This window comes from Mucilaginibacter litoreus (genome assembly GCF_042676805.1).
In the GTDB taxonomy this organism is placed as follows: domain Bacteria; phylum Bacteroidota; class Bacteroidia; order Sphingobacteriales; family Sphingobacteriaceae; genus Mucilaginibacter; species Mucilaginibacter litoreus.
Genome location: NZ_JBHTHZ010000014.1, coordinates 687,801 through 745,471, shown reverse-complemented (window position 1 = coordinate 745,471; position 57,671 = coordinate 687,801). Strand labels below are relative to the sequence as shown.

Sequence of the window (57,671 nt, the reverse complement as noted above, 5' to 3'; positions counted from 1 at the left end):
ATCTCGCGGTCAATAAAATCAAGCCAGATGCTCTGGCCAAAATCATGAATTTGTTTTACTTTGTTTGCCATGATAAATATATCTATGTGGTTATTAGAATCTATATTAATATAACGTTTTGCGCGTTCAAATGTGCTGATTAAACGGGTTGATATTGTAATGCTAATCTCCTAATTATGTTAGGTGGATGTCAATACTTTAATTATTTGATGCCATTAAAATATCCACAGGGTAATCAATAAACAAGCCACTTTCAATAACTCCCGTTATCGACTTGATGTCCCGCTCCAATGAACCTTCAATACGCCCAAATTTACAATCCAGTATCATGTTACCGTTTTCGGTGATAATGGGGCCGTCCTTACCTTTTGCAGGGCGTAAACTGATGTCAGTAGCGCCGAGTTTTCGCAGTTGCTTTTCAACCGTTAGCAATGCCTGAGGAAACACCTCTACCGGTACCGGAAAATTGGTTCCGAGCCTGCTCACCATCTTTGAGTCGTCAACAATGATGTAGTTAACCGGGCTGCTGCTGATCAAAAGCTTCTCTTTAAACATAGCGCCGCCGCGGCCTTTAATTAACCAGTTATTCGGATCAACCTCGTCTGCACCATCAAATAACCAATCAGGCGTATGCTCAAATAAAGTAGTAAGCGGAATACCCAGTTTACTGCAAAACAACGATATCTCCAGCGATGTCGGGATAGCTTTGATATTTAAACTCTCCGTTTTTATCCTTTCGGCAATTGCAACAAGGGCAAGATACACGGTAGAGCCCGAGCCTACACCAAGTATATCGCCATCCTTTACCTTTCCGGCAATTTGCCGCGCAACTTTTTGTTTGCCTTCCGGGTTAATGATGGCTGATGACCACTGTAAATTACCGATGAGATTGTTTTTCATTTAGATGCGAGATGTAAGTTATGAGACGTGAGATAACCTCAACGCTCCTCGTCACGTTATCTTTATTCCTTAAAATGATTCGAGATATAAGACTTAAACTGTCTCATATCCCAAATCTCATATCTCAAATCTTAGCTCAAAAGCGCTTTAGCTTTAGCAACTACATTCTCAACTGTAAAGCCAAAATGCTTGTACAGGTCGTCGGCAGGCGCTGATTCGCCAAAGGTGGTCATGCCAAGCATATCGCCTTCGTCTGTTGTGTATTTGTGCCAGCCCATTGGTGAGGCCATTTCAATAGCCAAACGTTTTTTGCTTGCTTTAGGTAATACGCTTTCTTTGTAATCGGCATCCTGTTTTTCAAACAGCTCCCATGACGGCATGCTTACCACACGGGTTGAAATGCCATCTGCTTCCAGTTTTTCCTGCGCCTGTAAGGCCAGTGAAACTTCTGAACCTGTTGCTAATAAGATCAGGTCAGCATTACCGCTTTCTTTTGAAACTACATAGGCGCCTTTTTCCAGATCGGCAGCTTTACCATATTTGTCCTGATCTAAAATTGGCAATGCCTGGCGGGTAAATACCAGTACAGTAGGGCCGCCTTTTTTCTCGATAGCTACCTTCCAGGCGTAAGAGGTTTCGTTGGCATCTGCCGGACGGATAACCGTTACGTTTGGAATAGCCCGCAGTGATGCCAGGTGCTCAACAGGCTGGTGGGTAGTACCATCCTCGCCAAGGCCAATACTGTCATGCGTATAAACAAATATCGGGCTGATCTTCATGATGGCAGCCAAACGGATCGGCGGGCGCATATAATCTGCAAATTGCAGGAAGGTAGCGCCAAATGGCAGTAAGCCTTTTGTTAAAGCCATACCATTAAGTATAGAACCCATTGCATGCTCGCGAATACCAAAGTGAAAATTGCGGCCGTTACGGTTTTCAGAAGTAAAAGAATCAAATTCTTTTAAGTTGGTTTCTGTTGATGGGGCTAAATCGGCCGCACCGCCCAATAAGTTGGGCAGGCTTTGAGCAACAGCATTCAATACTTTGCCTGATGCCTGGCGGGTTGCCATTTTAGGGTCTGACGCTTTGAAAGTCGGCAGCTTATCTGCCCATCCCTGCGGCAGTTCGCCCTTAAAGGCAGCTTCATATTCTGCAGCCAGTTCCGGATACTTCTCTTTGTATTTAGCAAAAAGTTCGTTCCATTTTTCTTCGTACTTAATACCGCGTGCACCCCTGTCATGGTAGTATTTCAATACCTCATCAGGTACGTTAAATGATTTTTCCGGATCAAAGCCGAAAAACTTTTTAACCAGCTTTACCTCATCCGGGCCAAGCGGCGAACCATGTGAACCCGCCGTACCCGATTTATTAGGGCTGCCGTAAGCAATCAGCGAGCGTACACGTATCAATGATGGTTTTTGCGTTTCGGCTTTAGCGTTTATTAATGCAAGCTCTAAAGCATGGGTATCATTAACATCGGGCAGGTCCTGCACATGCCAGCCATACGCCCTGAAGCGCGCGCTTACATCCTCATTAAAAGCGATATCTGTGTTACCTTCAATAGAAATGTGATTATCATCGTAAAGGTAGATCAGGTTACCCAGCTCCAGGTGACCGGCCAGTGAGGCTGCCTCTGAGGTAACGCCTTCCATCATGTCGCCATCACTAACTATAGAATATATCTTGTAATTAAACAGATCAAAGCCGGGCTTATTATAGCGGGCAGCTAAATGTTTCTGTGCTATAGCAAAACCAACGCCGTTGGCAAATCCCTGCCCAAGAGGGCCGGTGGTAACGTCTACACCCGGTGCCAACCCATACTCTGGGTGGCCTGCGGTTTTGCTGTTAAGTTGCCTAAATTGTTTGATATCATCCAGAGACAGGTCATAACCGGTTAAATACAAAAAGCTGTATTGCAATATACAAGCGTGGCCTGCAGATAAAATAAACCTGTCGCGGTTCGCGAAATCAGGGTTTTTAGGGTTATAGTTTAAAAACTTACTCCACAATACGTGGCCCATTGGCGCCAGGGCCATAGCTGTACCAGGGTGGCCCGAGTTTGCTTTTTGTACTGCATCTGCCGAAAGTATCCTTACGGTATTTATCGCTAAATTTTCCAGTTCTTCGTTTGGTTTTTCCATTGTTGTGAGTAAATAGAGAAAAAAATATTATTTGGTTGGGGTTGCCATTGCAGTATGGGTAACCGGGTGCTGGTCTTCCTGCCACAATTTCGCCCCGCCTTTAATGCCATCAGCATTGGTTACTATTTTCATGTTATCGTCCAGCTTAAAATCAAGCAGGTCGGAGTTGCCCCCGCCTATATATAAATAGTCATAGTTAAATACGGTTTTTAAAATTTTAAAAACCTTTTTTATACGCCGGTTCCACTTTTTCTCGCCTATTTCGTCAAGCGCCTTGTCGCCAATATACTGGTCGTAATCACGCCCTTTTGATACGGGGTGGTGCGAAACCTCCAAATGCGGCAACAAATGCCCATCCATTAAAAGCGCGGTGCCAAAACCTGTCCCCAGGGTTATCACCATTTCCAGCCCCTTGCCATTTACAACACCAAGACCTTGCATGTCAGCATCATTAACCACTTTTGTTTCTTTGCTTAAGGCTTTTTTAAGCTGATTGGCAAAGTTTACATCGGCCCAAAAATCGGTGCCCAGGTTAGGAGCTGTTTTGACGATGCCATTCCGCACATAGCCCGGAAAGCCTACCGATATCCTGTCGTATTCGGGATAGTCTTTTACAAGTGTTTTAATAGCCTTTACTATGTTATCGGGGTTCGCAGGCTTTGGAGTAGCAACTTTTTGATAATCCATGGTAAGATTACCTTTACTATCCAAAATGGTAGCTTTTACGCTCGAGCCGCCGATATCAACAGAAAGTATTCTCAGGTCGGATGGTGTATTTTTCATTTACCCGGGATATGTTAGATGTATAAACAGGTTTCCGCTGTAAATATCATATTTTAAATAACAAATAAATATTATTTAGCTATAATATTCAGCATCAAATAAAATGCAAACCGGTTACAATATTGTAATCTGGATGTTAATATGTATACAATAAGTTATAATTAAAACTCAATTCACTTCAATGAGTTTTAATAAAGATCTTTTATGACATTGCAATAACCTTACAATTTAGATGGTTAATGCATTACGGCCGCTTTTTAGCGGATAGCTTTTGCCTTTCCAAATAAAGATGCCGTCGGTTCTAACCGGAAGATCGATGTTTATAAACCATTTGCCATTCTTTTCAAGGTAACTTGCTATGACCTTCCCGTTTGGATGCGGTATCTCACCCCAGGCTTTTTTAAGTGCGCCTAAATGTGGCTCGATCTTTATCTTACTGAAGCCGGGAGCATGGCTATCAATACCTATAACGGTGCGGTAAAACTCGATATTAGGGCTTGCGCCCCAGGCATGGCAATCAGAACGGTTATGCTTCAGATCGGATATTTCGGCCCAGGTGGTTAATCCCATTTGTATGTTGGCCCGCCAGATATCCAGCCATTTTACATAATTATTTCCAAGGCCGCCTTTTATCATTGCCTGGTGCACATAGTATTTAAAGTAGATGGTAGATTTTACCAGCGTGGCATCATTCTCCAGCTTTTGAGCTATTGCCGTGGCAGCCGGGCCATTTACAACGCCGCTTAATATTGCCAAGGCATTGGCATGCTGCGAGTACGTAATTTTTTCTTTAGTATCAGCATATAGCATTTTAGATGCATCCCAGTATTTTTTTTGTATGGTTGCTTTTAGGCGAGCTGCTTTTTGCCGGTACATCTCAGCAAAGAAAGTACTACCTAACAGAGACTCCATTTCGGCAGCCTGCCCGTACGCCCAAAGCAATTGCATATCAAGTATAGCAGATGTGCCCTCGGTATCTTTAGGGCCTTCGCCAAAGTCCCAGCCTTTTGCATTAACCCAGTCTGCAAATGTCCAGTAGGGCAAGTTTTTTAAAGAGCCATCCGCTTGCTGGTATTTACTGAAAAAGGATAATATCTGTTGTACACCTTCCAGCTTTTCTTTTACAAATGCTGCATCATTACGGTACATCCAGTAATCATGCAGCATACCGATATACCACAGGGAAAAGGTGGTGATGATTTGCGGACTGTAAGACGGGTGCCTGCTTAATGTAATGCCTTCTGCTATCCGCGAGTGGTCTATCAGGTTAATTGCGTTACGTGCAAGCCGGCCGTCACCGGCATTGTAATAGGAAATCAGCGCCTGTATACGGCCATCACCAATGTACTGCAATTGCTCGTAGTATGGGCAATCAAAATACGTTTCTGCTGCGCACAAACGTGCTGTTCGCCAGCCAATATCCAATATCTGCTGTGTTTCTGCATCGCCGGTTTGCAGCTTCGCGTTCATTTTAAACGGATAACCGGTAAAAGTGCCGTAAATATCATTAACGGTAAGCGGCTCATCATTTGTGATAATATTTACGAAAATATATCTGAAAGTGCGAAATGCGAGTGTTGTAAAAGTTTGGTTTAATGAGCCGTCGGCAATTATGCTATCCTTTCGGCCGGCAAACTTATACCCGTCAACATCATTACGGTTAGGTTTAATTATTTGATAGGTATTGCCTGTATTTACCATGGGCGACTCGCAATAAGTAAAAGAAATACCTGCATTATTGCCGCCGCTCATGCTTACAGTAAGGTAAGCATTGGTCAGAAATGACTGATCGAGCAATAATGATGCTTTTGTATTCGCCGGAATGGTGAGGGCAGCTTTTTTAATCGGAAACCCTGCAGGTATGTTAATACCTTTTGACCAGCGAAGCTTGGCAATACGCTGCATTGTTAATTCCATTTGGGGTATGGCAGATGGCACCAGCATCCAGCCAAAGGCATTTCTTATACCCTTTGGATTGCCGTTATCAATTTTTTGTGCCGGCCTCCATTCATCATCGTTATAATCTGCCAATAACCAATCCTTCAGTACCTGATGCATATCTACCATTTCGCCCGGGCCGGCAACATAATAGGTGGAATAGCCAACACCGGTAAGTGGCCGGTAGGCGCTATCCTTTACTGCTTTCCACCTGTTATCAGTATTAACTATGCTTTCGTCTTCGGTATCGCCTTGCAATATGAACGCGGTGCGCTCTGTTATCTGCGCTTCCGGCCGGTCATCACCCTCATTCCACACCAGTGCCGCTATTATATTTTTACCCTTGTTGAGATGGGGAGCAATATCAACGGTTTCAAAGTTCCAGTAGTAAGTATCGCCTCGTGCCGGGCCTAACGAAACCAGTTTCCCGTTCACATATAATTTATACCGATTATCGGCAGAAACATGAATAATGAATTTTACAGGTTTAGCCGGCAGTTCAAAGCTTTTGCGAAAATGATAAACGCCATAAGCCTTACCCGGTTCGTTAACTGCAGCTATCCATTGCGCCTTCCACTGTTTTTTAAGTAAATCCGGGTTAATGGTTTGTGCCTTTGACACAAAGGCAATTAACATACAAATAATACTTACTGTCAATATTATAGAAGGTTTCATGAAAGATGATTATTTAACACCCAACAATTGAGGGTAAGCAATTATTTACCTGTCACATTCACCATAAAATCAAGCGCAGCCCTATCTGGTAACGGCACAGCCATGGGCTTATCACCTAAAAGCATTATTTGTTTGGCTCCTGTAGTGTAAGCCGGCCAGTTGGGCAAACCGGGCCCGTTAGGGTTACCGTTTTTTGCAAAGTTAACCCAATAGGATGATGCCGCATCTGCCAGTTGATGATCTACCCGTTCAAACGGGCGGTTCACGAATTTAAGATTATTGAAAACGTATGGTACCTCGGCGGTATGGAAGGCCCCGTATTTTACAAAATCGGCGGTTGCCGGCATGCGGCGTGTAAAGCGGTACACATAAACCTTTCGGCCTTTAGCTGATTGTATATTTGCCCAGGTATAATTTTGCATGCCGAACATCCTGTCGCGCAGTATGCGGATCTGCGAACGCCTGGCTTCACCATCACTGCCAGCAGGATACAATTTTAAAAGCTCGCCGGCTTTTGTGCCATATTCTTTTGTTGCTGCCGCTTTATATTCATTCGCACTTTTTAACTGATCAAAAAAGGCATCGTCCTCATTCCAGCCGGTTAAAAGGGATACAGGGTTTTCCTTGCCTGCAGCAAAAATATCAGCCACGCTTTGAGGTAAAACATAACCATCAACAATAGGCCGACCGCCAAATTGCTTTAGCAGCTCCCGGGCAGGCAGCTTACGTAGTTCTGTTAAGGACCGGGCACCTAACTTTTGAGCTGTTTCCACGCCGCCTGCCTCTGCCTGCTTTAGAGTAGTGCTGCCAAACGGCCCGTTAATGAAATTTGCGCCACTCTCGGCAATGGCTTTGTTGAACAACCCTTTAGCCAATGGCGAGGCAACCAAACTATTTACACTCATTGAGCCGGCCGACTGCCCTGCAATAGTAACATTGGCCGGGTCGCCGCCGAAAGCCGCAATATTGTTTTGTATCCATTTAAGCCCGGCTATCAGGTCCATCAGGCCATAGTTACCCGATGTATGTTCTGGTGATTCTTTGGTAAGTTCCGGGTGCGCAAAAAAGCCTAATATTCCAACCCTGTATGGAATGCTTACCAGGATAACCCCCTTTTTGGCCAATGCTTCGCCATCATAGATAGGCACATTGGTGCCGCCGCTTACAAAGCCGCCACCATATATCCATACGAGTACGGCACGCTTTTCTGTAGCAGATTTAGCGCCTGTCCAAACATTCAGGTACAGGCAATCCTCACTCAGGGGTTCATCTTTTATTAAAAATTCGCGGGTGTAAACGCCAAACTCATTCGGTTTTCCCTGAATGGGGCTTTTGGCAAATTCCTTACATGCTTTTACACCGTCCCAATGGCTAACAGGCTGCGGCGCTTTCCAGCGCAATTCGCCTACGGGTGGTGCCGCAAATGGAATGCCTTTAAAGATGTGTACGCCGCCATCGTTGCTTAAGGTGCCTGATATTTTACCGGCATCGGTTTGCACCATATCAATGTTTGGTTGGGCATTAACATTTACCGTAAGGGTTATTGCCAATAAAATAAATAAGCGTTTCATAGGCTTAGCTTTTACCACAACACAAGTTAAGGTTTTACAGCAACTTTATTATATTTTACTGTCCTTGCATCTTTTATAATTCCCTTCCAGTTCAAGCCATAGCCAAAATCATAAATGTGGCCTTCCGAGTCGGTATAGCATTTCATGTCCAGCGGTACGTCCTCGTATTGCGCTTCTACGGTCAGCATATCTGCAGGCATTTGCAATGGCAGTAAAGCCGATGGCTCGGCCTTTCCGGTCAAGATATCCAGGCTGGCCTGCCCCTGTACGCCAAAATCTGCAATAATGGCGCTGGTATTTTTCTCAAACTCGGAAAATACCATTGGGTTATTAATGTTGACAGATACGATAACAGGTTTACCTTTCATTTTAGCGTAGGTATCATTTACCATAGCCAAATCCGTTACGTTGGTTGATGTTTCTGATTTGCCCTTATAACCGCGATTAGTAAAGTTTTCCAATGGGTCGCCGCCTGCTATACTGGTTGCACGGGCGGTTTCGGCGGTATATTTACCATACTGAAGCGAGATAGGCAGATAGCCATTGCCGCCGCTTTTAACGTCATCCTCGCTATAGCCCCCATGTCCTATAGGGCTGATGATGAATACCAAGGCATAATCTGCTTCATCCGGGTTTTCGGTTACTTTAAAATACTTTTTAACGATGTTCAGGTCCACCGGATACTCTAATTTTTCGGGGTAAGGTATGCCCAAAAAGTTTTTGCCGGCAGGCGTGTACTTTTTAGGCACATAAACAGTTTTACCGGTTTGTAAAGGCAACACACCGCCCTTGTTCTTCAGCATTACTATCGACTTGAGCTGCGCCTGGTAGCCGGCATCCATAAATTCAGGCTTACCTACGGTTTGTTTTGTTTTTTCAGGATCAAGGTAAGGGTTCTCAAACAGGCCCGTACGGAAACTTCCCCGCAATAAGCGCACTGCCGATTGCTCAAAACGTTCCCTCATCCAGGCTTGGCCGTGTTCTTTAACACCCATTTGGTAAGCGGCCAGCACCGGCTGCATATCATTATTGCCGCCAAACTGGTCAACCCCGGCCATCAAAATCTTATAATGCCGCTCGGCAAGCGTGGCTTTTTCCATTCCCCATGATTTGCCCGAAAGGAAGCTGTTGATAACCGTTTCATCACCGGTTACCAGCCAATCCGTACAAACCACACCATCATAATGATATTTATTACGCAGCAAATCGGTAATGATGTATTTGTTATAGTTATTAGCTACATTCTCATGGTTCTTTTTATCCTGGTTGTAGCTGATGGTATAATATGGCATTACCGCGGCAGACATTCCTGTTTTTCCCGCAAGCTTAAAAGCGCCTTGTGTAAAGGGGATAAGGTGCTGATCAAAGTTATTACCTGGATAAACGGCATACTTGCCAAAGCCGTAATGCGCATCGCGGCCGCCCTCGCCGGCACCGCCGCCGGGCCAGTGTTTCACCATGGCATTTACGCTGTTATACCCCCAGCCGCCACTTATTTCGCTCGCGCCTGTTGAGGTTTGGAAGCCATCGATATAAGCCCTGGCCATATCGGCAGATAATTGTGGGTTTTCGCCAAAAGTGCCGCTCACACGGTTCCAGCGCGGGTCGGTAGCTATATCAACCTGTGGCGATAAGGCCGTAGCTATACCCAGCGCACGATACTCCTGTGCTGCAATGTGCCCAAAGTTTTGAGTAACTGTAGGGTCAAACGTAGCAGCCAGGCCTAACGAGCCTGGCCACATGGAGATAGAGCCGCCTGCACCTGCGTTATATTCGGCGTTTGCAACGGTACCGTTACGCGGGTCGGAACTGTTATTTGCCGGTATGCCAAACCCAACGCCTTCTGCAAATGCCTGTACATTGTTATTCCACTTTGCCGCAACTTCAGGGCTTTGCACCGAGGTGATCAACACATGGCGAACGTTATCTTTCTCAAGAAAGGCTTTCTGCTGATCTGACAGATCAAAAGGCTGGGCGCCGCTTTCGGCAAAGGGTTTACCGTTGTAAGTACCTGCGAATGGCCCTACCGGTATGGTGGGTATCATTTGGTGCCGGCTATAAAGCATTAACCCGGCAATCTGTTCAACGCTTAGTTTTGATGCAAGGTCCTTTGCACGTACATCTACCGGTAAGCGCCAGTCCTCATATTTATCCAGCCTGCCATTTTTGTTAAGGTCTTTAAAAGCCAGGCCATCAACGGTCAGTATCTTCACACCCGATGCTGGTGAATAGGCCAGCGTTTTACCGCCTTTGTTGGTTACAAGGTTAAAGCCGGCAGTTTGCGTTTCGGTCCATTTAGATTGGGCAGAGGCCATTGCCGGCAGCAGAGCAAGCAAAAGCAGGTAGTTTCTTTTCATAAAGAATAATTAGGTTAATCGGTTGTTAATGACATGGATATCATTGTGTCTGTAATACACAATGCTAATTATTATATCTGAACATTGCAAGTTTTTATGTGTTATAAATTACTTTTACCGAGCTACCAGAATTCAATTACATGCTATCAGAAATATTAAAGGAAGAAACCAGGGAAAATCACCAGCAGTTAGAGAAAATGCTCATCGGCAAATTAAAAGCCGTAAGCGGTGTGAAAGATTACGCAGATCTGCTTAAATACTTCTATGGATATTTTGGCGGGCTTGAAGATCAGATCAACCAGGCTATTGATCCTGATTTGCTTCCGGATAACGCCGACCGGCGCAAAACTCAATCAATAGCAGAGGATATTAAAGCTTTAGGTGAAACAGTACCGGCAAAAGCTAATTCAGATACCTTGCCTCGCATAAAAAACCACCTGGAAGCGCTTGGGGCCTTATATGTGATTGAAGGCTCTACATTAGGCGGCAAGATCATCAGTAAAATGATGGAGCAACAACTTGCCCTCAACGGCGCAGGCCTTTCGTTTTTTACGGGTTACGGCGACCGTACCGGGCAAATGTGGGAAACATTTAAACAGGTATTGGACCAGCAAGCTGCCAACCCTGAGCAGGAGGCTGTGGTAATTGCAGCTGCAAACGAAACCTTCCTGAAGTTTGGCGAGTGGTTTGCCCGTAATAAAACCGTTAAGCAGAATTAAGCTTTATTAAAAGCTATATAAAAAGTACTACCCTTACCCAGCTCGCTATCTACCCATATTTTGCCCCGATGTTTTTCTATGATGCGTTTTACTATGGCTAAACCTACACCCGTACCTTCAATGTCGCCAACGTTGTCCATGCGGTTAAACAGCTCGAAAACGCGTGGCAAATGTTTAATATCTATCCCTAACCCATTATCACTGATGGTATAAACTACCTCTCGGTCATCTACAGTAGCATCAATAACAATTTGTTGCGGGCTGGCTTTTTTAGAGTATTTGATAGCATTACTTATAACGTTAGCGAAAACCTGCGACACCATAACAGGGTCGCCTTTTATAGGCGGCGTATTACGTATAGTTACAACGGCAGGATCAACTTCATATATCAGGGACAACTCACGTACATGCTCGGCAATCATCGAAGTCGGATCAAGATCAGACAGTATTAGTTCCGAACGGCCAATGCGCGAATACTCAAGTACCTCCTGTATCATGTTATTCATTTTATCGGCACCTGCGTTAATACGCTCCAGCGCTTTCATGGCCTGGGGCTTAAGCTCCTTATCGCGCATTAATATCTGGGCGTAGCTCTTTATGGCAGATATAGGGTTTTTAAGGTCGTGCGATATGGTAAAACTAAACGTATCCAACTCCTCATAGGCTTGCTTTAACTTTTCGTTCAGGAGGCGTATAGCACCTGCTTTTTGGTTAAGCGCGTAGGCAATTTCGCTGCGAAGGCGTATCACAGATTTTATTTCCTCGTTAGTCCAGTTTGCCGATGTCGCCGTCACCGTTTGCGACCACTCTTCAAACGAATTTCTGGGCGATAAAATGCGGTTGCCTTCAACATCCGTTTCTACCGGCTTTTCAGGATTACCTGCCCATTTCACTACTTCTAACTGTTCTGGCTTGAACCAAAACACATACTCGTCCAGTTCACGCGAAAGGGTAGAGATCATTACGCCCGAAGCCACGTCTTTGTAAGCCTCAGCAGCAGAATAAATACCTGATAACCGATTAGTATAATAAAGAGAATCGATGACATTTGCTTTCGTCCAGTTCACCAGTTCTTTTAACTGATCATCATTGGGCGTTTCACCAATTTTGATGACGTTTTCTTCGAGCATAAGCACTGCGCCGCCTGCATCTACAACATCAAGTACAGAAATATCATGCGCGGTAAGGGCAAACTCAATGCTGCTATCTTTCAGCATCAGCCGGCTAAGCTGGTCAACCGCGCTCTTATATCTGTCCATAACCTGCTGGTTCTCTTCGTCCTGCCTGAATTCAAGGGCCGATGATAATATCTGCCCTATCAATTTAGCCGACTCGCGCGAGCGAAAATCGATATATCGAGGGCTATAGTTATGGCAGGCTATCAATCCCCATAGCTCTTGCTTGTAGATCAGCGAGATGCTAAAGCTTGACGCGACACCCATATTTTTCAAGTATTGGATATGTATGGGTGAAACAGCTCTAAGTTGGGAGTCGGTAAGATCAAGCACCTGCGTATTATCAGCGTCAGTTATTATAGCACTCGGTTCTGCATTTACATCGACGATAAGGCGGGTCAGGCTTTTTTTGTAAAGCTCCCTGGCCTGTTTCGGGATATCTGATGCAGGGTAATGTAACCCGAGCCATGACGGAAGCTCGGCGTTACGCGCTTCGGCAATTACTTCGCCGTGCCCGTCTTCGGCAAAACGGTATACCATCACCCTGTCGTAACCAATCACATTCTTTACCTGTATTGCACTATTGTTTAACAGGTTTTGCAGGTTTTTATCAACCAGCATTTCAGATATCGACCGGCCAATAGTGCGTTGCACATCTGTATTGCTATCAGACCGTGCCGACTCAAATTCAAGCAAATAATAATCTGCAGACTGGGAAATGATCAGGTGAAAAGGTCGTCCCCTCAGGTCGGTGTTAAACGGATTAGTTTGTTCAAAACCGTTTGATTTACCTAAGGTAATGAGGTGGTTGATAAAGTTAGGCGGTTCGTTTTTACCAATAATGGGTTCGATAGTACTGATATGAGTACCCAATAGATTTGCTGGTAAATCATTTAGATAATTTACGATATTTTCGCTATGATACTTAATGTACCCGTTGGCATCTATAACGATCAAAAAACCATGAGATTGAATTTTTCCGGGTATGTGGATTGGTTCTTTATCGCAGTTGGTCACATCAATATTCACAGGCGCAATATTCTTATAAGGTAAAAAATTTAAACAAATATGAAAAATTAGTTTAAATGTGCAATAAGTATCCGAACAAATTAATACAACCTGCTGAGTAACGAACAAGCAAACTAATACGGTAACAAATATTATATTTGATTATAAACCAGTTTATCATGATGCAAAAGCCTAACAACGCCGACGAGTATATAGCAAGTTTTGACAAAGATGTTCAGCAATTGCTTAAACAAATGCGGCAGACGATAAAGGCTGCGGCACCTGATGCAACAGAAGTGATCAGTTATGGTATGCCCGGCTACAAACAACATGGTGTGCTGGTATATTTTGCCGCCCAGAGCAAACACATAGGCTTTTACCCGGGAGCTAATGCCATTGCAATATTCAAAAACGAACTTGAAAATTACAAAACTTCTAAAGGCGCTATTCAATTTCCGCTTAATAAGCCCTTACCCCTTGAACTGGTGACACGTATTACACAATTCAGGATACAGGAAGACCAGGAGTTATTTGAGGCCAGAAAAGCAAAAAAGAAAGAAAGATGACTAACTAAGCCACTTTACCACCAAAGTTTCCTCAGCCTCGATAGCGATGTGATTGATGCCTGCTTTTCCGCCTTTATCAGCATATAGTATCATAGGCTGTAGAGCAGGATCGGCAAGTTTTAAATTCACATCCTGCCTGTTGCCCGATTTATTGATGATGATAGTTACCCACTGTTTTTTGTGTTGCAGTACTTTCATAAACAAACCCGGCTGCGGTATGTCAAAAGCAAAGGGCAGGTTAAGCTCGTTAAAATTAATAGCTTTTTTCAGAAATAAATTCAGTTGCCTGTAGTTATTCATCAGGCGGCTGCCTAAGCCTATCATTGAGGGGAGCCACCAGGTCGTACCCTGGGCGATAGCATTTTTAACTGCATAGGTATCGCCGTCCATAACACATTCCGCGCTGGCGGTGGTTGGCTTTAATATACCCCACCATTGATGCGCAGGCAGGGTAACGCCACCTACAACCAGTTCATGTGTTTCGTCAATCGCCTTATACTCCAAAACATCTGCACCAAAAACCGGCCGGAGCGGAAAGCCAAGCCGTGTAGTTGCAACGGCGTTTTCGTCGTAGTAACCGGCCAGGCCGTCGGCTATCAAAGTACCGCCGTTTTGTACAAACGCATGCAGTAAAGGCCAGTATTTGGATGGTATGGATATTTGATGGGCAAGTATGATCACTTTGCCTTGAAAACTATCTTTTTCAAAATCAAACTCGCTTATTTCCTTGAAATTGGCCTGAATCCCAGCTTCGGCAAGGCATTCAAAGTAAGCTATTGCCGATTTCATAACACCGCCTTCATCGCGTCCTTCATAGCTCTGGCCGCCCATTTGCAGGGTCTTTTCAATCCAAAGCGACTCGCGTGTATATAAAATATTAATGCCCGATTCAACTTCTGCAGCATCTTCAAAAAAACCCGTGTGATCGTTAACTACCTGTATTATTTTAGCAGCTGCTTTTAAACGATCTGAAGGCTCATTGTGGTAGTTGAGCATGGCCCATTCACCCGCCTCGATACCTGAGGATCGGGGATTAAGGCACCAAAAGATAGCTCCCTTACTTTCCGATCCGATGGCGGTCCATAACCATTGCGCTATTTCATGCTTTGTAGGGCATAGCGCCAAAAAGCCACTATATGTGTTATTGCCCCCCTGAAGCTCGGTCATGAACCATGGTATTTCACCAGCGCCTGAACGGAGTATCTCGCAATTAGCTGCTACAGCCAAAGCATATTGAGGCCTGTTGAAATAGCCAAAGTGCCAGCTGGCGTGCGCGGAGCCGCCCAAACTGGTTAAAAAGCTGCGCCATGACGGGAAGTCATACTCGGCTACATTCCTGAATATAGCATGGTTATTTACGTGTATGATACTATCCGGATCATACTTATGAATTTCATCGGTAAGCCATTGCAAAAACCAGGTGTTATAAAAAAGATGAAAACGTTCATCGGCAAAGTCAAACCGGTCATAGCCGCCGCTATCGTAAGCTACCTTTTGCTGTTGTGCTTTCCACTCCATATACTTGTTGGTAGCAAACTGCTCGCGTGGAAAGCTGCCTGTCCCGGGTTCATTTACCGGCACCCAGCCATAACATGAGCTGAAGTGTTTAAAATGGCTTACCACGTTTGCTATGTACCGTGATATGGTTTGCAGATTTTCGGCATCCTTCGGGAATTTTAACCCGCCCAGATCGGTAAATATGGTCGACGGAAACAAGTTACCGTAAACTTTTATATTATACTTTTCAGCAGATTTATAAGCTACATCAAATAAGCTATAATCCCAGGTTCCATCTGTTTTGCGCATGTAACTTTCAAACAAACGGATACGGGTAACGCGCATACCAACCTCGTGTAACCGGCGAAACCAAAGGTCAATTTCTTCTTCAGACTGGCCGGGCTCTATAAAAACTTCGGCGCCAAATATTATAGGTGTAGCTGCTTGTTTTGATTGATAGGGCATATTATCTAACCATGTTAGTCAGATAAATAACTTTTTACTCCCCGAATAGTTTGTGTTTAATGGTGCTAACTGATGGCAACCACTTTATCTTTAAGTACGCCAAAAACTTTGTCGCTTTTCCGGCTCAGGATGGCCACCTTACCAGTAAACTTACCGAACGAGGGTAATATTGCCTGATGTTTGCCAAAGGTAAAGCAGGGCAGTGTTACGCTTTGCCTGCCACGCCCTACCAGGCTAACGCCCGGATGAAGGTGTCCGCATAGCACATAGCCGCCGTCTGCTTGTTCGTTAGGGTCAGTTAGCGGGTGATGCAGCATTAAAAATGGCCCTATGGAAAGCTGCTGGTGAAGAATGACACCAAGCGAGGTGTAATGCTTATCGCTGATAATATCGTGGTTGCCTTTGATCAGGATAATCTCCAGCTTTGGGAACTGGCTGCGCCATAGCACAAACCAATCCCAGTCGTTATTCATATCGCTATGAAACAGATCGCCAAGGAAAATGATCTTTTCAGGCTGATGCTCATAAATAAGGTCAGACAGCAGTGCCAGGTCGTCCTGCTCCATATTCCGAGGTATAGCAATACCGGCTTTGCGAAAATGCCCCACCTTGCCGAAGTGAACATCGGCTACAATAAGCGCCTTCTCCTGCGCCCAGTATATGGCCTTTTGGGGCAATAGCAAAAGATCCTGTTCTAAAAAACGAAAAGCGGTACCCGCACTTATCATATCAACAACAAAGATAAGCTTTCTAAAAATATTAGCAATTGATACGGTAGTATTTAATTGATAGCTGTTTAAACTACCGCTGCAATGCTTACCTTTAGCGTATGAGAAAGATGTTACTTTCCTTAATTATTCTGCAGACTGTTATCTGCAACAGTATTAATGCGCAGATAGCTTTGTTAAATACTGCTGTCGCTAAAATAAATAGTTATAAAAATATAAGCTACGAACAGATCAGTAAGCAGAAAAACCCCTTCAGCAGCGATTGGAGCTCTTTTAAGCTTAATGCCATAACAAGCCCTGCCACAACCGGGCAAAACGGGCTTTACAATATAAAAGACGAGAGAGGTTATCAAAACATTTATAACGGTTCGGCCAGTATAGACCTTGATCTGACCAATAAAACTTACGAGATAAGCAACGGGCCGAAGCAGATAGGATGGCATACACCATATTATTGGGCACATTTTATTAAGCAATGCTTAAACAGAGGCCCGCAACGAGTTTTAAAGCTGGCTGACACAATGATCAATAAAACCGCTTGTTACTACATCAGCTTGGTAATGCTCGACTCGTTACCTGCAAAAGAAGTGCATGATTTTTATTTAAGTAAAACTACTTATCTCCCGGTTTTTGTAAGACAGTACTTGCAGGGGGTATTTGGAAAGGGGGATATAATGGGCACGCAAGTTTCGGTTATGATCAATGAGGATAGCTACTCGGGCTATAGGGTAAACAACAAACTTTTTACAGATATAGCCTCTTTTACCATACCTGTAAATTTTAAACCTGCTAAAAAGGCTGAGCTGATCATGGCAGGCACTAAAGCGCCTGGCTGGCAACTAAAAGATCTGCAAGGAAACACAATATCAAGCCAGTCGCTCAGAAATAAAGTAATCCTGATTGATTTTTCTTTTAATGCCTGTGCAGCATGTATGCTTTCCATACCCATGCTTAACAAATTGCATGAAAGATATAAAGGCGACAATGTTCAGATAATTACTGTTAATGTAGCTGATACTAAGGAATCTGTAGCACGCTTTGCCAAAAAAAATAATATTAACTATTCAATACTACTTAATGGGAAGCAAGTTGCAGAAAACTTTAAGGTATCAGCATACCCAACGTTTTACCTGATAGATAAAAGCGGAAATATTGCAAGTGCTGCAGAGGGCTTTGATACAGATTTTGAAACCAAACTTTCTGCAAAAATTGATAGCCTTTAATAAATATCAAATGGATCTCAAAAAAGCACAGCAGATAGTTGATGAGTGGATAAACACAACCGGCATCAGGTATTTTAACGAGTTGACCAATACGGCTATATTAATGGAAGAGGTAGGTGAGGTTGCCCGTATAATGGCACGGCAGTATGGCGAGCAATCGTTCAAAAAGTCGGATACCGAAGTTAACCTGGCTGATGAAATGGCCGACGTGCTGTTTGTGCTTATTTGTTTGGCAAATCAAACCGGCATAGATCTTACGGAAGCTTTCGAAAAAAGCCTTCAAAAGAAAAGTATTCGTGATGCTGAAAGGCATCGGAACAACGAGAAACTGAAATAATACTTACAACTTCATCAGCCTCTCACCATTAAGTATGGGGATAGCAGTGGTCAGGTCAACCTGCAGGCAAAAGGCAATATCCTTTTCTATGCCCAGTTTCCTGAGGCGTTCGCCGTGCGAAGTTTTACTGAGGTATTGGCTGATATCGTTTTTACCTATCTGATACAGGTCGTTGGCCGCTATTGCCGGATCATCAAGCGTAAAGCCTGCATCCTTCAGTTGTTCTGTAACGGCACCGGCAAACAGCGTATCCTCCAGGTTGAAATTGTTTTTCCAGCCTGCGCAAACCAGCAAAATGTTTTCCTGCTGTGTTTTTAACCAATTGCAAAGCGCAGTTAAATTGAGAAACGACCCGATAACTACCTTTTTAGCGCTACGTGAAAGATGCAAAGCATGCGTACCGTTGGTTGTAGTAAGCACAACTGTTTTACCCCCCACTTTTTCGGTAGTGTATGAAAACGGAGAATTACCGAAATCGAAACCCGTTACAACTTCCCCGTTACGCTCGGCGGCCAGTAAATACTTTAAGCCTTTTTCGCGGTAAGCGGCGCATTCTTCTACCTCTGCTACAGGTATAATAGCTTCGGCGCCGTTTTCAATGCCATAACAGATAGACGAAGTAGCGCGAAAGATATCGATCACCACAACAATATACTCCTCTACATTGTATAATGGAATTAAGGCGGGAGTAAGGCAAACGTCTAAGCTTTTTGGCATTGGGTCATTTGTTCATTGGATCATTGGGTCATTGCTTCGTTAATTAGATTAAATGACCCAATGATAATGGCGGTCTAAGCCCTTATTTATAAAACGGCGGCTTTACTATCCTGGCTTTTACCTTATTGTCGCGTATGCTGATAAATATTTCGGTACCTTCTTTTGCAAAAGCAGCTTGTACATAACCCAGGCCGATAGCCTTTTGTAATGATGGCGATTGTGTTCCTGATGTTACTTTACCAATATTATTTCCGTCGGCATCAACAATGGCATAGTCGTGGCGCGGTATACCGCGCTCTATCATTTCAAAGCCTATCAGTTTACGTTCAACGCCTGCTTGTTTTTGTCGTTGCAAAGCAGCAGAATTGGTGAAAGGTTTATTGAATTTGGTAACCCAGCCCAAGCCGGCTTCAAGTGGCGAAGTAGCATCATCAATGTCATTACCATACAGGCAAAAGCCCATTTCTAAACGGAGCGTATCACGCGCAGCCAGTCCGATAGGTTTTATACCGAAAGGCTCTCCGGCTTTGAATATTTCGCTCCAGATAAAATCGGCATGCTCATTATCAAAATATATTTCAAATCCGCCTGCACCTGTGTAACCGGTTGCAGAAACCAGTACATTGTCAATACCCGCAAATTTCCCTTTTTTAAAGGTATAGTACTCCATAGAACCCAGATCTATATCCGTAAGGCTTTGTAGCGCATCTGCGGCTTTAGGGCCTTGTACGGCTAACAGGGATGTACGGTCGGAAATGTTTTTCATCTCCACACCGTAAGTGTTATATTTAGCTATCCAGTTCCAGTCTTTTTCAATATTGGATGCGTTCACCACCAGCATATAGGTTTTCTCGTCAATGCGATAAACCAGCAGGTCGTCTACAATACCGCCATCCTCATTAGGCAGGCAGGAGTACTGTACTTTGCCATCATAAAGTTTTGAGGCATCATTACTGGTAACCTGCTGTATAAGATCAAGGGCCTTGTCGCCTCTAAGAATAAACTCGCCCATGTGGCTCACATCAAAAACGCCTACGCCTTTACGCACAGTATCGTGTTCAATATTTACACCGGCGTATTGTACCGGCATATTATAGCCGGCAAAAGGCACCATTTTAGCACCTAAATTGATATGCACCTCAGTTAAAGCTGTATTCTTCATCTACTATTTTAAATTATCCGCAAAAATAGAAAAAACACAGCCAGTGAGGAGGGTTTTTATAAAACTGTTTCGTAAAAATCAATCAGCTGAGGTATAATGTAGTCAATGTCGTGTTCTTTCTCAATCAGCTTGCGCGCATTAAGGCCTATCTCACGGCAGTAATATTCATCTGTGGTACAATGCTTAAGCGCTTTGTGAAACTCGTCGAGGTTATTAGCTATTATTATATTTTCTCCATGAGAAACGTTAATGCCTTCGGCACCCAAAGATGTGGATATGATACATTTTTGCATGGCCATTCCCTCTATGATCTTAACCCGCATACCTCCGCCAGACAGCAATGGTACAATCATTATAGCTTTACTGTTAACAAACTCAAGCGCATCATCCACTTCACCATGTATAAACACCTTACCAAGTGCTTCGTAATCGTCAAACTCCTCAGGTATGTTGTGCCCTGCTACATAAAATTTAGCCTTGAGCGTCCCAACTGTAAACTCTTTATGAAAGTTGTCCATAAACCACTCAATACCCTCGCGGTTGGGCAGCCAGTTGAGCGATCCTAAAAAAAACAGGCTGGAAAAATCGGTTTTATTCAGGTCAGGTTGGTAAAGAGAGAGGTCTACCCCGATTGGTATCACCGTTATTGGTATCCTGGTACCAAAAGATAACAGCGATTGCTTATCCTGCTCGGTGAACACCATTATCCCATCGAAAAGGTTTAGCGTGCCCAATTCATACTTTTTTATGCGGCGGGCCAACAGGTTTAAATACCACTTTTTAAAGGGGTCGTTTTTTTGCTGAGCCAACTTTTGCCACACCTGGTGCTCAATGTTATGAGCCCGAAAGATAACCTTTGCATTACTGTTTTTTCTGATCAGGTTGAGGTACGGCGTTACAAATATCCCTTCTAACTGGATAATATCAAATCTGCTATCAACCAAAGTCTTCTGGATGATTTTTTCGAATCCGGCATTATAATATTTGTCTATCTGATGGGTACCACTTGTAAATAGATGGCTAACGGCCTGCATCATGCTTACCCGTGTATCAATCTGGTGCTCGATATAGGTTATTTGATCCAACAAGCCATCGCGCTCCCTGTACCTGCCAACCGTCCTGTCAGTAAGGGAGAGCAACGTAACCTCATGCCCAAGGTTAAGCAGCCCTTGTATTGTATTGCCAACAACAATAGGGTAGCCACCATTTTGCGGAAATGGGGTACGGTGTGTTAATATAAGTATCCTCAAACTGAAGTTTAATTGGTTTTACCAAAGGTATTAAACACGGCATGTATTGGCAACGCTGCTACTCAAAAATTGTAAGCTGAGGATTGGTTACCTTGAAAGTTTTACGATGATATGGCGTATGCCCCAGATTTAATACCGTTTTGCGGTGATCAATAGTTGGATATCCCTTGTTAGAATGCCAGTTATATTCAGGGTGTTCTGCCGCTATTTGTTTCATATAATCATCCCGGTAGGTTTTGGCAAGTATTGAGGCGGCAGCAATACTGAAATATTTGGCATCGCCTTCAACTATGCATTTATGAGGTGTTTCGCCATACTTATTGAAGCGGTTACCATCAATGATCAGAAATTGCGGCCTGAGGTGCAATTTTTCTATAGCACGATGCATAGCCAGGAAAGATGCGTTAAGTATGTTTATCTGATCTATCTCGTGGTTATCGCACCAGGCTACAGCATGGGCTATGGCTTTCTGCTCAATTTCAATCCTTAGCTGGTAGCGCACCTCTTCAGTAAGTTGTTTGGAGTCGTTAAGCAGATGATGATCAAAACTCTCCGGCAGGATAACAGCGGCGGCAAACACAGGCCCTGCAAGGCAACCGCGACCGGCTTCATCACATCCTGCTTCAATAAAATCATACTGGTACCTGGCTAATAACATTCTTGGGCTCTGTATCCTTCTCGTTGTGGTAAACAAATATCATAAATATGAGCTTAGGGGGCAATAATTTTTGAAAAATAAAATTGACTAAACCATGCATCTGTTATGGTGTTTAAATAACAATGAGATATCTATCAATTTTGTACCTGATACTTGTAAGCGTAACTTGTTTTGCTCAAAAACATACGCCCCTGCCACATGGCATGATATTTGGCAATAAGCCCAATGCCATTGCACCTATTGCCGCAACAGACATTGAGCGCTCCATGGGTGGTAAAATAAGACAGACAACAGCCATAATTGGTAAAATTATTAAAGTTAAACGCGAGGCAGGTGGATGGTTTTTAATGGATGCAGGTAATGGGCGGGTTATTGATGCTCATTTCGCGAATTATAATATTCATCTGCCTGAAGCTATTGAAGGGCGTACAGTTATTATTGAGGGTGTTGCCCAACGCCGGCTGATAGCTGATGACGCACAACATTTTGCAGGCGATACGGTGCACGGGAAAAAACAGCACAAAGAAAAGGTGGACCCAAAAGAACGGATTATATTCGAAGTGCAGGGGCTGGTAGTAGATAAGTAAATTCTGTTGGCGGTTTTCAGTTTAAAATTTATAGCCGGCACTGTTGTAATATCAGAGAGGCAAAGTAAATACTTATCACAAAAAAAGCGACAGGCTCACACCCATCGCTTCTGAAATATATAAACTTTTTATCAGGCAAACCTTGCTTTGTTGTTTAGCCTATTAGGCTCAAGGTCAAGGTAATCTGCAAATAGCTCACGTACTTTGCCGGCTATTTCCGCTTTATTAACGGTTGATGCTTCGCGGCGGCATTTAAGATAATGTTCGCGTGCAATCTTTTCAGCCAGGTCACCTAATGTCTTTACTTTAAGTTCTTTGCCAAATTTGCCAGCCATTATTAGCCCGGTAATTGAAAGGATCATGCCAATATATCCCGGGGTTGGGTATATAAAGCTTGCTGTTACTGATAATAGCAAAGCCAATCCAAAGGCCCAAACAATTACGGGTTTTGGCCGCAACAAATTCATATGTAAGCCCATCTCATGTTCCACATCGGCTACTACCTCAATCCGGTTATCGCGCGGGAAAAGCTCACATAACTTGGTTTGCGGCTTAAGTTCGGCCCGTTCAACAGATTTTTTAGCGTTTATGGCATTACGCAGCTTGTAAAAAGCCTGCTGTGTGGTACAGCTGTCAGACTGGGCTTGCTTAACTTTATCCACCACCAGGTCGCAAAGTGCGCCAAAGGTTTTCACCTCGTGCAGGTCGTGGTCTGTAAATTTAATGTGAAATGATCTTTCAACCTTCAGCAGCACATCACCTATATCCTCCGGGTCTATCTGATTTAAATTAACAACCGGAGCATTATTCTTCAAACTAACTTTCAATCCTGTAGTATTAAATTAAACTATTGTTAGCCGCAGTATGTTTACTGCGGCTAACCTGTAATTCAAACTGTTACCAGTACGAATTATTTACTTAAATACATTGATTTTTCACGGTATAGATGCCTGAAGTAAGGATCCTGAAGGTTTGGAATAAACCTGATGGCCTCTCCTGTAGATTTCATTTCGGGGCCAAGTTCCTTATTTACATCAGGAAATTTATCAAACGAGAATATAGGTTCTTTTATTGCATAACCTTTAAGCTTGCGTTCAATAGTAAAATCTTTAAGTTTATTTACACCTAACATCACTTTAGCAGCTATGTTAATGTAAGGCACATCATACGCTTTGGCAATAAATGGCACCGTACGTGATGCGCGCGGATTAGCCTCAATCACGTAAACCTTATCATCTTTTATAGCAAACTGAATGTTAAGCAAACCGCGTACGTTAAGTGCACGGGCTACTTTTTCGGTATACTCTTCCATCTGGCGGATAACATTGTCGCTCAGATCGAATGGCGGAAGCACGGCAAACGAATCGCCGGAGTGGATACCAGCAGGTTCAATATGTTCCATCATACCGATGATGTGTACATCTTCACCGTCGTGAATAGAGTCAGATTCTGCCTCAGCAGCGCGGTCAAGGAAATGATCAATCAGCACACGGTTGCCAGGCAGGTTTTTTAACAGGTTAACCACGGCTTTTTCCAAGTCCTCGTCGTTTATCACGATACTCATCCCCTGACCACCAAGAACATAGCTTGGGCGTACCAGTACCGGGTAACCTACTTCATGCGCTACCTCAAGTGCTTCTTCAGCGCTTTCGGCAACACCATATTTTGGATACGGAATGCCGAGGTCTTTCAGCAAGTCGCTGAAACGGCCGCGGTCTTCCGCAATGTCCATATTGTCAAAAGATGTTCCTATGATCTTAATACCGTGCTGATGCAGCTTTTCAGCCATTTTAAGGGCTGTTTGACCACCCAACTGAACGATCACGCCTTCAGGTTGCTCAAGGTCTATGATCTCGCGTACGTGCTCCCAGAAAACCGGTTCAAAGTACAGCTTATCGGCCATGTTAAAATCGGTTGATACGGTTTCGGGATTACAATTAACCATGATCGCTTCATAACCTGCTTCTTTAGCTGCAAGTAAGCCATGTACGCAGCTATAATCAAACTCAATACCCTGACCGATACGGTTGGGGCCAGAGCCTAAAACGATGATCTTTTTACGATCTGAAACTATTGATTCGTTTTCGCCCTCGTAAGTTGAGTAGTAGTATGGAGTTTGCGCGGCAAATTCGGCAGCACATGTATCTACCATTTTATAAACGCGGCGTATGTTTAGCTCTTTACGGCGGTTATAAACATCCTCCTCGGTTACGTTACCTAAAATATAGGCAATCTGCGGATCTGAAAAACCTTTTTGCTTAATTGTGTAGAAGAAGTCCTCAGGTATGTTATTTAATGAGTACCTGCGCAGTTCATTCTCAAGATTTACCACATCCTGTATCTGGTTCAGGAACCAGCGGTCTATTTTGGTCACCTTGCGGATAGATTCCATAGGCACCCCAAGGCTCATGGCATCGTAAATATGGAACAACCTGTCCCAGCTTGGGTGCTCAAGACTGTTCATTATCTCATCCAGGTTGCGGCTCTGGCGGCCATCGGCACCAAGTCCGGCGCGACCGATCTCCAGGCTTTGGCAAGCTTTCTGCAAAGCTTCGATAAAGCTGCGGCCAATACCCATTACCTCACCTACAGATTTCATCTGCAAGCCAAGTTCGCGGTTGGCGCCTTTAAATTTATCGAAGTTCCAGCGTGGTATTTTAACGATCACATAATCCAATGTAGGCTCAAAATAAGCCGATGTGGTTTTAGTGATCTGGTTTTCTATTTCATCAAGGTTATAACCTATGGCTAATTTGGCAGCAATTTTGGCAATCGGGTAACCGGTTGCTTTTGATGCAAGGGCTGATGAGCGGGATACACGCGGATTGATCTCGATAGCGATGATCTCTTCTGTAGCAGGGTTTACAGAAAACTGCACGTTACAACCACCGGCAAAGTTACCGATAGCACGCATCATCTTTATAGCCTGGTTACGCATTTGCTGATAGCAGCGGTCGCTAAGCGTCATGGCCGGGGCCACGGTTATCGAGTCGCCGGTATGGATACCCATCGGGTCGAAATTCTCAATAGAGCAAATAATGATCACGTTGTCCCGGTTGTCACGCAATAACTCCAGCTCATACTCTTTCCAGCCTAAAACGGCCTGTTCTACCAATACCTCATGGGTTGGCGAGGCCTGCAAACCACGGCTAAGAGCTACGTCGAAATCTTCTTTTTTATGTACAAAGCCTGCACCTTTACCACCAAGCGTATAGCTTGGGCGTATAACCAGTGGAAACCCTATCAGCTGGGCAGCTTCTTTACCTTCCAGGAAAGAGTTGGCTATTTTTGATTTGGCAACACCAACACCTATATCAACCATTAACTGGCGGAACGCTTCGCGGTTTTCGGTTTTTTCGATGGCGGCAACATCAACACCTACTACTTTTACACCATACTTTTCCCAAAGGCCACGCTCTGATGCTTCTATACAAAGGTTAAGCGCTGTTTGGCCGCCCATGGTAGGCAATACGGCATCAATATGCTGTTCCTGCAAAATTTGTTCAAGGCTTTCGCAGGTCAACGGCAACAGGTAAACATGGTCGGCAATAACTTTATCGGTCATGATGGTTGCCGGGTTACTGTTGATTATGGATACGGAGATACCCTCGTCTTTTAACGAAAGGGCTGCTTGCGAACCCGCATAATCAAACTCACACGCCTGGCCAATAATAATAGGCCCTGAACCAATAATTAATACGGATTTGATGGAAGTGTCTTTGGGCATAGTGCTTTTTAAATCAAAAAGTTAAAAACGGGCTTTTGCCATTTAACAATAAGTTCTATGCGCTGAAATTGTGAAGTATTTCCCGATTCAGCATCGGGGTGCAAAGATAGTAATTTGCAGGGATTTGGCGTTAGAATTTTGAAAAAAAATCCATGGATTGTGACAGGGGGTTCTAAGTACAGTTAAAGCAACTTTATTGTCCGGAAACGGCGAAGTTAATGGGTATTGAGTAATATGCCTGAACAGGTACCCCATACAAAGTAGCAGGCTTCCAATTAGGACTTAACATCATTATTCTTTGCGCCCCGTTGCTAAAACCAGGGCTAACCGATCCTAAAATTGCTATGTTGCCGATACTACCATCAATACCAACTGTAAAGCCGACAATTGCCCGTCCTGATATGCCATTCTCCCGTTCATATGCGGGATATCGTATAGTTTTCGACAGGAAGTTTCCATATTTTTTCTCGCCACCAACAAAATTCGGGCTTTCATAACGGTTTTTACTATAGGTATACTTGATGTTGTTTTGCATAGACGTGGCTGTGGTCAGCTCGCCATCTTTATAAATTTCAACAAATGAAACACGATGATCTTTGTCTTCTCCTGTCCATTCTCCGTCACGCTTTCCATTTTTTATAGAACCATGTTCAAGCGCATAATCAAATGTATTATTATAAAATGCCATCACACCATTACCTGCAGTAACAAGTTCAGTTCCGTTTGCGTCGTAAGCTTCCTGAATAATATAGTTAGTAGAATCTGAATCAGACGAGGCTTTTTGATATATCTTATGTAGAAACAGCTTTCCTTGCGGATAATATTCAAAGCAATCGCCTGTTTTTCTACCGTCTTTATAATTAGAGATTGTTTTTCTGGCACCGCTTTCAAAAAATTCAATACATGGCCCTTCTAACCTTAGCTTAAGTGACGATGAATTCGTTTTGGCTGTGAGCTTCCTTTTGCCATTTCTGTAAAACTCCTCAACATTGAATTGCTTTGCATTGGCTTCTTTGGTTATTATACGCACATATTTAACGCTATCAGCTATGTTAGTTAAAACGCCTGATCGGTCAAAATAAGAAGTGTCTTGTGAAAATGCGTCGGAAAGATTTAAGCACAAGAGAACAAAAAATAACAGTTTCATTAACTAAGCTTAGGAAGACCTAATCTACTTAATTAATCTGTTATTTGCATCCGGGAAAATTAAAATAGGCTCGTAAGCTTTGGCCTCTTCTGCTTCCATATAAGCGTACGACATGATGATAACGATATCACCCACCTGCGCCAGGCGTGCAGTAGCACCGTTAAGGCAAACCGTACCGCTACCGCGTTCACCTTTTATCACATAAGTTTCAAAACGGGCACCATTGTTATTGTTTACAATCTGCACCTTTTCGTTCGGGATGATATTAGCAGCTTCTATCAGTTCTTCGTCTATAGTTATACTACCAACATAGTTCAGCTCGGCCTGTGTAACTTTAACTCTGTGAAGCTTTGATTTTAATACCTCAATAATCATGATGCAAAGGTAGGATAATTTAAGTGGGTAAACTATGGTTTATGGTTGGCAGCTTATAGTTCATAGCTAAGAAATTACATTGCACTTATAGTATGAAAGCAAAAGAGGCTATTATCCATGAACAATTAGCTATTAGCTATAATATTACTTTATCAACACATTGTCTATCAATCTTGTTTTGCCTACCCGGGCTGCGGTGAGCGCAACAATGGTTTTTGATGAAGCATCCGCCTCCACAAGTGTTTCGCCGTTTGCAATCCTGAAGTACTCAGGCACCACACCCTCCTCGGCTGCCAGGGCCCGCATAGCATCATCTTGCAATTGCCCGATATTATTAACATCAAACTCATTTTTAACCCGGTTCAACACCTTTGAAAGAATAAGCGCATGCCTCCTATCATCTGCAGAGAGGTGTATATTGCGGGAGCTCATTGCAAGGCCGTCGGCATCACGCTCAATAGCACACATTACCATGTTTACAGGGATGTTCAGCAACTTAACCATACGGCTTACTATTAAAAACTGCTGATAGTCCTTTTGCCCCATATATAAATTGGCTGGCTTTACAATATCAAGCAGTTTATAAACTACCTGCGTTACACCCTGATAATGCCCCGGCCTGAACTCGCCCTCAAGCTGCTGTTCAAGAGGGCCAATATCCAAATGCCATTGCTCATTACCGTCATATATTTCACTTACAGGCGGGTTAAATAAAACATCACAGCCAACAGCCTCTAACTTTTCAATATCATCCTTAATAGGCCGTGGATACTTTTCAAGATCTTTCGGATCATTAAATTGGGTTGGGTTTACAAATATGCTGCAAACCGTTATATCGTTAGCTGCTTTAGCCTGCGTTATTAAAGAAAGGTGACCATTATGCAGCGCGCCCATTGTTGGCACAAAGCCAATAACAGCATTGCCCTGCGCCGATAAATACTGGTGAATGGCCTGGCGTGTGGTAAATATTTTCAAAGCTTAAAATGTCAGCAAAATTTGGCAAAGGTGTGTAATTCCTTAAAAACTACCAAACATAGTTCCGCAATTGGTTGCCAATTCATATAATAATGCTTATATTTGCAGACTCAAATTTTTTTGACTTCTTACATTTATTAATATCTAATAGTGATGGGTAAATCAAAACTTCTGTTCATAACTCATGAAATGTCTCCTTTTCTCGAAATCTCAAAAATTGCTGAAATAACCCGCCAGCTTCCGCAAGCCATGCAGGATAAGGGATTTGAGATACGCATTTTGATGCCACGCTTCGGCAACATTAACGAGCGCCGGAACCGTTTACATGAGGTTATCCGTTTATCGGGCATGAACATCATCATCAATGACAATGATAACCCGCTCATTATAAAAGTTGCATCTATCCCGGCTGCGCGCATGCAGGTATACTTCCTGGATAATGAGGAATACTTTCAGCGCAAGCATGTGTTCAACGACAAAGACGGTAAATTTTACGCAGACAATGATGAGCGCATGATATTTTTCTGCAAAGGAGCGCTTGAAACTGTTAAGAAACTGGGCTGGGCGCCAGATGTTATTCATTGCCATGGCTGGATGAGCGCATTAGTACCCGCCTATTTAAAAACCACTTATAAAGACGATCCTACTTTCAAACATTCAAAAGTGGTGTACTCTATCTATGAAAATGAATTTTCAGAAAAGCTTAATGCCGAGTTTGCACAAAAAGCTGTTATGGGCGACATGACAGAGGAGCACACTGAGGTTTATAAAGAAGGCACAAATTCCGCTTTATATGCAGGCGCTATACATTACAGCGATGCAATAGTTTTAGGAAGCGCAGATATTGATGCCGATGTGTTAAATAATGTTAAAAACAGCAATAAACCGGTATTGGATTCCGTTTCTACTTCTGATTTCGAAAATTATTACAATTTTTACGACGAAATCACTGACGAGCAGTTGGTGGATGTTGCATAAGCTTTTTAAATATATATGAAATTTTACAAATTAGGCTTATTAACCCTGTTAATAAGTCTTTTTATTTTGAGCTGTAAAAAACAGGAAGGCATAGGCCTTGATGTTGACCCGGCAACCCAGGTTAACGGTACACTTGTGGTAGACACCAGCATTGTAGCCACTACCGTTCCTGAAGATAGCGTTGTTACTAATAACCTTTCTTCAAGGGCCATACTTGCTTATTTTAAAGATCCGGAGCTTGGCGTTACCGAAACCCATATAGCTGCAGTATTGCAATTGCCCGGTGCAACAGCCTATACACTGCCAACCGGTACTATTACCATAGATTCGGCCAGGCTGATACTACCGTATGCACGTAACAATGCTTTCTATGGCGATTCATTGGTATCCAGCTATAAAATAGATGTTCACCAGCTAAATGAACGTATAGTTACTACAAAAGCATATTATAACAATAATCAATTTGATTATAAGCCGGAACTGTTGGGCTCAAAAACATTCTACGCAAGGCCTAACGATAGTGTTCAAGTATACAACATTGTTAAAGGCGGTCCCGATACTTTACAGAAGATTGCTCCTCATGTACGTATACCTATCAGTACCTCTTTCATCAATAATAATTTTTTCGAAGCTTCGTCCTCAACTTTAAGCTCAAGCTCTATTTTTGAAAACACAGTAAAGGGCTTATATATCACGCTTGACAAAAACCAAATGCCCGGCATTGGGGGGAATATGTTTTTCAACCTCGATTCGGCATCTGTACAAGTGTATTATAAACGGGTAGATGGCACTACTATCGATACTACATCCGTATCCTTACCACTCGGTGTAACTGTTACCGGTATAAAACATGATTACTCGGATAAAGTAAAAGCTGCCCTCAATGGCACCTCTGCAGACGGTCTTGTATATTTGCAGGGAGTATCCGGCTTGCGTGCAAAGCTGACCTTTCCTGATGTTAAAAAAATGTTTGCCTCGGTAGGAGATGTGATTTTAAACCGTGCGGAACTGGTAGTAACCACTAAGCCTGGCACAACAACACCTTTCAGGCCGGCACAAAGGCTAACCCTTTATAAATATGATCTTGCACATCAACGCGTAGCTATACAGGACAACTCTTCAGACCCACGGAATAGCGGCATAATTGGTGGTGGCTTTAACTCCACCAACGGCGAATATCATTTTGTTGTTACTGCCTTTTTGCAGGATCTGCTGTCAGGCAAAACGGCCGACTACGGTACATTCCTGGCACCTGCAGATATAAGCTCAAGTAATGTTACGCTTTTGCCTGTTACCGATTATGCAGAGCGGTCAGTAATTGTCGGTAAGAATTCCCCGTACCGTATAAAGCTTAATATCATTTATACCAAGATAAAGAAATAGCATACTTTTTAAAGTAATAACAAAAAAGAGCGCTCACAAACGGCGCTCTTTTTTGTTAATGCTATTTTACGGATATACATTTTATCTGCTACTTTTGCCGGATACCAGATTTTTAATTGTTGATCAAAAACGCTCTTTATGTGTGGAATAGTAGGATATATTGGTTACAGAGATGCTTGCCCGATAGTAATAAAAGGGCTTCACAGGCTGGAGTACAGGGGCTACGACAGCGCCGGAATTGCCCTGGGAGAGGGCGGCCTGAAACTTTTTAAAAAGGCGGGTAAGGTAAGCGACCTTGAAGATCATATTGCTGATCAAAACCTGGCCGGAACTATTGGAATGGGCCATACACGCTGGGCAACACATGGAGCACCAAGCGATAGGAACTCACATCCGCATACATCCGGCGATGGCAAGCTTGCCATCATACACAACGGCATCATTGAAAACTATGCTGTGCTTAAAGAGGCACTGATAGCCAAGGGACATGAGTTTAAAAGCGATACCGACACCGAGGTGCTGATACATCTTATCGAGGAAATTAAGGACGTTACCGGACTGGAACTTCGCGAGGCGGTCAGGTTGGCGCTTAACCGGGTTGTTGGCGCTTATGCTATCGTTATCATGAGCGAAGATGAACCTGATGAACTTATAGCCGCCCGTAAAGGCAGCCCAATGGTTATTGGCGTTGGCGAAGGTGAATACTTTATAGCATCTGATGCAACCCCGATAGTTGAATATACCAACAATGTAATTTATTTAAATGATAACGAAATTGCGTACATCAGAAGGGATGATCTGCTGATCAAAAACATTGATAATACCGTACAGGTACCTTATATACAAGAACTCGAACTTAAGTTAGAGATGCTTGAAAAGGGTGGTTACGATCACTTTATGTTAAAGGAGATATATGAGCAGCCACGCTCTATTCGCGATTGTTTAAGAGGCCGTATTTATCCAACGGAAGGCTTGGTACAGTTAGGAGGTATAAAAGACTATATAGAAAAACTAAAGGAGCTTGACCGTATAATTATTGTTGCATGCGGCACATCCTGGCATGCAGGCCTGGTTGGCGAATACCTGATAGAAGAATACGCACGCGTACCAGTAGAAGTTGAATATGCATCTGAATTCAGATACCGCAACCCGATCATTACACCTAACGACCTGGTGATTGCGATATCACAATCCGGAGAAACCGCCGATACCATGGCCGCCATTGAATTAGCTAAAGAAATGGGAGCTACCATCTTTGGAATTTGCAACGTAGTGGGTGCTTCTATCCCACGTATTACGCATGCTGGTGTTTACACGCATGCCGGACCAGAAATTGGAGTAGCTTCAACCAAAGCTTTCACTGCACAGGTAACCATACTAACGCTGATGGCTTTTTACATAGCACAGCAAAGGGGAAATATCACACAAAGTAAATTTATAGAATATCTTACCGAGCTTGATAAAGTACCAGACCTGGTAGAACAAACTTTAAAATGCAATGATACTGTTAAAGCGATTGCCGAACGCTTTAAAGACTCGGCCAACTGCCTGTTTTTGGGGCGGGGTGTATCATTCCCGGTAGCGCTGGAAGGCGCTTTGAAGCTCAAAGAGATCTCTTATATACATGCCGAAGGATACCCGGCTGCCGAAATGAAACATGGCCCAATCGCTTTGATCGACGCTGAAATGCCGGTAGTGTTTATAGCTACCAAAAACTCATCTTACGAAAAAGTGATAAGTAATATACAGGAGGTAAAAGCGCGTGGTGGTAAGGTCATCGCAATAGTTTCTGAAGGGGACGTGGAAGTAAAAGAGATGGCCGATTATGTGATAGAAATACCCCTTACAGGTGAAACTTTTGTGCCATTACTGGCCACTATACCGCTGCAGTTACTATCCTACCATATAGCTGTTATGCGGGGCTGTAATGTAGATCAGCCACGTAACCTGGCAAAATCTGTGACGGTAGAATAACCATTTCATAAAAATGGAACAATACTTGCCAATGCTATCATAACAAAACTAAAACATTATGGCAGCAAAAGGAAAAAAAGGGTCATGTTGGGCTGGATATAAAATGGCAGGCATGAAAAAGAAAAAGGGCAGGCAAGTGCCTAATTGTGTTAAAGCAAAATCTAAAAAGAAAAATAGATGATAGCCGCTGTAACAAGCGGCTTTTCTTTTTGTAATTCTCAAGCCAAGGTAATTGGACAATAATTATTATCATAATTTACGATAGATAAAAACAATAATTTTTAAGTTTGTGTATAGTTATTTCCAATATGACGATTACACAGCTTGAATATATAATAGCCGTTGACACCTATCGCAGCTTTGTAGCTGCAGCCAATAAATGCTTTGTTACGCAACCTACACTTAGCATGCAGGTACAAAAGTTAGAAGACACGCTTGGAGTAAAAATATTCGACAGGAGCAAGCAACCAGTTGTGCCCACAGAATTAGGAGAAGAAATTATAGCACAGGCAAGGATATTACTGGCCGAAAGTGAGAAAATCAAAGAGATAATAACAGACCGCCAGAAAGAGTTATCGGGCGAACTGCGCGTGGGCATTATACCAACCGTTGCACCATACATTTTGCCTAAAATATTAAACAGCTTCATAGATAAATATCCCCAGGTCAAACTGATCGTATGGGAGCAAACCACAGAGCAGATCATTCAGCAATTAAAGCTGGGTACGCTTGACTGTGGCATACTATCAACCCCTCTTCATGAAAGCAGCCTGACTGAAATACCTGTATTTTATGAAAACTTTGTTGCCTACGCCTCTAAAAACAGCAAGCTTTTTAAAAAGAAAGCCATAACCCCAGATGATATTGATATGGAAGAAATATGGGTGCTTAATGAGGGCCATTGCATGCGCGAACAGGTATTGAATATTTGCCAAAGACGAAAAGCGACCCGCGGATTCCAGCACTTTGAATACAATACCGGCAGTGTAGAAACTTTAAAGCGCATGGTTGATATGAATAATGGGGCCACTATATTACCTGAACTTGCACTTGCTGATATGAGTGATAAACAGCGCGACAAAGTGCGCTATTTTAAAAGCCCCGAGCCGGCACGCGAAGTGAGTATTGTAACGCATCGTAATTTTTTAAAGCGGAGAATGATAGAAGCACTTAAAAACGAGATATTGGAGTTTGTACCCAAAAGACTCCGCACAAAAAAGAAAAAGGAAATTATGGAAACGGCTTAATGGGTAACTTCCCTGAGCGCTTCAGTAATTTTTTCGGCAGTTGCCGCCAGCTCTTCCTGAGATGGAGATAGCTTTGGCCTTGCAAAATTCATATCATCAACCTGGTTCATAGGGATAAGGTGGATATGTGCATGAGGCACTTCGAGGCCAATAACCGCTACCCCGACCTTTTTGCAGGGAATAGCCTTCTTTATACCTGTAGCAACAATTTTAGCAAACATCTGCAAGCCAAGGTAAGTTTCCTCATCCAGATCAAAAATATAATCCACCTCTTTTTTAGGTATTACCAGTACATGCCCTTCGGCAAGTGGGCTGATATCTAAAAAAGCAAAAAAATCATTGGTTTCCGCTACCTTATGTGAAGGTATTTCGCCTGATATTATTTTCGAAAAGATGCTCATAGGTGTGATGGGTTGATTAGTAGATTAAGTGATTAGCCTGAAAATTGTTTGGGTGAGTAACTTAAAATTACCCACCTAAACAGTTTTACTATCTGCTTATTTCTAATATCTCGAATTCTATTTTACCTGCAGGAACGGTTATCTCTGTTTTTTCTCCAACGGATTTACCCAATAAGCCTTTGGCAATTGGTGATGTTACCGAGATTTTACCGGCTTTAAGATCGGCTTCACTTTCAGAAACCAATTGATAACTCATTGTAGCACCATTCTTAACGTTTTTTATCTTCACCTTTGAAAGTGCCAGCACCTTTGATGTGTCAATTTTCGATTCATCAAGCAGGCGTGCGTTAGATAGTGTTTCCTCAAGTTTGGCAATTTTTGTTTCATGCAGGCCTTGTGCCTCTTTAGCCGCATCATATTCGGCATTTTCAGAAAGATCGCCTTTATCCCGCGCTTCGGCAATTGCTTTTGCAATGTTTGCGCGGCCCACAGTTTTTAGCTGTTGTAATTCCTCTTTTAAATTTTCTAAACCTTCTTTGGTATAGTATGATACCTCTGCCATAATACACTATTATTTAGTACTGTTTATTATCAATCAGGCCAAAAAAAACCGCTCCCCTACTTTTCTGATAGAAGAGCGTACGGCCATAAAAACAAACAAGACCACAGGGGCGTCGCCTCTATAGTCTTGTTTGGTATATAACGAAGATAGTATATTTAAATTTTATTATCCAAATTTTTTGCCTGCTTTTTCGGCGTCTGTTTAATCGGCCAGGCCTATCTCTGCTAATTTTTCGGCCATTACTTCGCTTATTTTACGGTAACTTTCAAATGTCCATCCGCCTACGTGCGGGCTTAAAAGCACCTTGCCGCTTGTGCGCAATTCATCAAACCACTCCTGCTCGGCAAGCGATGGAAACTTTTCTACTTCGAGCACATCCAAACCGGCTGCCAGCACCTTTTCTTGTTTTATAGCATTAAGCACTGCGCTTGTTTTTACCACTTTGCCGCGGGCAGTGTTCAGGAAAAATACAGGCTTTTTAAAATGAAAGAAATACTCGTCATCAACCATGCCACTGGTTTCGCGGGTAAGAGGGACGTGTAAACTGAGCACATCGCTATGTTTAACAATTTCTTCCATACTTACCTCGCGTGCATAACGGTCGCTAAAGCCGGTTTTATACTTGTCATAAGCAATAACATTTACCTCAAAGCCCGATAGCTTTTTGGCAAAGGTACTGCCCATGTTTCCGTAACCTATAATTCCCACAGTCCGGCCTTTCAGCTCATATCCACGGTTTTCTTCACGCAGCCATTTACCATTACGCACTTCTCCATCACCACGATTAAGGTTGTTCATTAAAGATAACAGCATCCCTATTGCATGTTCGCCCACAGCATCACGGTTACCTTCGGGCGCGTTTATTAATATAACCCCTTTTTCAATTGCATAATCCTCACCTATGTTATCCATTCCGGCGCCGGCACGACAGATAAAGCGAAGATTCACCGCTAAGTCTAAAAAAACCTTATCAACCTGGAACTTCGAGCGGATAACCAATCCATCATAATTATTAATGATTTGGCTGGCGCCCTCAAGTTTCATGTCGGGCTGATAATCTATGGTATAACCCAGTGCTGATGCCTGCTCCATAAATGCCGGATGCAGATCGTCGACTATAAGTATGTGATTTTTCAAAGCAGTAAATTTTAATGGGATAAAAGTAGCAAAATCAAAGATTGCGGAGAAACCCGCTGCTGAACATGGCATAAAGCTGACTCACCCGGTCATCGCTACCACTCGAACATCCTCTCTCCGCGAGCGGAAAGAGGATTTAAAAAATTTACTTCCTTTTTTACCCTCTTTACGAAGTAGAGAGGGTCGACCAGCGGAGCGTCGTCGGGGAGAGTAAATAGCCGATAAGCTGGCTCATCAGGTCGTTGCTACGCTCGACCACATCTCTTCGCAGTGCGAAAAGATGTCTTAAACCCTCTATCCTTCTCGACCTTTTTGCGCAGCAGAGAGGATCGACAATCGAAGCGTCATCGGGCCAAGTAAACTGGCACGTAAATAGCATTGTAATTATTATGAAAATTATACCGTTCAAAAACGCCCGTAACAGCATAAAACAATTTACCGAGAAGCTTTCTGAAGATGGTTTCAGGCAGATATTTGACCGTATAGATCAATTAAGTGTTAAACGAGGTGTTGATACCATGGGGCTTGATAAGTTTATTAATCAATGCGCCCTGATGGCAGCCACATCCGGAGCGGTGGCAGGTACCGGCGGCCTGATCACTATGCTGGTAGGCATGCCGGTTGACTTTGTTAACCTGATAGCCCAGCAATTTAGGGTTACTATGGCGATAATGTACCATAATAAAGGTAGTTACAGGGTAGGCTTTGATGATTTTATGACCCTTGTTGCTACGTCATTTAAAATAGAAACAGGTATGGCCGTTACCAAAACCATGATGGAAGGTGTAGCAGAAAAATTGTTGCTTGGCTTTGGCGTTCGCACCGCCGAAAGACTGGTGCCCGTAATAGGCGCAGCTATAGGTGGAACTGCGAACTATTTATTTGTTAAGCGGATGGCCAATAAAGTAAAGGAGCTATATCCTAACCCAAAAATGGTAATTAAAATAGATTGATCATCTTATCTGTTTGCGTAGATATGATTAGTCAACTTCACAAAATCATCAACCGTTAACCGTTCAGCGCGTAAGTCGAGCGTTGTGTTATCAGCCATTTTTTCTTTATTGATCAAAGATGAAAGTGCATTTCTCAGCGTTTTACGCCTTTGGTTAAATCCTGCCTTTACTACCTGCCAAAACAGCTTTTCATCGCAAGGCAATGTTTCAACATTATTGCGGGTCAGGCGTATAACGGCCGATAATACCTTTGGCGGCGGATTGAAAACACCTGCTTTCACTGTAAACAAGTACTCTACTTTATAATAAGCCTGCAGGAAAACGCTGAGTATTCCGTATTCCTTACTCCCTGCTTTTGCTGTACAGCGTTCGGCTACTTCTTTTTGAAACATGCCCACTACCTCAACTACCTGGTTGCGGTTATCCAATATTTTAAAAAGTATCTGGGAAGATATATTATAAGGAAAGTTACCGATAACAGCCATCTGATTATCAAAGGCTGTTTTAAAATTCAGCTTCAGGAAGTCGGCATTGATGAGGCGCTCGCCTAACTGCGGATACTTTTTTTGCAGAAAGTTGTATGATTCGGTATCTATATCAATCAAAAAAACATCGTATTCAGGTTTTTGGAGCAAAAAGTCGGACAGGATACCCATACCCGGCCCTACCTCCAGCACTTGTTTGTAACTGCCCTGGCTTTTAAGGCTGTCAACTATTTTTGATGCTATATTTTTATCAGTAAGAAAATGCTGGCCGAGGTGTTTTTTTGCCCTTACTAATGTCATTTGATAATTTTAATTGGACAAATTACGGCATATTTGCGCTTTTATCAGGAAAAATAAACTGAAAATCTTTTAATTTGCATCTTTGGCGAGAGGCTAAAAGCTTAGAGCACAAAGAAAAACATCATCAAATTAGTGATACAGCAACCGGCGCAATGTGTCCGAAGCTGCTGAAATCAAAGATCAAACATGAGCGATAAACCTAAGATAGGCATAAGCATTGGCGATATAAACGGAATAGGACTGGAAATTATTATCAAGACCCTTTCTGATGCACGCATATATGATTATTGCACCCCCATAGTATACGGACATACCAAGGTGGCATCTTTTCACAGGCGGGCTATTCATTATAATGAATTCAGCTTCGCGGTAACAGACCACGCGGCAAACGCACAAAGCCGTAAACCTAACATGATCAATTGCTGGGAAGAGGATGTACGCATTGATATAGGGCAGGTAACGCCCGAAGGCGGCAAATATGCTTTTTTATCGCTACAGCACGCAACCGATGATTTATTAAGCGGGCACATTGATGCGCTGGTGACCGCGCCTATCAACAAGGACAATATTCAAAACGATGAATTCAAGTTCCCGGGCCACACCGAATACTTGCAATTTCGCGATAATAAAGAGGAGTCGTTGATGTTTCTGGTTAGCGAAAATTTGCGTGTTGGGGTTGTTACAGGGCATATACCTGTTTCTAAAATTGCGCAAAGCATCACTACCGATAAAATTTTAAACAAACTGAAATTAATGAGCCATAGTTTGCAGGAAGATTTCTGGATACGGAAACCTAAAATAGCTGTATTGGGGCTTAACCCGCACGCAGGTGATAACGGTTTGATAGGCAGCGAAGAAAAAGATATCATTATCCCTGCTATTGAAGAGGCACGCGCACACGATATACTGGCTTTTGGCCCGTATTCTGCCGATGGCTTTTTTGCTAATGGTACTTACTTACAGTTTGATGCCGTTTTAGCTATGTATCATGATCAGGGACTTATTCCTTTTAAGCAGATCGCGTTTGAATCAGGAGTGAATTATACTGCGGGGCTAAGTTTTATACGTACTTCACCAGATCATGGTACAGCTTATGATATTGCCGGCAAAAACCTGGCATCAGAAATATCTTTTCGCGAGGCCATGTTTACAGCAATACACATTATTAAGCACCGCCGGGAAACGGCAGAGCTTAATGAAAATCCACTGCTGTTCAGCAAATTGAGCCGCGATAGGGATTAAGAACGTTTTAACAGATACTGTTTTAAATTTATTACCGTTTATTTAAAACATTTATCTCTAAAATACATTTGCCTGTTTAATGAGTAATTTAATTAACCGCATCAGGTCAATTGATGCGTTTCGTGCGGTTACCATGTTCCTGATGATCTTTGTAAATGATCTGGATGGCGTGCCAAATACCCCTGAATGGCTTAAACATGCAGACATAAATGCCGACGCTTTAGGACTTGCCGATACCATTTTTCCCGCCTTCCTGTTTATTGTAGGTTTATCAATCCCCTATGCTTTTGCCAAACGCCTGCACAACCAGGAAGCACATGTACCTTACCGTATTATTACACGTTCTTTTGCGCTGATATTTATAGGCTTTTTTCATGCCAACAGCGAAACTTATAATGAAACAGCTACCTTACTGCCCAAACCCGTATGGGATAGCCTGGCAACCTTCAGCTTTTTCTTTATCTTTTTAGATTATAGTAAAACCACATCCAAGCTGCGCAAGTATTTATTCCAGGGGTTTGGCCTGGCCTTGCTGATTACTATGTGTATTTTATACAGAAGCAACGATCCTGCCCATCCCTGGCTGCATTTAACGTGGTGGGGTATACTGGGGCTGATAGGATGGTCATACCTGATATGCGGATTGATCTATTACTACAGCAACGGTGCTTTGTGGATACAGGCTGCTGCATGGATATTTTTTATGTTTTTCAATATCGACTTTCACTTTGGCATGCTCGACTTTTTAATGGGCATCCAAAAATATATGTGGATAGCCGGTAACGGGGCTATGCAGGCATTTACAATGGCAGGAGTATTTGTATCGGTGCTGTACATGCGGCTCAATCAAAATAAAGAAATAAAGATGCTTTGGGCGGCCATGATACTGATGGCTATAATACTATTTAACCTTGGTTTTATTGTACGCTATTTTAGCGGAGGTATCTCAAAAGCCCGCGATACTCCTTCATGGGTATTGATATGCACTGGTATTAGCCTTGTAATATATGCCCTTTTTATTTACATTGTAGACTTTAAACAGAAATATCACTGGTTCAAAATCATAGAGCCCGCGGGCACAAGTACTTTTACCTGTTACCTGCTGCCTTACCTTTTTTATCCGCTATACCAGATGACCGACCTTGGATATCCTCAGTACCTCGATCAGGGCACAGGTGGCCTTATCAGATGCTTATTATTCTCTTTTGTAATAGTATGGCTTACCGGGCTACTGCAAAAAATAAATGTAAGATTGAAGATATAGATTGGCAGTAATCTGCAATTTACTCTATTTCATCTTGCCCATCGGCAAGCTCTAATAATTCTGCAGGCTGGTTAAAATTGTTTTTTACGAAATGGCACCAGTCGCATTCTTTTTTGCCGCAACCTGCGCTAAACTCATGGTTCATGATCTTCTGGTAAACAGATGTTATCTGCCCGGTAACTTCCTCAATATCCTGAGGGGTGATAACAACTTTAGCCTTAAAGTACTCGTTCTCTTTTTCAGGCTCTATGAAGTCAAAAATAGTATCAACTACTTCCCAATCGTTGGTACGGTCGTTATCTACCAATATCTTATAAAAAACCGCCTGGCGCCAATAGTCGCCGCCATTGGGCTGCTCGTTGGTTGGGCGTTCTAATTTTGGCTTGGCATTGCGCACACGGCCGGTCTTGTAATCTACAACGGTTACCTGCTTGCCGTTAAACTCAATCTTGTCCAGGTTACCTTTTATCGGTACGCACTGTACTTCAATGTTTTTTATGCTTCGCTCGGTTTGGGCTATTTTATTCCACGTTGATACGTTTTGCTCATAGTATGGCGGCAATATTTTATCGCCGTAGGCTACACGCCTGTTAAAATCTTCCTTGGTAAATGAATCCCGGTTGCGGTACATGTACCAGCGAAACTCTTTCATGAACTCCTCTGTTGGTATAAACTCATTGTCAAGCTCCTTAAGTTTCCTGAAAGCTTTATTCAACGCCCAGTGTACAGCCTGTCCAAACGTAGCCGACGGACTTTTGCCTGCAGGCACCCTTATCAAACACTGAAAATAAAAGCGCAACGGGCAATCCAAAAAGTTATTCAGATGCGTTACCGAAAGCGTATAGTTTTGCAATAACTGGTTAATGTAGTTTCTGTCCAGCAACTCAACCACCGGCTTATCCGCTTCGTTAAATTGGGTGGCTATAAACTCAAACATATCCTCGCTGCTCACCTTAGGATAGGTTACCTGCAAATGTGTCTCTGCTAAAATCTCACCTATAAATTGTGATGGCTCCTGGTCCTTGCCGTTTTTATCTTTACCGGCGTAAGATACATTAAGGCATTGCTTAGCCCGAGTAAGGGCTACATAAAACAGCCTGCGCGATTCCTCTCTTAAGGCAATATCCTCCGACGCTGCCTGTGTAAGTGTATCCGGATAACTGAAACCGCTGTTGCGCCCCTTGCTGTCCCAGGTCTTTTTGTCGCAGCCTATAAAAAACACATGCTCAAACTCCAGTCCTTTTGAGCCATGTGCAGTAAGAAAATTAATGCCGTTTTCAGAAAAAATCACCTTATTTAGGGCTATCCTGATACCGTTTTTACGCATCAGATCGATGATATTGATCAAATCAGCTAATTTGATATCCGGGTTTCTGCGGCTTTCATCTTTTAAAAAGTCAAAAAAACTGGTGAGCACCTGCATATACATGCCTTTATCATGTTGCTGCATTATGTATCTCAGGATGCCCATCTTGGCAATCACTGTTTGAAAGAATTGCTGCAGTGTAACGCTGACAGAATCTTTCAGCAGATCGTCTATATAAATGGCTATCGCCTTTAGGTCAGTGCCAGCCGGTTTGCTAAACAGGTCTGTTTGCGCTGGTATGCGTAGTTCATGTATATATCTGCGTAAAGATGTTTTAGGCAGGTTATTATTTGTGGTGGCAAAGTTTTCTTTTGATACCGCTATGCTGGCTTTGGCGATTTCTATCGGCGGAATGTTAAAAAAGTTGTAATGCAGTATTTCAAACAACAATTCGTCGCCGCTATAAGGTGAGTCCATTTCCATGGCCAGATAACGAAGGATGTTGACGATCTTTTCGCCAAAAGGCAACGTAAGTATATCTATTTTACGTTTGGTGTTAACGGCGATGCCCTGAACATCTAAATAATGCAACAGGTCATCAACCTGGCTGTGGTTACGGTAAATAACCGCTATCTCACCCGGTTCAGTACCTTTAGCAATCAGCCGCTTTATCTGCATCGCCACATCAACCAGTTCCTGGTTAGGGTTTTCGTACTCTTTTATTACCGGTTCAATCACATCGCTATCAAAACGCGGGTGAGAAGAGCGCAGGTTTTTATCAAGGTTTAGTTGTGTGGTAAGGCGTTCGCGGTTGTTGTTGATCAGCACCCTTGATATATCCAGAATGTGCTGGTTTGAGCGGTAGTTATGCTTTAATACAACTGTATGCAGGGTATCTACGTAATCGCCGGCAAAGTCCAGAATGTTTTTCATGTTGGCACCCTGAAACTTAAATATCGACTGGTCGTCGTCGCCAACCACAAACACGTTTGGCGTATCCCAGTAATTAAGTAAAAACTTTAACAGCTCATTTTGTGATCCGCTGGTATCCTGAAACTCATCTACCAGGATGTATTGATAGCGCTCCTGGTAGCGGCGCAGTATCTCTTCATTCTCCCTGAAGGCTTTGAGCACCCAAATGATCATGTCGTCATAATCATACCAGCCTCTGGCTTTCATCTTGGCATCGTAGTTTTTGTACTCGCCTACTGCAGCCAGCAGCTTGTTCATGGTTTCGGTTACCTTGTCAATATCTTTTTGCTTTGGATCGCCTATCTTTATACCCGCCTTGGCGTTAGCCCTTTTGTAAATGAATTCATCACGGTTGGGCAGGTCATCCAGGTAATCCTTAACTGCTTTTATGATCACCTCTTCAGACCAGTTTTCCGTCTTCATGGCCGAAAAAAGCTTTTTCAACCTCGGTGCATCATAGTAAACATCACCGGTAAAGCGCTTAAGCAAGTGGTCGTTTGCAAATTCATTGATCAACTCCTGGAATAACATCGCCGAATCCAGATCTGACACGGCTTCCAGATTAAGCTTGCCAAAATACTCCAGGTTTTCCTGAATGATCTCGTTACAAAAAGCATGAAAGGTGTATATGTTAATTCGATACGCGTCGGGCCCAATAAACTCGAACAGACGCTTACGCATGGCAACTGCACCTGCATCAGTATAGGTAAGGCAAAGTATCTCGTTGGGCTGCGCATCGGTATCAGTTAAAATTTTACCAATACGAGCAGCTAAAATCTGCGTTTTACCAGTCCCTGGGCCGGCAACAACCAGCACGGGGCCATCCATTTTATTTACAGCCGCTAACTGTTCGGGGTTCAAACCGGCTAAAGCAGCCTGAAATTTCTCGTTATATTTATTAATTGGAGATTGCATAATTGTATAGTAAATATAAGGCTGATTGGTGTTTCGACATCACGATCAGCCAAAATACTTCGAGACCCCGTTGGCACAGTTAACACCATCTATAGCAGCCGAGATTATACCGCCGGCATAACCAGCGCCCTCGCCACATGGAAATAATCCGGCTACCTGCGGATGTTGGTAAGTGTCGCGGTCGCGCGGTATTTTTATGGGGGATGATGTGCGCGACTCAACACCGACCAATATGGCCTCGTTTGTATAATATCCGTTCATCTTGCGGCCAAAAACAGGCAGTGCTTTCTTTAAACGGTTATGTATCCAACCAGGTAGCACCTCTTTTAATTCAACGCTCCGGCAACCCGGTAAGTATGAGTTTACGGGCAGATCGACTGATAATCGCCCTTCAACAAAATCAACCATGCGCTGAGCCGGTGCCACCAGATTTCCGCCCCCTGCCTTAAAAGCCACCTGCTCTACCTGTTGTTGAAAATTCAGCATCCGGAATGGGTCGTTCATATCTCCCGGTATATCCTCCATGTTGATCTGCACCACTGTACCCGAGTTGGCAAAGGGATTATTCCGTTTGGATGGGCTCCAGCCATTTACTACAATCTCGTCAGTATCTGTAGCGCATGGCGCAATGATACCACCAGGGCACATACAAAACGAAAATACGCCGCGCTCATCAACCTGCTCTACCAAATTGTAGTACGATGGCGGCAGATCAGGCCCGCGGTTTTCGCAGTGATATTGGGCCTTGTCTATTATTTCCTGCGGATGCTCAATGCGTACACCCAGCGCAAAAGGCTTAGCTTCTATCAGGATATTTTGATGATGAAGCATTTCAAAAACATCACGTGCTGAATGGCCCGTGGCCAATATTACCGCATCTGCCTGCAACCTTTCGCCATCAGCTAATTTTACACCTTTGATCGTACCAAAATCAACCATTAATGAGGTTACCTTAGCATCAAATATCACCTCACCACCGGCTTCCAAAATGCTTTCGCGCATGGCGGTGATTATCTGCGGCAGCTTGTTGGTGCCAATATGAGGGCGTGCGTCAACTAAAATATCTTCAGTAGCGCCATGGGCAACAAAGGTTTCCAAAATACCTTTTACGTCGCCACGCTTGGTAGATCGCGTATAAAGCTTTCCGTCCGAATAAGTGCCCGCGCCACCTTCGCCAAAGCAATAGTTTGACTCAGGGTTCACCAGTCCTTGTTTGTTAATATTAGCCAGATCACGCCGGCGTTGTTTAACGTCTTTTCCACGTTCCAGCACAATAGGCTTTAAACCATTCTGTATACATTGCAGGGCTGCAAATAACCCGGCCGGACCGGCGCCTACAATAATGACACGACGCGCGTTGCTTATTTTTTTATACGAACGCTCAAAAGTTTCCGGTTTAAATGGTTCATCAATATATAGCCTAACCTGCATACGGTATACTACCTTGCGGCCACGAGCATCTATAGAACGCTTCAGGACTTTTACACCGGTGATTCTGTTTTGAGGGATTTTTGATCCTGCTGATGCAAGCGTTTTTAAAAAAGCCTGATCATCCTGCTGCCCTGGCGGGCAAACAACTTCAATTTCTTTTATCATATACATGCCGGGTTTTTATCCCGGATGTGGCAAAGATAACTATTTGGGTTGGTTTACTTTGTCTTGGCGATTAAGTGGCAAAGCACTCACAACAATTTTACTTGCTTCACCATGTACGTAACCGCTTATATAATGCATTGGCATCTGGTGTTAAAAATTAAAATAACAGTCGTTCTTTAACGTACGCAAACTGTACGGAAGCGGACACTTTAAAATCAATATAAACTTCTAAATACCTAATTTTCAATAGGTTAAAAAAATGGTAGTTTTTTGGCACATAGCAAACTACATTAATATCACAATTATGATAACTTCATTTGACAACCGCTTACAAACATTATGGGAAGGATGCCTGCGCAACGACCGTAAGCAGCAAGAAATGTTATACCGCATATTAGCGCCTAAAATGCTTGCAGTGTGCATGCGTTATGCTAAAGATAAAGACGAAGCCCAGGATATTTTACAAGAGGGCTTTATCAAAATGTTTAAAAACATGAGCAATTATCGCGGCGAGGGCAGCCTTGAAGGCTGGATACGCCGGATTATGGTACACAGCGCTATATCTCGTTACAGAAAGGCTAAAACCATGGTATTGGTTGATGATTTTGCCGAACAGGATATAATGGTTAGCAGCAGTTACAACGGCAACAACCTGGAAACAAATGACCTGATGGGCATGGTACAGGAACTACCTGCAACTTATCGCTCTGTATTTAACATGTATGCTATAGAAGGTTACTCGCACCAGGAGATCAGCCGTAAATTAGGCATGACCGAACTACTATCGCGCACTACACTGCACCGTGCACGCACTATATTGAAAAATAAACTGAACACACTGGCTGAAAGAGAAAGCCATTGCATGGCTGGGTAAGTCTGAACTCGAATTTTAAGAATTTACAGAATACAGCCCTATATCGTACCTAAATTTAAGCTTATTCACGTTGATTTATTGATTATTCACTGGCACGCCCGTCAGATAATCAATAAATCAAAAGGTGAGCAACTCTTCGCCGCCCACCTTTCATCAGTTATCAATTTTGAGATTAGTTATTTAATAGCCTAACTATTTTCCACTCCTTAATCACTATTCCTCACTCATTACTTGTGCTTACTGCTCATGTAAAACACAATGTCGCCGCCGTTCATGATATCCTGATGGGTGATTGAAAGCCCGTTAAGTGGCTTACCATTAAGGATGATCTTCTGCACGTAAACATTCTTAGCTCCCTGGTTCTTAACAACAATGTTAAATGTTTTTCCATTGCCAACCTGTATAGTAGCGTTGTTTATCGACGGACTGCCGATAGCGTAATCAACAGATCCCGGAGCAGTAGGATAAAAACCAAGCGTGCTGAAAATATACCATGCACTCATCTGGCCGGTATCGTCATTACCGCCAAGCCCATCAGGTGTTGGTTTGTACATGCGCGGCAAAATCATGCGTATGCGTTCCTGGGTTTTCCATGGCTTATCTGTCCAGTTGTAAAGATAAGCTACGTGGTGTGATGGCTCGTTACCATGTACGTAGTTACCGATGATACCATCACGGGTAATATCTTCAGTTTCGGCAAAGTATTTATCAGGCAGGTTCATGGTAAACAACGAGTCGAGGTAGCGCACAAATCTTGCATTTCCGCCCATTAGCTTAATTAATCCTTGCGGATCCTGCGGAGCGAAGAGGGTGTAGTTCCATGAGTTTCCTTCGATAAAGCCTTCGTTAATTGTACTCAGCGGATCAAACTTAGAGCGGAATGTACCGTCGGCCTTTTTAGGGCGCATAAAGCCTATCGAAGCATCGTAAACATTCTTATAGTTTTCAGAACGTTTGATGAATTCATTATAGATATCTGTTTTGCCCAATTTTTTTGCCATCTGGGCAATCGCCCAATCGTCATAAGCGTACTCCAAGGTGTTAGATACCGACGTACCGCTTCTTTCATCAGGCACATAGCCTTTGTCCATGTATTCGCCAATGCCTTCGTAGCTGCGCTTACGTGCGGTAGCCACACATGCCTCTAAGGCTTTATTGGCATCAAAAGGAGCGTTGCCTTTAACAACAGCATCTGCTAAAACAGCCACGCTGTGGTATCCGCTCATACACCAGTTTTCGTTGGCCGAATTGCTCCAAACCGGCAGCATTTTCTCAGGGCTCTGATCAAAATGCACCAGCATGGATTTCACCATATCGGCATTACGCTGCGGTTGTATAATGTTAAACAGCGGGTGCAATGCCCGGTAAGTATCCCATAATGAAAAAGTAGTATAATTAGTAAAACCTTCCGCTTTATGTATGTTTTGATCAAGGCCTTTGTATTGACCATCCACATCCATGTAAATGGTTGGGTTGATCATGGTGTGATACATCGAGGTATAAAAGTTTTGCTTTTGCTCGGTGCTGCCGCTGATAGTTATTTTCTCCAGCTCTTTTTCCCACTGCGCCTGTCCGTCATTTTTAACTTTATCAAAATCCCATCCAGGTATCTCAGCTTGCATATTGGCCAAAGCACCATCTGTGCTTACCGGCGATAAAGCAAATTTTATCTTTATCTTTTCATTCTCTTCCGTCTTAAAATCGAAGTAAGCGCGTATCTGCTTACCTGCTATCTCAGGGAAGTTTTTAGTTTGATTGAATTTCCCCCAAAAACCACCGTAAACTTCGCGTTGGTCGTATTTTTTAAAGCCATGCTGAACAAATGGCTTTGAAAAGGTCATTGCAAAATACAGTGTACGGGTACGCGCCCAGCCATTCGTCTGGCGAAAGCCTACAAGGGTGCTGTCATTTAATACCCTAACATACGTCCATACATTTTTACCGGGGTAGTTATAAATACCTGCCATCAGATCAAGAATAACGTGTGCCTGGTCTGATTTTGGGAAAGTGTATTGGTGGAAACCCACACGGGTGCTGGTTGTAAGCTCGGCAGTAATGTTCGAGGCGTCAAGCTTAACTTTATAGTAGTTGGCTGCACTTACCTCATTAGCGTGCGAAAACGCAGAACGGTAACCACTGCCAGGCTGATCCGCTACACCAGGGTTCAGTTTCAGCGGCCCAACAGTTGGCATTATCAAGAAATCGCCAAGGTCAGAGTGTCCGGTTCCGCTGAAATGTGTATGGCTAAAACCTACAATTGTTTTATCCTCGTACTGGTAACCTGCGCAATATTCATATACTTTAGGGTTATATTTGCCATTAAGCTCATAGCTTGGGGTATCTGTTTCAGGGCTTAGCTGTACCATCCCAAAAGGGACTGTAGCACCAGGATAGGTATGCCCCATGCGCTGGGTACCAATTATAGGCTTTACATACTGTACTAAATTTTCATGTGCTTTTTGCGCGTAGGACTGTAAGCCTGAGCATATTAAAATTGCGGAAAGTATTTTTTTCATTTATAACAATGTGTCATTAAATCAGTTAATCAATAGCAAATATAAAATCCATATATTGGTTATTGTTATTTAATTCAATTTTATTGGCAGTTGTTGCCAATATGGCGCAAATGTTACATAATGTAACATCGGTATGCGTTTTGCATCTAAGTTTTATATTCGCACAATCAAACTATAAAAAACACACACAGATGAAAAATTTACTTATTGTAATAGTTGTTGTAGTGCTAATTGCCATGGTTGGCGGTTGCAGCTATAACGGCATGGTACAATCAGACGAGAACGTTAAAGGCAAATGGGGCGAGGTACAAACGCAATACCAGCGCCGCAGCGACCTTATCCCTAACCTGGTATCAACCGTAAAAGGTGAGGCTAATTTTGAAAAAAGCACCCTTACCGAAGTAACCAATGCACGCGCGCGGGCAACATCAATACAGGTAGATCCTACCAAACTTACACCAGAGGCTATACAGCAATATCAGCAGGCACAAGGGCAGTTAAGCACTGCATTAGGCCGGTTATTGGTAGCTTCAGAAAATTATCCTAATTTGAAAGCTAACGAAGCTTTCCGTGGCTTACAGGTACAATTGGAAGGTACAGAAAACCGCATTTCTGTAGCCCGTCGTGACTTTAACGAATCTGTACAGGCGTATAACAGCAAGATTCGTGCATTTCCTGCAAACCTTACCGCAAAAATGTTTGGCTTTACAGAAAAAGGCTATTTCCAAAGCGAAGCAGGTTCTGATAAAGCGCCTAAAGTACAATTTTAATAATTTTGAAGGATTGAATGAGTGAAGATACAATTGATGTTCCTCACTCATTCAACAATCCGATTCTTAGCTATTCAATAATCCAATCCTTCACTCATTAAACCAATGGCAGTATTTACCGACGAAGAACAGGAGCGCATCCAGAAAGCAGTAGCGGCTGCCGAGAAAAACACGTCCGGTGAAATAAGGGTGTGTGTTGAAAAAAATTGCAGCGATGAGCCGCTTGACCGTGCCGCCAGATATTTCACTCAACTGGAAATGCATAAAACACGGCTACGTAACGGCGTGCTGATATACCTGGCTACAGTTGACAGAAAGTTTGCCATTATTGGTGACACAGGAATAAACCAGGCCGTGCCCGCCGATTTCTGGAATACTACCAAAGAAGAAATGCTGAAACATTTTAAATTTGGCAATCTGGTTGAAGGCATAGTTACAGGCGTTTCAATGGCCGGCGAACAGTTAAAGCAGTACTTCCCTTACATCAATGACGACAAGAACGAATTGTCTGACGATATAGCCTTTATGGATGGTAATTAAAACCTCATCAATGTTTAAAAAGCTAATTGTATGCCTGGGCCTGATGCTCTGCATATCTACACTATTTGCCCAGGATATTCCCGAACGGTCAAACACACTTGTAACCGATTTTACTAATACTCTTTCTGCAAGTGATAAACAAAACCTCGAACGCAAGCTTGTTGATTACAATGATTCTACCTCTACACAGATAGCTGTAGTGATCATTCAATCTACCGGCGATTATGATATTAACCAATATGGCGTAGAGCTACTACGCAAGTGGGGTATCGGCTCCAAGGAAAAAAATAACGGCATTCTGGTACTTGTAGCCATGAAAGACCGTAAGATGGCTATCTCTACAGGTTACGGTGCCGAAGGCGCCTTACCCGACATAATTACCCAGCAGATTATCCAGAATGATATGAAGCCCCGCTTCAGGGAGAACGATTATTACGGCGGACTGGATGCAGCGACTGATGACATCATTAAATACATGAAAGGCGAGTACAAAGCTGATAAAAAAGCTACACGCCGTACAAAGAATGATGGGGGGGCTGCTGGAATAATTTTGATTATTGTAGTTGTTATACTCATCATTATATTCCGTAACCGGGGCGGTGGCGGCGGTGGACGCCGTATTATTGGCAGCCGCGGAGGCGCAAGCCCGTTCTGGTGGTTTTTAGCCGGTAATATGCTGGGCGGTGGTGGCCGTAGCAGCGGCAGCGACTGGGGAGGCTTTTCTGGCGGCGGCGGTGGCTGGGGCGGCGGTGGAGGCGGCGGCTTCGGTGGTTTTGGCGGAGGCAGCGGCGGTGGAGGCGGCAGCAGCGGCAGCTGGTAAGTATTATTAAGCGTCATTCATTTAATAAAATTGGCTTTTCAGCGTGATTATATGCTAAATGAGGCGCGCAAGTTTGCGTTGCTTTTAGCTAAGCTTTCCAGCTTGAAAGCCGAAGGGCAGGTTGATGAATATTCAGACGCATTTAATAATATACTGAAAGAGGAATACAGTCTTGAATTAGCTAAGCTTGTTGATTTAAGTGAAGACCACCTCAAACAACTGCTGAAAGAGCAAGATTATTCACCTGAAAAGCTAAACGCGCTTGGCCAAATGTTATACGTTTTTGCAGAGCCGTTTAAGAATAATGAAGCCACTACCTTACTTCTTAGTAAAGTGTTATTGATCTTCGATTGTTTAGAAACCAAACATCATTACCAGTCGTTGGATAATATTACCAAACAAAGGCATATTTATCAATTTTTTAAAGACAATTATGAGTAATCTTACCTGGAAGACCTGTTCATCAACATATATATATAAAGGGCCCTGGGCTACCCTGCGCAGCGATAAATGCGAAATGCCGGATGGCCGCATAGTCGACCAATATTATGTGCTTGAATACCCTGACTGGGTAAATGCGGTTGCAATTACCGAAGATAATAAGGTATTGATGGTACGCCAGTATCGCCATGCAGCTAATATCGTTTCGCTTGAAATTCCAGGCGGCGTTATTGATGAAGGCGAGGAACCACATGAGGCCATGCGCCGCGAATTACTTGAAGAAACGGGTTATCAGTTTGATGATATCGAACTAATCAGTACGGTATATGCAAACCCATCAACTGCAGATAACAAAACGTTTTGCTACCTGGCCAAAGGCGGCAAAAAAGTTCAGGAACAAAGCCTTGACGAGCATGAACACCTTGTGGTTGAAGAATATACTATTGAAGAGGTTAAGCAGTTTCTTGCCGATAATAAAATAGCTCAGGCCCTACATTGCACCGGGTTGTTTTATGCTCTGATGAAGCTTGGGAAGTTGTAAATTCTTTTGACCCCTCCCTTACCCTCCCAGGGGAGCGAATTATCATGCCGGGTTAAGAGAATCGATATTCATTCTTGTTCTTAATTGTCCTTCTCAATTCTTTACCCCGCCGCCCTAACGCGCTTCCCGGTAGTGAATCAATAAAAGTTCAAAAAAGCATAAGTACCTGGCCTTTTTCTACTTTATCGCCTGGCTGCATTTTAATTGTGCGGATAGTAACATCGGCCGGAGCTTTAATAATATTTTCCATTTTCATGGCTTCCAATATGAACAGGTTATCACCTTTTTTTACTTCGGCACCTTCTGCTACTAAAACCTTAAGTACAAGCCCGGGCATTGGCGCTTTAATATCACTTACTTTGGCAGACATAAGATTGCTAAGCCCCATCTGATCAAGCAGCAGGTCAAACTGATCCTTAGCTGATACCTTATATGTATTGTTGTTTACTTTAATTTCTGCGGTTTTTGCTTCGCGATCAAAGCTTACTACTTCGGCATTATAAGAGAGGTTGTTATTGATGATATGATACCGATTGTCACTAAGTTTGTTGACATCAGCATTTATCTCGCCTCCATTAATTAATTGCTTTGCGTTGCGCTCTACCTCAAAGTAATGTGCGTTTACTTTAACCTTATACATATCCGGCTACCTTTTTAACGAATATAAGGGTATTATTTGGTAAAGATGTACTGGATAAGATTAGCTCCCATTTTTAATGCTTTTAAACGGCTTTCCTGGCTGTCTCCCGCATAAGTGCCATAATCTTCCCAGCCGTTCCCTAAATCGCACTCATAAGTGTAAAAACAAACTAAACGGCCCTTATATATCAAGCCGAAACCCTGCGGGCGCTTGCCATCATGTTCATGTATCTTAGGTAATCCGTTAGGAAAGCTGAACTTTTGATGGTAAATGGGATAGTTAACCGGTAACTCCACAAAATCAAGTTCGGGGAATACCTTTTTCATTTGCGGGCGAATAAATTTATCCAACCCGTAGTTATCATCTATGTGCAAAAAACCGCCCCCTGATAAATATTTGCGCAGATTGCGGGCCTCCTGGTCGCTAAAGATAACGTTGCCATGCCCCGTCATGAAAATGAACGGGTAGTTAAATATCTGATCGCTTCCGGCTTCTACTACATCTTCCTCTGTTTCAAAGTTGGTTTTAAGATTAGTATTGCAAAATTTAATAAGGTTAACAAGTGCAGTGCGATCGCCATACCAGTCGCCGCCGCCATTGTACTTAAGGCGTGCCATTTTATATGCTGGCATACTAAAGCTGCTAATGCCTAACATCAGCCCGATAGCCGCCATAATACCTAATGCTCTTCTCATCACCGGTTCAAAAAATTTACCTCAAAGCAGGCCTCAAGTGCAGCGGTTTCTGTGCGCAGGCGGCTTTCACCTAAAGTTATGGCTTTGTACCCGTTTTGCAAAGCCATGTCAACCTCAGGAGGACTAAAGTCGCCCTCAGGGCCTATCAAAATCAGATAACGACCATGCTTTTCAAAAGATTGTGCTAAGCCAGCTTTATCGCCCTCGGCACAATGAGCGATAAATTTATGACCTTTAAAGGGCTGTTTAATAAATTGTGAAAGAGTAACCGGGGCGTTTAAAATAGGATGATAAGCTTTTATAGATTGTTTAATGGCTGATGTTATGATCTTATCCAAACGTTCTACTTTGGCCTCTTTACGTTCAGATCTCTGGCAGATAATCAGGGAAATTTCGTCAATACCAATTTCCGTCGCTTTTTCAAGGAACCACTCTATACGGTCGAGATTTTTTGTTGGCGCAATGGCTATATGCAGGTAATGGTTCCGTTGGTTATAACCTGTGGTAACTGAATTTATTTTTAAAATGGTGCGCTTGGGATGTGCGCCTGTTATTTGCGCTTTGTATAAACCACCTTTACCATCTATCAATGTTACCTCATCGCCGGCTGAAAGCCGTAAAACGCGCACCGCATGTTTACTTTCTTCTTCACTCAAAAAGTACTGAGGTAGTTTAGGGTCGATATCAGGCGTATAAAATAACTGCATAAACGGTAAAGACTAAAACAGAGCTAAATAGCCAAATTTTTTTGACGTAATTTATCAATGCACGTCTACAGTATCTTCTTCATTGATGAGTAGCTCCAGCTTAACAGATTCGATATTCTGGTCTGATTTTTTCAGAACAGTAATGTTATAACCATTACTTTCCTTTTGCTCACCAACATCCGGAATCTTTCCAAAAATATCACCCAACCAGCCTGAAACGGTGTCAAAATCGCCATCCTCAGGCAGGTCATGCGGAAGGTGCTCGTTAACATCATAAATAGGAGCAAGGGCATTCACCACAAATTCGCGGTCGTTGATTTTTTCTACAATTGGCTTTTCCTCGTCAAACTCGTCCTGTATCTCGCCAACCAACTCCTCCACAATATCTTCAAGGGTAACCATACCTGCAGTACCACCAAACTCGTCGGACACAATGGCTATCTGAATACGCTTTTGCTGCAGTTCGGCCATGAGGTCATTGATTTTTTTTGTTTCAGGAATAAAATATGGTTTCCGGATGATGTCTTTCAGTACAATTTCTTCGCCACGAGCCAAAAGTGGTAATATATCCTTGGCATGAACAATACCAACAATCTTATCTATCACCTCGTCATACACCGGCATGCGCGAGTATCCTTCTGTTATCAAGATTTCTAACAACTCCTCTTTAGGCGTATCAATCTCAATGCCTGATATTTTAGTACGCGGTACCATAATGTTTTTTACCACGCGCTCATTAAAATCAAATACGTTCTGTATCAGTTCGTGCTCGTTCGAGTCGAGCGCACCGGTCTCCATGCCCTGTTCCAGCAAATATTGCAATTCCTCGGAAGAGTGGTGGGTTTCACTGCCCTCGACATTGCTGATACCAACTAACTTTAAAATGAAATTTGCAAAGCCGTTAAGTACCCATATAAAGGGCTTGAAAACTATAAAGAAAAACCTAAGTGGCCATGATACCGCCAAAACAGTGCGTACCGATTTTTGAATAGCCAGGGATTTTGGTGCCAGCTCGCCAAAAACAATATGCAATACCGTAATTACTACGAATGATAAGATATGGCTTGCTGTAATAAAACCCGGACTAAGAGTTACCCCAACAGCCAGGAAAACACGCACCACAACACTGGTAACAACCTCTTCCCCCACAACACCCAGGGCAAGTGAGGCAATGGTTATACCCAACTGCGTAGCAGCCAGGTATCCATCAAGATTATGTAGTATGCCGCGTGCAATTTTTGCTACCCCGCTGCCAGCTTTAGCTTTTATTTCTATTTGTGAGCCCCTTACCCTTACCATGGCAAACTCGGCTGCAACAAAAAAACCGTTAAGCAACACTAAAAAAATGGTTGCAAATATGTAAAAAGCGCTTATTTCGTACTGCTCGGGGTCCATTCAAAAATTATTGGTAAACAGGGAAAGTCGACTTATAAAGATCAAGACTTTCAGTTATTACTTTATGGGCATATCTAACACCCAATAAATGCTCTATGGTAACATTTTTACCTTCAAGCACTTTATAGTCACTAAAAAATCTCACGATTTCTTTCATGGTATGTGGTGGCAATTCATTCAGATCGTTAATGTAATTTACCGACATATCATTTTTTGCTACTGCAATAATTTTATCGTCTTGTTCGCCATTATCAACCATGTGCATCACGCCTACTACTTTAGCTTCGATCATAGACATCGGATAAACATCTGTAGAACAAAGCACCAGTATATCTAACGGGTCTTTATCATCACAATAGGTTTGGGGTATAAACCCGTAATTAGCAGGATACATTACTGATGAAAACAATACACGATCCAGTTTTAATAAACCTGAATCCTTATCAATTTCATACTTCCCTTTTGAACCTTTCGGAATTTCAATTATCGCGTTAACAATTTCCGGTACATTATCGCCTGGGCTTACCTGATGCCAGGGGTGCTGTGTGCTCATTTATTCTAAATATAATTAATTTTTGTTATTCTTTTGACTTGCGTATTTTCTTCTCACATAAGCAATAATCAGCGGAATTGTTGTAATTATTATTAAGCCAAGTACTATGTATTGTAAATAATCTTTCAGTTGCGGAAAGCGCCTTCCTAAAAAGTAACCAGTAAGTGTTAAGATGGTTACCCAGGCAATTGCCCCAACAATATTATATAAGCTAAACTTCTTGAAATCAACTTTAACTACTCCTGCAAATATAGGAGCAAATGTCCTTACAATAGGGAAAAATCTTCCTAAAATAAGCGCCATACCGCCGTATTTCGCGTAAAACTCTTCGGCAGCGGTTATGTATCGCTTCTTAAAAAAGAAGGAATCGTTTTTTTTCAGGAGCATCGGTCCTGTGCGATATCCAAACCAGTAACCGGTGTAATTACCTAACACCGCGGCAGCAATAAGCGAGGGGATTAAAATATACATGGGTACCTGGATGATACCTGCCGCTGTTAGTAACCCGGCTAAAAACAGCAAGTAATCGCCCGGTAAAAAAAAACCGAAGAACAACCCTGTTTCTGCATAAACTACTATTAACAAAACAACAAACCCGCCATTGCTTAAAATGGAGTTAGCGTCCGTTAGGTTCTGCAGGTATTCCCAAAAGTTTTCCATTAACTATATCCGTAAAACTACAAATATTAAATCAATATTGCAGTTTTGCTTATTAAATAAGCCCGGATATAAATGCAGGATATACCCCTATGATGATTGTTGCAAGAGCCGAGAAGCCTAAAACAAATTTATAATAAGCCGGCACTTCGACTTCGCTGCGTTCTGCCTGGCGGAAATACATGGCAATAATTACCCTGAAATAATAGAAGATACTGATGATAGCATTTATTACTGCTATAATTACTAACCAGAATTTATATTGCGCCAACGCGCCCGAAAACATGTAAAACTTACCAATAAACCCGGCTGTTAGTGGTATACCTGCAAGCGACAACATACTTACGGTTAACACCAGCGCCAGGAAAGGATTATTTCTGGCAAGGCCGTTAAAGCCCTCAAAGTTATCGCTGCCTGTTTGTTGCCTTACTAATATCAGTCCGCCAAAAGCAATGATGGATGCTATTGAATATGCTGTAGCATACATAAATATAGAGTTAGCCGAACTTGCACCTATAGCAACAATGGCAAATAGCAGGTAACCTGCGTGCGATATGCTTGAAAAAGCCATCATGCGTTTAAAGCTTTGCTGATACACGGCTGTTATGTTGCCTATAAAAAGGGTGACAATTGTTATTCCCAGTAGTACCGGTGTCCAGAACTGTGCGATTGGAAGGAAGCAGGCAGAAAACAGTCGCAGAAAAGCTGCAAAACCGGCTACTTTCACTACAGTAGACATGAACAGGGTAATTAACGATGGAGCACCTTCGTAAACGTCTGGTGTCCAGAAATGGAATGGAGCGGCACCTATTTTAAAGCACAGTCCAACAATGATCAGCAAAATACCGGTATAAAACAAAGGATCAATATTACGTGGATGAGTAACTACCCAATCGCGTATAACATCCAAATCAAAAGAACCGGTTGAACCATAGATCAAAGCGATACCAAATAACAGGAACCCAGTTGAAAAGGCGCCCATTAGAAAGTACTTTAATGCAGCCTCATTCGATGCAAAATCACTTTTACGGATTCCGGCAAGGATATATAAACTAACCGACATGATCTCGATGCCGATGAACATCATGGTCAGGTTATGGTATGATACCATTACAATTATACCAGC

The 57,671-nt window shown here is 42.9% G+C and carries 52 protein-coding genes (2 of these 52 cut by a window edge); 19 read left to right on the top strand and 33 right to left on the bottom strand.

What is annotated here, in order from left to right:
• From tal to ACFQZX_RS19135, 7 genes are all read right to left on the bottom strand, one after another.
• Nucleotides 1-71, bottom strand: the 5' portion of a protein-coding gene (tal, locus tag ACFQZX_RS19165; RefSeq protein ID WP_377118464.1) for a transaldolase. The gene continues 1,024 nt to the left of window position 1, outside the view; the window shows 71 of its 1,095 coding nt (coding positions 1-71); its start codon is at nt 69-71; the stop codon falls past the left edge of the window.
• 127 nt (nt 72-198) lie between these two features.
• Nucleotides 199-900, bottom strand: coding sequence for a ribose 5-phosphate isomerase A (rpiA, locus tag ACFQZX_RS19160; RefSeq protein ID WP_377118462.1), 702 nt, complete (start codon nt 898-900; stop codon nt 199-201).
• 131 nt (nt 901-1,031) lie between these two features.
• Nucleotides 1,032-3,041, bottom strand: a complete 2,010-nt coding sequence (gene tkt, locus ACFQZX_RS19155) for a transketolase (protein WP_377118460.1) — start codon at nt 3,039-3,041, stop codon at nt 1,032-1,034.
• Nucleotides 3,042-3,068: 27 nt separating this feature from the next.
• Nucleotides 3,069-3,824 (bottom strand): ROK family protein, encoded by a 756-nt coding sequence (locus tag ACFQZX_RS19150; RefSeq protein WP_377118458.1) that lies wholly within the window; start codon nt 3,822-3,824, stop codon nt 3,069-3,071.
• A gap of 228 nt (nt 3,825-4,052) precedes the next feature.
• Nucleotides 4,053-6,437, bottom strand: a complete 2,385-nt coding sequence (locus ACFQZX_RS19145; protein ID WP_377118456.1) for an alpha-L-rhamnosidase-related protein — start codon at nt 6,435-6,437, stop codon at nt 4,053-4,055.
• A gap of 41 nt (nt 6,438-6,478) precedes the next feature.
• Entirely contained in the window at nt 6,479-8,008 is a 1,530-nt protein-coding gene (locus ACFQZX_RS19140; protein ID WP_377118454.1) for a carboxylesterase/lipase family protein, read from the bottom strand.
• Between the two features lie 26 nt (nt 8,009-8,034).
• Nucleotides 8,035-10,365 (bottom strand): glycoside hydrolase family 3 protein, encoded by a 2,331-nt coding sequence (locus tag ACFQZX_RS19135; RefSeq protein WP_377118452.1) that lies wholly within the window; start codon nt 10,363-10,365, stop codon nt 8,035-8,037.
• A gap of 140 nt (nt 10,366-10,505) precedes the next feature.
• Here ACFQZX_RS19135 and ACFQZX_RS19130 point away from each other — a divergent pair, with 140 nt between their 5' ends.
• Complete coding sequence (locus ACFQZX_RS19130) at nt 10,506-11,084, top strand: biliverdin-producing heme oxygenase (protein ID WP_377118450.1); 579 nt, start codon at nt 10,506-10,508, stop codon at nt 11,082-11,084.
• On the opposite strand, the gene ACFQZX_RS19125 is transcribed toward ACFQZX_RS19130, so the two are convergent.
• Nucleotides 11,081-13,288, bottom strand: a complete 2,208-nt coding sequence (locus tag ACFQZX_RS19125; RefSeq protein ID WP_377118448.1) for an ATP-binding protein — start codon at nt 13,286-13,288, stop codon at nt 11,081-11,083. The two genes, ACFQZX_RS19130 and ACFQZX_RS19125, sit on opposite strands and share 4 nt — an antisense overlap.
• Nucleotides 13,289-13,446: 158 nt before the next feature.
• Here ACFQZX_RS19125 and ACFQZX_RS19120 point away from each other — a divergent pair, with 158 nt between their 5' ends.
• On the top strand, nt 13,447-13,833 hold the full coding sequence (locus tag ACFQZX_RS19120) for an iron chaperone (protein WP_377118446.1): 387 nt from the start codon (nt 13,447-13,449) through the stop codon (nt 13,831-13,833).
• On the opposite strand, the gene ACFQZX_RS19115 is transcribed toward ACFQZX_RS19120, so the two are convergent.
• Nucleotides 13,834-15,795 (bottom strand): beta-galactosidase trimerization domain-containing protein, encoded by a 1,962-nt coding sequence (locus tag ACFQZX_RS19115; RefSeq protein ID WP_377118444.1) that lies wholly within the window; start codon nt 15,793-15,795, stop codon nt 13,834-13,836.
• 65 nt (nt 15,796-15,860) lie between these two features.
• On the bottom strand, nt 15,861-16,523 hold the full coding sequence (gene pdeM, locus ACFQZX_RS19110; RefSeq protein ID WP_377118442.1) for a ligase-associated DNA damage response endonuclease PdeM: 663 nt from the start codon (nt 16,521-16,523) through the stop codon (nt 15,861-15,863).
• A 101-nt stretch (nt 16,524-16,624) separates the two neighbouring features.
• On the opposite strand from pdeM, the gene ACFQZX_RS19105 reads away from it, so the two are divergent.
• A complete protein-coding gene (locus ACFQZX_RS19105; protein WP_377118439.1) occupies nt 16,625-17,746 on the top strand; it encodes a TlpA family protein disulfide reductase in 1,122 nt (373 codons plus the stop codon).
• A 10-nt stretch (nt 17,747-17,756) separates the two neighbouring features.
• Nucleotides 17,757-18,083, top strand: a complete 327-nt coding sequence (locus tag ACFQZX_RS19100) for a nucleotide pyrophosphohydrolase (RefSeq protein WP_377118437.1) — start codon at nt 17,757-17,759, stop codon at nt 18,081-18,083.
• A gap of 3 nt (nt 18,084-18,086) precedes the next feature.
• Here ACFQZX_RS19100 and ACFQZX_RS19095 read toward each other — a convergent pair whose 3' ends face one another.
• The 4 genes from ACFQZX_RS19095 to ACFQZX_RS19080 form a co-directional block, all read right to left on the bottom strand.
• Nucleotides 18,087-18,800: a 2-phosphosulfolactate phosphatase gene (locus tag ACFQZX_RS19095; RefSeq protein ID WP_377118435.1), complete on the bottom strand. Its 714-nt coding sequence runs from the start codon at nt 18,798-18,800 to the stop codon at nt 18,087-18,089.
• 82 nt (nt 18,801-18,882) lie between these two features.
• On the bottom strand, nt 18,883-19,962 hold the full coding sequence (gene gcvT / locus ACFQZX_RS19090; RefSeq protein WP_377118433.1) for a glycine cleavage system aminomethyltransferase GcvT: 1,080 nt from the start codon (nt 19,960-19,962) through the stop codon (nt 18,883-18,885).
• A gap of 56 nt (nt 19,963-20,018) precedes the next feature.
• Complete coding sequence (locus ACFQZX_RS19085; RefSeq protein ID WP_377118431.1) at nt 20,019-21,212, bottom strand: glycosyltransferase family 4 protein; 1,194 nt, start codon at nt 21,210-21,212, stop codon at nt 20,019-20,021.
• 58 nt (nt 21,213-21,270) lie between these two features.
• Entirely contained in the window at nt 21,271-21,870 is a 600-nt protein-coding gene (locus ACFQZX_RS19080) for a ribonuclease HII (RefSeq protein ID WP_377118429.1), read from the bottom strand.
• 122 nt (nt 21,871-21,992) lie between these two features.
• Here ACFQZX_RS19080 and ACFQZX_RS19075 point away from each other — a divergent pair, with 122 nt between their 5' ends.
• Nucleotides 21,993-22,457 (top strand): DUF4920 domain-containing protein, encoded by a 465-nt coding sequence (locus ACFQZX_RS19075; protein ID WP_377118427.1) that lies wholly within the window; start codon nt 21,993-21,995, stop codon nt 22,455-22,457.
• 131 nt (nt 22,458-22,588) lie between these two features.
• Here the strand turns inward: ACFQZX_RS19075 and ACFQZX_RS19070 are convergent, their stop codons facing one another.
• From ACFQZX_RS19070 to panC, 5 genes are all read right to left on the bottom strand, one after another.
• Nucleotides 22,589-23,272 (bottom strand): hypothetical protein, encoded by a 684-nt coding sequence (locus ACFQZX_RS19070; protein WP_377118425.1) that lies wholly within the window; start codon nt 23,270-23,272, stop codon nt 22,589-22,591.
• Nucleotides 23,273-23,367: 95 nt separating this feature from the next.
• Nucleotides 23,368-26,184, bottom strand: a complete 2,817-nt coding sequence (gene carB, locus ACFQZX_RS19065; RefSeq protein WP_377118423.1) for a carbamoyl-phosphate synthase large subunit — start codon at nt 26,182-26,184, stop codon at nt 23,368-23,370.
• Nucleotides 26,185-26,377: 193 nt separating this feature from the next.
• The gene (locus ACFQZX_RS19060) at nt 26,378-27,331 is read right to left on the bottom strand and encodes an energy transducer TonB (RefSeq protein ID WP_377118421.1); all 954 of its coding nucleotides are present in this window, start codon (nt 27,329-27,331) and stop codon (nt 26,378-26,380) included.
• Nucleotides 27,332-27,355: 24 nt separating this feature from the next.
• Nucleotides 27,356-27,706 (bottom strand): aspartate 1-decarboxylase, encoded by a 351-nt coding sequence (panD, locus tag ACFQZX_RS19055; RefSeq protein ID WP_377118419.1) that lies wholly within the window; start codon nt 27,704-27,706, stop codon nt 27,356-27,358.
• A 144-nt stretch (nt 27,707-27,850) separates the two neighbouring features.
• On the bottom strand, nt 27,851-28,681 hold the full coding sequence (panC, locus tag ACFQZX_RS19050) for a pantoate--beta-alanine ligase (protein WP_377118417.1): 831 nt from the start codon (nt 28,679-28,681) through the stop codon (nt 27,851-27,853).
• Between the two features lie 153 nt (nt 28,682-28,834).
• On the opposite strand from panC, the gene ACFQZX_RS19045 reads away from it, so the two are divergent.
• From ACFQZX_RS19045 to ACFQZX_RS19025, 5 genes are all read left to right on the top strand, one after another.
• Nucleotides 28,835-29,659 (top strand): glycogen/starch synthase, encoded by an 825-nt coding sequence (locus tag ACFQZX_RS19045; RefSeq protein ID WP_377118415.1) that lies wholly within the window; start codon nt 28,835-28,837, stop codon nt 29,657-29,659.
• A gap of 66 nt (nt 29,660-29,725) precedes the next feature.
• On the top strand, nt 29,726-31,042 hold the full coding sequence (locus ACFQZX_RS19040; protein ID WP_377118413.1) for a DUF4270 family protein: 1,317 nt from the start codon (nt 29,726-29,728) through the stop codon (nt 31,040-31,042).
• A 138-nt stretch (nt 31,043-31,180) separates the two neighbouring features.
• On the top strand, nt 31,181-33,016 hold the full coding sequence (glmS, locus tag ACFQZX_RS19035; protein WP_377118410.1) for a glutamine--fructose-6-phosphate transaminase (isomerizing): 1,836 nt from the start codon (nt 31,181-31,183) through the stop codon (nt 33,014-33,016).
• Between the two features lie 58 nt (nt 33,017-33,074).
• Nucleotides 33,075-33,197, top strand: a complete 123-nt coding sequence (locus ACFQZX_RS19030; RefSeq protein ID WP_377118408.1) for a hypothetical protein — start codon at nt 33,075-33,077, stop codon at nt 33,195-33,197.
• A gap of 127 nt (nt 33,198-33,324) precedes the next feature.
• Nucleotides 33,325-34,263: a hydrogen peroxide-inducible genes activator gene (locus tag ACFQZX_RS19025; protein WP_377118406.1), complete on the top strand. Its 939-nt coding sequence runs from the start codon at nt 33,325-33,327 to the stop codon at nt 34,261-34,263.
• Here the strand turns inward: ACFQZX_RS19025 and ACFQZX_RS19020 are convergent.
• The 3 genes from ACFQZX_RS19020 to ACFQZX_RS19010 all read right to left on the bottom strand — a co-directional run bounded on the left by ACFQZX_RS19020 (nt 34,260) and on the right by ACFQZX_RS19010 (nt 36,363).
• Nucleotides 34,260-34,664 (bottom strand): HIT family protein, encoded by a 405-nt coding sequence (locus ACFQZX_RS19020; RefSeq protein ID WP_377118404.1) that lies wholly within the window; start codon nt 34,662-34,664, stop codon nt 34,260-34,262. The genes ACFQZX_RS19025 and ACFQZX_RS19020 overlap by 4 nt on opposite strands.
• An 88-nt stretch (nt 34,665-34,752) precedes the next feature.
• Nucleotides 34,753-35,226 (bottom strand): transcription elongation factor GreA, encoded by a 474-nt coding sequence (gene greA, locus ACFQZX_RS19015; protein WP_377118402.1) that lies wholly within the window; start codon nt 35,224-35,226, stop codon nt 34,753-34,755.
• Nucleotides 35,227-35,427: 201 nt separating this feature from the next.
• Nucleotides 35,428-36,363 (bottom strand): 2-hydroxyacid dehydrogenase, encoded by a 936-nt coding sequence (locus tag ACFQZX_RS19010; protein ID WP_377118400.1) that lies wholly within the window; start codon nt 36,361-36,363, stop codon nt 35,428-35,430.
• 389 nt (nt 36,364-36,752) lie between these two features.
• Between ACFQZX_RS19010 and ACFQZX_RS19005 the strand changes: the two genes are divergently transcribed.
• Nucleotides 36,753-37,316, top strand: coding sequence for a hypothetical protein (locus ACFQZX_RS19005; RefSeq protein WP_377118398.1), 564 nt, complete (start codon nt 36,753-36,755; stop codon nt 37,314-37,316).
• Between the two features lie 5 nt (nt 37,317-37,321).
• Here ACFQZX_RS19005 and rsmA read toward each other — a convergent pair whose 3' ends face one another.
• Nucleotides 37,322-38,101, bottom strand: coding sequence for a 16S rRNA (adenine(1518)-N(6)/adenine(1519)-N(6))-dimethyltransferase RsmA (rsmA, locus tag ACFQZX_RS19000; RefSeq protein WP_377118396.1), 780 nt, complete (start codon nt 38,099-38,101; stop codon nt 37,322-37,324).
• A gap of 186 nt (nt 38,102-38,287) precedes the next feature.
• On the opposite strand from rsmA, the gene pdxA reads away from it, so the two are divergent.
• Both pdxA and ACFQZX_RS18990 read left to right on the top strand, forming a co-directional pair.
• Nucleotides 38,288-39,343, top strand: coding sequence for a 4-hydroxythreonine-4-phosphate dehydrogenase PdxA (gene pdxA / locus ACFQZX_RS18995; protein ID WP_377118394.1), 1,056 nt, complete (start codon nt 38,288-38,290; stop codon nt 39,341-39,343).
• Between the two features lie 79 nt (nt 39,344-39,422).
• Nucleotides 39,423-40,607 carry a DUF5009 domain-containing protein gene (locus ACFQZX_RS18990; RefSeq protein WP_377118392.1) on the top strand — a complete coding sequence of 395 codons (1,185 nt, stop codon included), beginning with the start codon at nt 39,423-39,425 and terminating at the stop codon, nt 40,605-40,607.
• A gap of 19 nt (nt 40,608-40,626) precedes the next feature.
• Here the strand turns inward: ACFQZX_RS18990 and ACFQZX_RS18985 are convergent, their stop codons facing one another.
• Nucleotides 40,627-43,800, bottom strand: coding sequence for an ATP-dependent DNA helicase (locus ACFQZX_RS18985; protein ID WP_377118390.1), 3,174 nt, complete (start codon nt 43,798-43,800; stop codon nt 40,627-40,629).
• A gap of 45 nt (nt 43,801-43,845) precedes the next feature.
• Nucleotides 43,846-45,396 (bottom strand): NAD(P)/FAD-dependent oxidoreductase, encoded by a 1,551-nt coding sequence (locus tag ACFQZX_RS18980; protein WP_377118388.1) that lies wholly within the window; start codon nt 45,394-45,396, stop codon nt 43,846-43,848.
• A gap of 304 nt (nt 45,397-45,700) precedes the next feature.
• Here ACFQZX_RS18980 and ACFQZX_RS18975 point away from each other — a divergent pair, with 304 nt between their 5' ends.
• The gene (locus tag ACFQZX_RS18975; protein ID WP_377118386.1) at nt 45,701-46,270 is read left to right on the top strand and encodes an RNA polymerase sigma factor; all 570 of its coding nucleotides are present in this window, start codon (nt 45,701-45,703) and stop codon (nt 46,268-46,270) included.
• A gap of 227 nt (nt 46,271-46,497) precedes the next feature.
• Here ACFQZX_RS18975 and ACFQZX_RS18970 read toward each other — a convergent pair whose 3' ends face one another.
• Nucleotides 46,498-48,786, bottom strand: a complete 2,289-nt coding sequence (locus ACFQZX_RS18970) for a GH92 family glycosyl hydrolase (RefSeq protein ID WP_377118384.1) — start codon at nt 48,784-48,786, stop codon at nt 46,498-46,500.
• 191 nt (nt 48,787-48,977) lie between these two features.
• Between ACFQZX_RS18970 and ACFQZX_RS18965 the strand changes: the two genes are divergently transcribed.
• The 5 genes from ACFQZX_RS18965 (at nt 48,978) to ACFQZX_RS18945 (ending at nt 51,898) form a co-directional block, all read left to right on the top strand.
• On the top strand, nt 48,978-49,556 hold the full coding sequence (locus ACFQZX_RS18965) for a LemA family protein (RefSeq protein WP_377118382.1): 579 nt from the start codon (nt 48,978-48,980) through the stop codon (nt 49,554-49,556).
• Nucleotides 49,557-49,661: 105 nt separating this feature from the next.
• Nucleotides 49,662-50,096: a TPM domain-containing protein gene (locus tag ACFQZX_RS18960; protein WP_377118380.1), complete on the top strand. Its 435-nt coding sequence runs from the start codon at nt 49,662-49,664 to the stop codon at nt 50,094-50,096.
• A gap of 10 nt (nt 50,097-50,106) precedes the next feature.
• Nucleotides 50,107-50,916: a TPM domain-containing protein gene (locus tag ACFQZX_RS18955; RefSeq protein WP_377118378.1), complete on the top strand. Its 810-nt coding sequence runs from the start codon at nt 50,107-50,109 to the stop codon at nt 50,914-50,916.
• Between the two features lie 30 nt (nt 50,917-50,946).
• On the top strand, nt 50,947-51,357 hold the full coding sequence (locus tag ACFQZX_RS18950; protein ID WP_377118376.1) for a hypothetical protein: 411 nt from the start codon (nt 50,947-50,949) through the stop codon (nt 51,355-51,357).
• The gene (locus tag ACFQZX_RS18945) at nt 51,350-51,898 is read left to right on the top strand and encodes an NUDIX hydrolase (RefSeq protein ID WP_377118374.1); all 549 of its coding nucleotides are present in this window, start codon (nt 51,350-51,352) and stop codon (nt 51,896-51,898) included. The genes ACFQZX_RS18950 and ACFQZX_RS18945 overlap by 8 nt, the downstream gene beginning before the upstream one ends.
• 148 nt (nt 51,899-52,046) lie before the next feature.
• Here the strand turns inward: ACFQZX_RS18945 and ACFQZX_RS18940 are convergent, their stop codons facing one another.
• The 7 genes in view from ACFQZX_RS18940 to ACFQZX_RS18910 are tightly spaced (at most 54 nt apart) and all read right to left on the bottom strand, a layout consistent with a single transcriptional unit that may run on beyond the window.
• Complete coding sequence (locus tag ACFQZX_RS18940; RefSeq protein WP_377118372.1) at nt 52,047-52,538, bottom strand: acetyl-CoA carboxylase biotin carboxyl carrier protein subunit; 492 nt, start codon at nt 52,536-52,538, stop codon at nt 52,047-52,049.
• Nucleotides 52,539-52,570: 32 nt separating this feature from the next.
• Nucleotides 52,571-53,233, bottom strand: coding sequence for a DUF4159 domain-containing protein (locus tag ACFQZX_RS18935; RefSeq protein WP_377118370.1), 663 nt, complete (start codon nt 53,231-53,233; stop codon nt 52,571-52,573).
• A complete protein-coding gene (locus tag ACFQZX_RS18930; RefSeq protein ID WP_377118368.1) occupies nt 53,233-53,940 on the bottom strand; it encodes a 16S rRNA (uracil(1498)-N(3))-methyltransferase in 708 nt (235 codons plus the stop codon). Before ACFQZX_RS18930 ends, ACFQZX_RS18935 begins: the two co-directional genes overlap by 1 nt.
• Nucleotides 53,941-53,994: 54 nt before the next feature.
• Nucleotides 53,995-55,335, bottom strand: coding sequence for a hemolysin family protein (locus ACFQZX_RS18925; protein ID WP_377118366.1), 1,341 nt, complete (start codon nt 55,333-55,335; stop codon nt 53,995-53,997).
• A gap of 7 nt (nt 55,336-55,342) precedes the next feature.
• Nucleotides 55,343-55,888, bottom strand: a complete 546-nt coding sequence (locus ACFQZX_RS18920) for an inorganic diphosphatase (RefSeq protein ID WP_377118364.1) — start codon at nt 55,886-55,888, stop codon at nt 55,343-55,345.
• Between the two features lie 15 nt (nt 55,889-55,903).
• Nucleotides 55,904-56,548, bottom strand: a complete 645-nt coding sequence (locus ACFQZX_RS18915) for a DedA family protein (RefSeq protein ID WP_377118362.1) — start codon at nt 56,546-56,548, stop codon at nt 55,904-55,906.
• Between the two features lie 52 nt (nt 56,549-56,600).
• On the bottom strand, nt 56,601-57,671 hold the 3' portion of the coding sequence (locus ACFQZX_RS18910) for an NADH-quinone oxidoreductase subunit N (protein ID WP_377118360.1). Its footprint extends 309 nt past the window's final position; the window shows 1,071 of its 1,380 coding nt (coding positions 310-1,380); its start codon lies beyond the right edge, outside the window; its stop codon occupies nt 56,601-56,603.

Coding starts and splice junctions, on each gene's coding strand:
- ACFQZX_RS19020 (WP_377118404.1), bottom strand. CDS start 34,664: ATGAGCATCTTTTCGAAAATAATATCAGGCGAAATACCTTCACATAAG.
- ACFQZX_RS18940 (WP_377118372.1), bottom strand. CDS start 52,538: ATGTATAAGGTTAAAGTAAACGCACATTACTTTGAGGTAGAGCGCAAC.
- ACFQZX_RS19075 (WP_377118427.1), top strand. CDS start 21,993: ATGAGATATCTATCAATTTTGTACCTGATACTTGTAAGCGTAACTTGT.
- ACFQZX_RS19145 (WP_377118456.1), bottom strand. CDS start 6,437: ATGAAACCTTCTATAATATTGACAGTAAGTATTATTTGTATGTTAATT.
- ACFQZX_RS18945 (WP_377118374.1), top strand. CDS start 51,350: ATGAGTAATCTTACCTGGAAGACCTGTTCATCAACATATATATATAAA.
- ACFQZX_RS18990 (WP_377118392.1), top strand. CDS start 39,423: ATGAGTAATTTAATTAACCGCATCAGGTCAATTGATGCGTTTCGTGCG.
- ACFQZX_RS19045 (WP_377118415.1), top strand. CDS start 28,835: ATGGGTAAATCAAAACTTCTGTTCATAACTCATGAAATGTCTCCTTTT.
- ACFQZX_RS18965 (WP_377118382.1), top strand. CDS start 48,978: ATGAAAAATTTACTTATTGTAATAGTTGTTGTAGTGCTAATTGCCATG.
- pdeM (WP_377118442.1), bottom strand. CDS start 16,523: ATGATAAGTGCGGGTACCGCTTTTCGTTTTTTAGAACAGGATCTTTTG.
- ACFQZX_RS18980 (WP_377118388.1), bottom strand. CDS start 45,396: ATGATAAAAGAAATTGAAGTTGTTTGCCCGCCAGGGCAGCAGGATGAT.
- ACFQZX_RS19060 (WP_377118421.1), bottom strand. CDS start 27,331: ATGAAACTGTTATTTTTTGTTCTCTTGTGCTTAAATCTTTCCGACGCA.
- ACFQZX_RS19105 (WP_377118439.1), top strand. CDS start 16,625: ATGAGAAAGATGTTACTTTCCTTAATTATTCTGCAGACTGTTATCTGC.
- ACFQZX_RS18970 (WP_377118384.1), bottom strand. CDS start 48,786: ATGAAAAAAATACTTTCCGCAATTTTAATATGCTCAGGCTTACAGTCC.
- ACFQZX_RS18975 (WP_377118386.1), top strand. CDS start 45,701: ATGATAACTTCATTTGACAACCGCTTACAAACATTATGGGAAGGATGC.
- ACFQZX_RS19120 (WP_377118446.1), top strand. CDS start 13,447: ATGATGCAAAAGCCTAACAACGCCGACGAGTATATAGCAAGTTTTGAC.
- ACFQZX_RS19135 (WP_377118452.1), bottom strand. CDS start 10,365: ATGAAAAGAAACTACCTGCTTTTGCTTGCTCTGCTGCCGGCAATGGCC.
- panD (WP_377118419.1), bottom strand. CDS start 27,706: ATGATTATTGAGGTATTAAAATCAAAGCTTCACAGAGTTAAAGTTACA.
- gcvT (WP_377118433.1), bottom strand. CDS start 19,962: ATGAAGAATACAGCTTTAACTGAGGTGCATATCAATTTAGGTGCTAAA.
- ACFQZX_RS19095 (WP_377118435.1), bottom strand. CDS start 18,800: ATGCCAAAAAGCTTAGACGTTTGCCTTACTCCCGCCTTAATTCCATTA.
- ACFQZX_RS19115 (WP_377118444.1), bottom strand. CDS start 15,795: ATGCCCTATCAATCAAAACAAGCAGCTACACCTATAATATTTGGCGCC.
- ACFQZX_RS19150 (WP_377118458.1), bottom strand. CDS start 3,824: ATGAAAAATACACCATCCGACCTGAGAATACTTTCTGTTGATATCGGC.
- rpiA (WP_377118462.1), bottom strand. CDS start 900: ATGAAAAACAATCTCATCGGTAATTTACAGTGGTCATCAGCCATCATT.
- tkt (WP_377118460.1), bottom strand. CDS start 3,041: ATGGAAAAACCAAACGAAGAACTGGAAAATTTAGCGATAAATACCGTA.
- ACFQZX_RS18915 (WP_377118362.1), bottom strand. CDS start 56,548: ATGGAAAACTTTTGGGAATACCTGCAGAACCTAACGGACGCTAACTCC.
- ACFQZX_RS18935 (WP_377118370.1), bottom strand. CDS start 53,233: ATGAGAAGAGCATTAGGTATTATGGCGGCTATCGGGCTGATGTTAGGC.
- carB (WP_377118423.1), bottom strand. CDS start 26,184: ATGCCCAAAGACACTTCCATCAAATCCGTATTAATTATTGGTTCAGGG.
- ACFQZX_RS18960 (WP_377118380.1), top strand. CDS start 49,662: ATGGCAGTATTTACCGACGAAGAACAGGAGCGCATCCAGAAAGCAGTA.
- ACFQZX_RS19100 (WP_377118437.1), top strand. CDS start 17,757: ATGGATCTCAAAAAAGCACAGCAGATAGTTGATGAGTGGATAAACACA.
- ACFQZX_RS18985 (WP_377118390.1), bottom strand. CDS start 43,800: ATGCAATCTCCAATTAATAAATATAACGAGAAATTTCAGGCTGCTTTA.
- glmS (WP_377118410.1), top strand. CDS start 31,181: ATGTGTGGAATAGTAGGATATATTGGTTACAGAGATGCTTGCCCGATA.
- ACFQZX_RS19130 (WP_377118450.1), top strand. CDS start 10,506: ATGCTATCAGAAATATTAAAGGAAGAAACCAGGGAAAATCACCAGCAG.
- greA (WP_377118402.1), bottom strand. CDS start 35,226: ATGGCAGAGGTATCATACTATACCAAAGAAGGTTTAGAAAATTTAAAA.
- ACFQZX_RS19080 (WP_377118429.1), bottom strand. CDS start 21,870: ATGTTATTAGCCAGGTACCAGTATGATTTTATTGAAGCAGGATGTGAT.
- ACFQZX_RS19030 (WP_377118408.1), top strand. CDS start 33,075: ATGGCAGCAAAAGGAAAAAAAGGGTCATGTTGGGCTGGATATAAAATG.
- rsmA (WP_377118396.1), bottom strand. CDS start 38,101: ATGACATTAGTAAGGGCAAAAAAACACCTCGGCCAGCATTTTCTTACT.
- ACFQZX_RS18925 (WP_377118366.1), bottom strand. CDS start 55,335: ATGGACCCCGAGCAGTACGAAATAAGCGCTTTTTACATATTTGCAACC.
- ACFQZX_RS19140 (WP_377118454.1), bottom strand. CDS start 8,008: ATGAAACGCTTATTTATTTTATTGGCAATAACCCTTACGGTAAATGTT.
- ACFQZX_RS19005 (WP_377118398.1), top strand. CDS start 36,753: ATGAAAATTATACCGTTCAAAAACGCCCGTAACAGCATAAAACAATTT.
- ACFQZX_RS19025 (WP_377118406.1), top strand. CDS start 33,325: ATGACGATTACACAGCTTGAATATATAATAGCCGTTGACACCTATCGC.
- ACFQZX_RS18930 (WP_377118368.1), bottom strand. CDS start 53,940: ATGCAGTTATTTTATACGCCTGATATCGACCCTAAACTACCTCAGTAC.
- ACFQZX_RS18955 (WP_377118378.1), top strand. CDS start 50,107: ATGTTTAAAAAGCTAATTGTATGCCTGGGCCTGATGCTCTGCATATCT.
- ACFQZX_RS18920 (WP_377118364.1), bottom strand. CDS start 55,888: ATGAGCACACAGCACCCCTGGCATCAGGTAAGCCCAGGCGATAATGTA.
- pdxA (WP_377118394.1), top strand. CDS start 38,288: ATGAGCGATAAACCTAAGATAGGCATAAGCATTGGCGATATAAACGGA.